General features: G+C 64.5%; 49 protein-coding genes and 1 tRNA gene (2 of these 50 cut by a window edge). 31 read left to right on the top strand and 19 right to left on the bottom strand.

Annotation, left to right across the window (positions count from 1 at the left end):
- Positions 1-376, top strand: the 3' end of a protein-coding gene (locus AC5Y5C_RS18145) for a co-chaperone YbbN (protein ID WP_499974916.1). 554 nt of this gene lie to the left of the window's left edge; only the last 376 of its 930 coding nucleotides appear in the window; the start codon falls outside the window, past its left edge; it ends in the stop codon at positions 374-376.
- A gap of 25 nt (positions 377-401) precedes the next feature.
- Here AC5Y5C_RS18145 and AC5Y5C_RS18140 read toward each other — a convergent pair whose 3' ends face one another.
- From AC5Y5C_RS18140 to AC5Y5C_RS18130, 3 genes are read right to left on the bottom strand one after another with little or no spacing between them, the layout of a single operon-like run.
- Positions 402-1856, bottom strand: a complete 1455-nt coding sequence (locus AC5Y5C_RS18140; protein WP_499974913.1) for a neutral zinc metallopeptidase — start codon at positions 1854-1856, stop codon at positions 402-404.
- Positions 1857-1905: 49 nt separating this feature from the next.
- Complete coding sequence (glgB, locus tag AC5Y5C_RS18135) at positions 1906-4113, bottom strand: 1,4-alpha-glucan branching protein GlgB (protein WP_499974909.1); 2208 nt, start codon at positions 4111-4113, stop codon at positions 1906-1908.
- Positions 4110-6182 (bottom strand): maltotransferase domain-containing protein, encoded by a 2073-nt coding sequence (locus tag AC5Y5C_RS18130; protein WP_499974906.1) that lies wholly within the window; start codon positions 6180-6182, stop codon positions 4110-4112. Before AC5Y5C_RS18130 ends, glgB begins: the two co-directional genes overlap by 4 nt.
- 75 nt (positions 6183-6257) lie before the next feature.
- On the opposite strand from AC5Y5C_RS18130, the gene glgP reads away from it, so the two are divergent.
- Entirely contained in the window at positions 6258-8903 is a 2646-nt protein-coding gene (gene glgP / locus AC5Y5C_RS18125; RefSeq protein ID WP_499974903.1) for an alpha-glucan family phosphorylase, read from the top strand.
- A gap of 6 nt (positions 8904-8909) precedes the next feature.
- On the opposite strand, the gene AC5Y5C_RS18120 is transcribed toward glgP, so the two are convergent.
- Genes AC5Y5C_RS18120 through AC5Y5C_RS18100 form a run of 5 tightly spaced genes read right to left on the bottom strand, consistent with a single transcriptional unit; the run spans position 8910 to position 14933 of the window.
- Positions 8910-10367 carry a neutral zinc metallopeptidase gene (locus tag AC5Y5C_RS18120; protein WP_499974901.1) on the bottom strand — a complete coding sequence of 486 codons (1458 nt, stop codon included), beginning with the start codon at positions 10365-10367 and terminating at the stop codon, positions 8910-8912.
- A 19-nt stretch (positions 10368-10386) separates the two neighbouring features.
- The gene (locus AC5Y5C_RS18115; RefSeq protein WP_499976026.1) at positions 10387-12441 is read right to left on the bottom strand and encodes an ATP-dependent DNA helicase; all 2055 of its coding nucleotides are present in this window, start codon (positions 12439-12441) and stop codon (positions 10387-10389) included.
- A complete protein-coding gene (locus AC5Y5C_RS18110) occupies positions 12438-12992 on the bottom strand; it encodes an isochorismatase family protein (protein ID WP_499974898.1) in 555 nt (184 codons plus the stop codon). The genes AC5Y5C_RS18115 and AC5Y5C_RS18110 overlap by 4 nt, the downstream gene beginning before the upstream one ends.
- Positions 12993-13016: 24 nt before the next feature.
- Entirely contained in the window at positions 13017-13610 is a 594-nt protein-coding gene (locus AC5Y5C_RS18105; protein WP_499974896.1) for a TetR/AcrR family transcriptional regulator, read from the bottom strand.
- A gap of 18 nt (positions 13611-13628) precedes the next feature.
- Positions 13629-14933 (bottom strand): nicotinate phosphoribosyltransferase, encoded by a 1305-nt coding sequence (locus AC5Y5C_RS18100; RefSeq protein ID WP_499974894.1) that lies wholly within the window; start codon positions 14931-14933, stop codon positions 13629-13631.
- Positions 14934-15048: 115 nt separating this feature from the next.
- Between AC5Y5C_RS18100 and clpS the strand changes: the two genes are divergently transcribed.
- From clpS to rdgB, 11 genes are read left to right on the top strand one after another with little or no spacing between them, the layout of a single operon-like run.
- On the top strand, positions 15049-15351 hold the full coding sequence (clpS, locus tag AC5Y5C_RS18095) for an ATP-dependent Clp protease adapter ClpS (protein WP_005059905.1): 303 nt from the start codon (positions 15049-15051) through the stop codon (positions 15349-15351).
- 11 nt (positions 15352-15362) lie between these two features.
- Positions 15363-15947, top strand: coding sequence for an oxidative stress transcriptional regulator AosR (gene aosR / locus AC5Y5C_RS18090; RefSeq protein ID WP_499974890.1), 585 nt, complete (start codon positions 15363-15365; stop codon positions 15945-15947).
- A gap of 19 nt (positions 15948-15966) precedes the next feature.
- On the top strand, positions 15967-17058 hold the full coding sequence (locus AC5Y5C_RS18085; RefSeq protein WP_499974887.1) for a P1 family peptidase: 1092 nt from the start codon (positions 15967-15969) through the stop codon (positions 17056-17058).
- A gap of 39 nt (positions 17059-17097) precedes the next feature.
- Entirely contained in the window at positions 17098-17523 is a 426-nt protein-coding gene (locus AC5Y5C_RS18080; protein WP_499974884.1) for a M67 family metallopeptidase, read from the top strand.
- Positions 17524-17541: 18 nt separating this feature from the next.
- Positions 17542-17823, top strand: a complete 282-nt coding sequence (locus AC5Y5C_RS18075; protein WP_499976023.1) for a MoaD/ThiS family protein — start codon at positions 17542-17544, stop codon at positions 17821-17823.
- Positions 17824-17829: 6 nt separating this feature from the next.
- Positions 17830-18792 (top strand): cysteine synthase, encoded by a 963-nt coding sequence (locus AC5Y5C_RS18070; RefSeq protein WP_499974881.1) that lies wholly within the window; start codon positions 17830-17832, stop codon positions 18790-18792.
- Entirely contained in the window at positions 18789-19448 is a 660-nt protein-coding gene (locus AC5Y5C_RS18065) for a rhomboid family intramembrane serine protease (RefSeq protein WP_499974878.1), read from the top strand. The genes AC5Y5C_RS18070 and AC5Y5C_RS18065 overlap by 4 nt, the downstream gene beginning before the upstream one ends.
- Complete coding sequence (gene murI, locus AC5Y5C_RS18060) at positions 19445-20299, top strand: glutamate racemase (protein WP_499974875.1); 855 nt, start codon at positions 19445-19447, stop codon at positions 20297-20299. Before AC5Y5C_RS18065 ends, murI begins: the two co-directional genes overlap by 4 nt.
- A 42-nt stretch (positions 20300-20341) precedes the next feature.
- A complete protein-coding gene (locus tag AC5Y5C_RS18055) occupies positions 20342-21103 on the top strand; it encodes a cyclic nucleotide-degrading phosphodiesterase (protein ID WP_499974873.1) in 762 nt (253 codons plus the stop codon).
- A 49-nt stretch (positions 21104-21152) separates the two neighbouring features.
- On the top strand, positions 21153-21932 hold the full coding sequence (rph, locus tag AC5Y5C_RS18050; RefSeq protein ID WP_499974871.1) for a ribonuclease PH: 780 nt from the start codon (positions 21153-21155) through the stop codon (positions 21930-21932).
- A gap of 9 nt (positions 21933-21941) precedes the next feature.
- A complete protein-coding gene (gene rdgB / locus AC5Y5C_RS18045; RefSeq protein ID WP_499974868.1) occupies positions 21942-22562 on the top strand; it encodes an RdgB/HAM1 family non-canonical purine NTP pyrophosphatase in 621 nt (206 codons plus the stop codon).
- An 85-nt stretch (positions 22563-22647) separates the two neighbouring features.
- Here the strand turns inward: rdgB and AC5Y5C_RS18040 are convergent, their stop codons facing one another.
- The 4 genes from AC5Y5C_RS18040 to AC5Y5C_RS18025 form a co-directional block, all read right to left on the bottom strand.
- Positions 22648-23583, bottom strand: coding sequence for an NADP-dependent oxidoreductase (locus AC5Y5C_RS18040; RefSeq protein ID WP_499974866.1), 936 nt, complete (start codon positions 23581-23583; stop codon positions 22648-22650).
- A 66-nt stretch (positions 23584-23649) separates the two neighbouring features.
- Complete coding sequence (locus tag AC5Y5C_RS18035) at positions 23650-24009, bottom strand: DUF3817 domain-containing protein (RefSeq protein ID WP_499974864.1); 360 nt, start codon at positions 24007-24009, stop codon at positions 23650-23652.
- Complete coding sequence (locus AC5Y5C_RS18030; RefSeq protein WP_499974862.1) at positions 24006-24374, bottom strand: hypothetical protein; 369 nt, start codon at positions 24372-24374, stop codon at positions 24006-24008. Before AC5Y5C_RS18030 ends, AC5Y5C_RS18035 begins: the two co-directional genes overlap by 4 nt.
- A gap of 47 nt (positions 24375-24421) precedes the next feature.
- Positions 24422-24685, bottom strand: a complete 264-nt coding sequence (locus AC5Y5C_RS18025; protein ID WP_499974861.1) for a hypothetical protein — start codon at positions 24683-24685, stop codon at positions 24422-24424.
- Here AC5Y5C_RS18025 and AC5Y5C_RS18020 point away from each other — a divergent pair.
- From AC5Y5C_RS18020 to AC5Y5C_RS18000, 5 genes are all read left to right on the top strand, one after another.
- Positions 24660-24746: transfer RNA gene (locus tag AC5Y5C_RS18020), tRNA-Leu, on the top strand. The genes AC5Y5C_RS18025 and AC5Y5C_RS18020 overlap by 26 nt on opposite strands.
- 20 nt (positions 24747-24766) lie before the next feature.
- Positions 24767-26611: a fatty acyl-AMP ligase gene (locus AC5Y5C_RS18015; protein WP_499976020.1), complete on the top strand. Its 1845-nt coding sequence runs from the start codon at positions 24767-24769 to the stop codon at positions 26609-26611.
- Positions 26612-26748: 137 nt separating this feature from the next.
- Complete coding sequence (locus tag AC5Y5C_RS18010; RefSeq protein WP_499974858.1) at positions 26749-28200, top strand: DUF3375 family protein; 1452 nt, start codon at positions 26749-26751, stop codon at positions 28198-28200.
- Positions 28197-28931, top strand: coding sequence for a DUF4194 domain-containing protein (locus AC5Y5C_RS18005; RefSeq protein WP_499974854.1), 735 nt, complete (start codon positions 28197-28199; stop codon positions 28929-28931). Before AC5Y5C_RS18010 ends, AC5Y5C_RS18005 begins: the two co-directional genes overlap by 4 nt.
- Positions 28924-32301 (top strand): ATP-binding protein, encoded by a 3378-nt coding sequence (locus tag AC5Y5C_RS18000; RefSeq protein ID WP_499976017.1) that lies wholly within the window; start codon positions 28924-28926, stop codon positions 32299-32301. Before AC5Y5C_RS18005 ends, AC5Y5C_RS18000 begins: the two co-directional genes overlap by 8 nt.
- Here the strand turns inward: AC5Y5C_RS18000 and AC5Y5C_RS17995 are convergent.
- A complete protein-coding gene (locus tag AC5Y5C_RS17995; protein WP_499974850.1) occupies positions 32298-33083 on the bottom strand; it encodes a crotonase/enoyl-CoA hydratase family protein in 786 nt (261 codons plus the stop codon). The genes AC5Y5C_RS18000 and AC5Y5C_RS17995 overlap by 4 nt on opposite strands.
- Positions 33084-33156: 73 nt before the next feature.
- Here AC5Y5C_RS17995 and AC5Y5C_RS17990 point away from each other — a divergent pair, with 73 nt between their 5' ends.
- Positions 33157-33729, top strand: a complete 573-nt coding sequence (locus tag AC5Y5C_RS17990) for a TetR/AcrR family transcriptional regulator (RefSeq protein ID WP_499974845.1) — start codon at positions 33157-33159, stop codon at positions 33727-33729.
- On the top strand, positions 33726-35960 hold the full coding sequence (locus tag AC5Y5C_RS17985) for a molybdopterin oxidoreductase family protein (RefSeq protein WP_499974842.1): 2235 nt from the start codon (positions 33726-33728) through the stop codon (positions 35958-35960). Before AC5Y5C_RS17990 ends, AC5Y5C_RS17985 begins: the two co-directional genes overlap by 4 nt.
- Here the strand turns inward: AC5Y5C_RS17985 and AC5Y5C_RS17980 are convergent.
- From AC5Y5C_RS17980 to AC5Y5C_RS17965, 4 genes are read right to left on the bottom strand one after another with little or no spacing between them, the layout of a single operon-like run.
- Positions 35957-37384, bottom strand: a complete 1428-nt coding sequence (locus AC5Y5C_RS17980) for an FAD-dependent monooxygenase (RefSeq protein WP_499974841.1) — start codon at positions 37382-37384, stop codon at positions 35957-35959. The genes AC5Y5C_RS17985 and AC5Y5C_RS17980 overlap by 4 nt on opposite strands.
- On the bottom strand, positions 37381-37953 hold the full coding sequence (locus tag AC5Y5C_RS17975; RefSeq protein ID WP_499974838.1) for a TetR/AcrR family transcriptional regulator: 573 nt from the start codon (positions 37951-37953) through the stop codon (positions 37381-37383). Before AC5Y5C_RS17975 ends, AC5Y5C_RS17980 begins: the two co-directional genes overlap by 4 nt.
- Positions 37954-37984: 31 nt before the next feature.
- A complete protein-coding gene (locus tag AC5Y5C_RS17970) occupies positions 37985-38692 on the bottom strand; it encodes a GntR family transcriptional regulator (protein ID WP_499974836.1) in 708 nt (235 codons plus the stop codon).
- Positions 38682-38861 (bottom strand): hypothetical protein, encoded by a 180-nt coding sequence (locus AC5Y5C_RS17965; protein ID WP_499974834.1) that lies wholly within the window; start codon positions 38859-38861, stop codon positions 38682-38684. Before AC5Y5C_RS17965 ends, AC5Y5C_RS17970 begins: the two co-directional genes overlap by 11 nt.
- 97 nt (positions 38862-38958) lie before the next feature.
- On the opposite strand from AC5Y5C_RS17965, the gene AC5Y5C_RS17960 reads away from it, so the two are divergent.
- The 6 genes from AC5Y5C_RS17960 to AC5Y5C_RS17935 are packed head-to-tail and all read left to right on the top strand — an operon-like array spanning position 38959 to position 44753.
- Complete coding sequence (locus AC5Y5C_RS17960; protein ID WP_499974832.1) at positions 38959-40086, top strand: TIGR03364 family FAD-dependent oxidoreductase; 1128 nt, start codon at positions 38959-38961, stop codon at positions 40084-40086.
- A gap of 29 nt (positions 40087-40115) precedes the next feature.
- A complete protein-coding gene (locus AC5Y5C_RS17955; protein WP_499974830.1) occupies positions 40116-40802 on the top strand; it encodes a phosphonatase-like hydrolase in 687 nt (228 codons plus the stop codon).
- Between the two features lie 29 nt (positions 40803-40831).
- On the top strand, positions 40832-41851 hold the full coding sequence (locus AC5Y5C_RS17950; RefSeq protein ID WP_499976014.1) for a 2-aminoethylphosphonate ABC transporter substrate-binding protein: 1020 nt from the start codon (positions 40832-40834) through the stop codon (positions 41849-41851).
- A 1-nt stretch (position 41852) separates the two neighbouring features.
- Positions 41853-43064 carry an ABC transporter ATP-binding protein gene (locus tag AC5Y5C_RS17945; RefSeq protein ID WP_499974828.1) on the top strand — a complete coding sequence of 404 codons (1212 nt, stop codon included), beginning with the start codon at positions 41853-41855 and terminating at the stop codon, positions 43062-43064.
- A complete protein-coding gene (locus AC5Y5C_RS17940) occupies positions 43061-43954 on the top strand; it encodes a 2-aminoethylphosphonate ABC transporter permease subunit (protein ID WP_499974827.1) in 894 nt (297 codons plus the stop codon). Before AC5Y5C_RS17945 ends, AC5Y5C_RS17940 begins: the two co-directional genes overlap by 4 nt.
- A gap of 1 nt (position 43955) precedes the next feature.
- Entirely contained in the window at positions 43956-44753 is a 798-nt protein-coding gene (locus tag AC5Y5C_RS17935) for an ABC transporter permease (RefSeq protein ID WP_499974825.1), read from the top strand.
- Between the two features lie 91 nt (positions 44754-44844).
- On the opposite strand, the gene AC5Y5C_RS17930 is transcribed toward AC5Y5C_RS17935, so the two are convergent.
- Entirely contained in the window at positions 44845-45300 is a 456-nt protein-coding gene (locus AC5Y5C_RS17930) for a MaoC family dehydratase (protein WP_134206199.1), read from the bottom strand.
- A 134-nt stretch (positions 45301-45434) separates the two neighbouring features.
- Here AC5Y5C_RS17930 and AC5Y5C_RS17925 point away from each other — a divergent pair, with 134 nt between their 5' ends.
- Positions 45435-46130 carry a sensor domain-containing protein gene (locus AC5Y5C_RS17925; protein WP_499974820.1) on the top strand — a complete coding sequence of 232 codons (696 nt, stop codon included), beginning with the start codon at positions 45435-45437 and terminating at the stop codon, positions 46128-46130.
- Positions 46131-46137: 7 nt separating this feature from the next.
- On the opposite strand, the gene AC5Y5C_RS17920 is transcribed toward AC5Y5C_RS17925, so the two are convergent.
- Positions 46138-46890, bottom strand: a complete 753-nt coding sequence (locus AC5Y5C_RS17920; RefSeq protein WP_499974816.1) for a TetR family transcriptional regulator — start codon at positions 46888-46890, stop codon at positions 46138-46140.
- Between the two features lie 265 nt (positions 46891-47155).
- Between AC5Y5C_RS17920 and AC5Y5C_RS17915 the strand changes: the two genes are divergently transcribed.
- From AC5Y5C_RS17915 to AC5Y5C_RS17900, 4 genes are all read left to right on the top strand, one after another.
- Complete coding sequence (locus tag AC5Y5C_RS17915; protein WP_499976009.1) at positions 47156-48904, top strand: alpha/beta hydrolase; 1749 nt, start codon at positions 47156-47158, stop codon at positions 48902-48904.
- Between the two features lie 67 nt (positions 48905-48971).
- A complete protein-coding gene (locus AC5Y5C_RS17910; protein ID WP_499976004.1) occupies positions 48972-49793 on the top strand; it encodes an alpha/beta hydrolase in 822 nt (273 codons plus the stop codon).
- 110 nt (positions 49794-49903) lie between these two features.
- Positions 49904-50626, top strand: a complete 723-nt coding sequence (locus AC5Y5C_RS17905; RefSeq protein WP_499974812.1) for a DUF1906 domain-containing protein — start codon at positions 49904-49906, stop codon at positions 50624-50626.
- Positions 50627-51745: 1119 nt separating this feature from the next.
- Positions 51746-57671 carry the 5' portion of a fatty acid synthase subunit beta domain-containing protein gene (locus AC5Y5C_RS17900; protein ID WP_499974810.1) on the top strand. 3332 nt of this gene lie beyond the right edge of the window, so the window shows 5926 of its 9258 coding nt (coding positions 1-5926); it begins with the start codon at positions 51746-51748; its stop codon lies beyond the right edge, outside the window.

Genomic DNA, 57671 nt, shown 5'->3' with positions numbered 1-57671 from the left:
AGATTTCGAGGCGGCCAGCGCCGCTTATCAGGGTCTGCTGGACGGCGGCGCCACCGGCGCCGTGGCCGCCGAGGCGACGGCGTCGGTGCGCCAGATCGAGTTCCTGGCCCGTGCGACGAGCCAGCCGCAGGATGCGGTGGTTGTCGCCGATGCCACCCCGGGTGATATCGATGCGGGGCTGGCCGCTGCCGATGTGGAAGTGCTTTCGCAGCAGCCGGATTCGGCCTTCGACAGGTTGGTCGCCCTTGTCCGTGCGACACGTGATGATGATCGGGCCAAGGTGCGCGCCCGACTGCTCGAGCTGTTCGAGTTGTTCGATCCCGCCGATCCCGCGGTGATCGCCGGGCGGCGCAAGCTCGCCAACGCTCTGTTCTGATCGGCTCTGGGTCCTGCTCCCGCAACTACGGGAAGCGCTTGGCGCAGGTCTGATCGTTGCCCAGCACGCCGATCCGGTAGGCGTCGATGCGGGAGAAGCCGGCCGGCGCCGTTTCGCCCCTCACGTCGCTGGAAGCCCTGCCGCTGGAAAGCAATTCGGAGACAGCCTCGTCGAGGTCCCCGCCGGAGAGGATGACCGGCGCGCGGGGGGTCACGATGCCCTTGCCCGCGGCACGTGAGGTGAAGTATCCCGTCAGGCACGCGGTGCGCAGCCCGGTCATGATGCCTTCGGTCTCCAACCCCGCGGCCTTCTGCGCCGCCAGCGCGTAGCGCGAGACGATCACACTGAAGGCCGAATAGTCGCCGTTCACTTGTGCGGAGAAGAGCGCCCGGTCCGATGAGGGCGTGGCCATCTTCTGCAGGGCCTTGGGGTCCAGGGCAATCGTGTTGTCGCCGGGGCAGAACGACGCCGGTGCCGTACCCGATCCGTCGGAGCATTTCCCTTCGCCGTATACCGCCTTGGGCGGGCTATCCATGGGGAAAACCTGCGAGGCTGCGGCAAGCACCGCTTCGATGGTGTCCGGGTTTATGGGCCAATTGTCGCCATTTGGACCCACGCCCAGGCCCTTCGGAAGCTCGCCGCGGCGTTTGAGGATCTCTTGGGAATCGATGCGCTTGCAAGCCATCGGGCCGTCGGTGAAACCGAACTGGAAAGCAGACACCCGTTCGAATGCCGAGCCGTGGATGGCCCATTTCTTGCTGGTGTCGTTGTCGCGGATCGCGATCATCGCGGCCATCACCTTGTTGAGCCCGTCGGCGGTGTTCAGGGTGAACCGCGGCGAATCGCCCTGAGTGACCCAGCGTAGGTAGGCGCCGGCGAAGCAATCGGCCTGCTGCTCCTGATTCAGGTCCATGAGGTACTCGACCTGGTCCCTGTTCATCTTCGGATCGTCGATCGGATTGATGAGCTGGGCATGGAATTGGATCGAGTGCCCGTACTCGTGGGCCATGACGGTGTTCATGGCCATATCGCCCATTTGCTTGCGCAGGTAAGGGAACAGCTGGCCGCGATCCCAGGCGAACGAGTTGTCCAGTGGGCAGAACGCGGCGTTGATGAAGTCGGTCAGGTTGCCGTTGCAGAACTCAAGGCCGTTGTTGTTCTTGCGCGAGTCGGCGGAGATGAGCCGGGACACGGGCCGGAAGTTCGCGAACGAATCGCCGTAGAACTGCGTCCAGAAGTCCTCGATGTCCGCCAGGGACACCTTGACGTAATCGTCGATCTCGCCGTTGTCGGTGTTCTCGATCTTGCGCTTGGGGACCTGCACTCCGGGTTTCATGCCGGAAGGGCCATCGACCGCGGGCATGCCCGCCACACGCAGCGGATCCGCGTAGATGGATTGAGGTTGCCCACCGAGCGGACGGCCACACGACGTGATCACCAGCACCAGCCCCACCAGCAGTGCCATCCAGCGTTTGGACATCGAGCCACCCCTCGTACGCGAGTTTGCGTTTAGCGCATCCTAATGTTCTCTACAGGTCCGCTGAGACGGGTTCCAGCCAGATGGCGGCGGCGGGTGGCAGTGCCAGTGTGGCCGAGGCCGGGCGGCCGTGCCACGGGTTCGCCGCGGCGATCACTTCGCCCAGGTTCCCGACCCCGCTGCCGTGGTACTGGAGTGCGTCGGTGTTGATGACCTCACGCCAGCGACCGGTCAGCGGCAACCCCACCCGATAGCTCCCGTGCTCCACGCCCGCGAAATTGAAGATGCATGCCAGCACCGAACCGTCATCACCGAAGCGCAGGAAGCTCAGCACGTTGTTCGCCGAATCGTTGGCATCGATCCACGAGTACCCCTGGGGTGCGGTGTCTTGGGACCACAGCGCGCGACGCTGCCGGTACACGGAGTTCAGATCTGCCGTCAGCGCCGCGATTCCCGAGGAATATCCGTCCTCGCCCAGTTGGAACCAGTCGACACCGCGTTCATCCGACCATTCGGCCCGCTGACCGAACTCCTGCCCCATGAACAGCAGCTGCTTGCCGGGATGTGCCCACATGTAGGCCAGCAGACAGCGCAGCCCGGCGGCCTTGGCGTGGTCGTCACCTGGGATGCGGGTCCACAGCGTGCCCTTGCCGTGCACCACCTCGTCATGGCTGATGGGCAGCACGAAGTTCTCGCTGAAGGCGTACAGCATCGAGAAGGTCATCTCGTGGTGATGGAAACTGCGATGAATGGGATCGCGTCCGAGGTAGCCCAGGGTGTCGTGCATCCACCCCATGTTCCATTTCATGGAAAAGCCAAGGCCGCCAAGACTGGTGGCGCGGGTGACGCCTGGCCACGAGGTGGACTCCTCGGCCACGGTGACGATTCCGGGATGCAGCTTGTGCACGGTGGCGTTCATCTCCTGAAGGAACTGCACCGCCTCGAGGTTTTCGCGGCCACCGTGAATGTTGGGCGTCCAGCCGCCCACGGGGCGTGAATAGTCGAGGTAGAGCATCGATGCGACGGCGTCCACCCGCAGCCCGTCGATATGGAACTGATCGAGCCAGAACAGGGCATTGGCTACCAGGAAATTGCGTACTTCCGGGCGCCCGAAGTCGAAAACATATGTGCCCCAGTCTAACTGCTCGCCGCGATGCGGGTCGGCATGCTCATACAGGGGCGTCCCGTCGAAACGCGCCAGCGCCCACGCGTCCTTGGGAAAGTGCGCGGGCACCCAGTCGACGATGACGCCGATTCCGGCCCGGTGCAGGGCATCGACCAGGTACCGAAAGTCGTCGGGCGTGCCGAATCGAGAAGTGGGAGCGTAGTACGAGGTCACCTGGTAGCCCCAGGATCCACCGAAGGGATGTTCGGCCACTGGTAGCAGCTCGACGTGAGTGAATCCTTGAGCCAGTAGGTATTCGGTGAGCTCGTGGGCCAGTTGACGGTAGGAGAGTCCGGGGCGCCACGATGCCAGATGCACCTCGTAGGTGCTCATCGGTTCGAACACGGGATTGCGGGTGCTGCGCCGGGACATCCATTCGCCGTCCTCCCAGGAGTACGACGAGGCGGTGGCCCGCGACGCGGTGGCCGGTGGCAATTCGGTGGCGAACGCGAAGGGGTCGGCGCGATCGGTCACCGACCCGTCGGCGCCGTGCACGCGGAATTTGTACAGGGCGCCGAGCGTCATGCCGGGCCAGAACAGTTCCCAGACTCCAGAGGATCCCAGGGTTCGCATGGGGGCGTCGTTGCCGTTCCACCCGTTGAAATCGCCGATCACCGAGACTCCATGCGCGTTGGGTGCCCACACCGCAAAGGAGATTCCGCTCACCTCGCCGTCTGCGGTGACGAATGAGCGCGGATGCGCACCGAGGATTTCCCAGAGCCGCTCGTGGCGGCCCTCGTTGAACAGGTGTAGGTCCACTTCGCCGAGCGTGGGCAGGAATCGATACGCGTCGGCGGTGACAAGCGAGGTGCCGCCGTAGTCGACGTCGAGGCGGTAGTCGAGGAGGTTCAGGAAGGGCAACGCCACCACGAACAACCCCGACCCGAGGTGGGTCATCGGGTGGAGTTCCTCGCCCACTACCGCGGCGACCGCGGTTGCGCCCGGCTTGAACGCTCGAATAACGGTGTGCCCCTTACCGCCCGGATTCGAATACTCGTGCGCGCCGAGGACCGAATGCGGGTTGTGATGGGTTCCCGCCACCAATCTGGCGATATCGGCGGCGTCGGGCTTCGCGAAGGTCGCGGGCATGGTCATGGGCGGAACACCAGGTGCACTCGGGCCTGTTCACGAACTTGCGGCAGGTTGAGGATGTGGGCGACGGCTTTGGGCGGGTCGAGTCGCACGTAGTTGGCCTGCCCCCAGCGATACTGCTCACCGGTGAGTTCGTCGCGCACCCAGAAGGTTTCGTGCCAGTCCAGGCCGAGCGCGGGCAGATCGAGCCAGATGGTGCCGTCCTCGGGGCCGAAGGGGTTGAGATTCACGACGACCAGGACGGCGTCGCCGGTTACCGGGTCGAACTTGGAATACGCCAGCAGTGCGTCGTTTTCGACGTGATGGAAGGTGATGTTGCGCAGCTGATGCAGGGCGGGGTGCAGTCGGCGGATCTCGTTGAGCCGAGTAATGAACGGCTCCAATGATTCGCCACGCGTGACGGCGCCCTTGTAGTCGCGGGGGCGTAGCTGATACTTCTCCGAGTCCAGGTATTCCTCGCTGTCTTCGCGGAGCGGAACATGTTCGTAGAGTTCGTATCCGGAGTAAACGCCCCAGGTGGGGCTCAGGGTGCCGGCGAGGACGGCGCGGATGGCGAACATGCCCGGTCCGCCGTGTTGGAGGCTGGCATGCAAGATGTCCGGGGTGTTGACGAAGAGATTTGGGCGCGCCACATCCGCCTGCGCGGCGATCTCTCGGCCGAAGTCGGCGATCTCGGATTTTGCGGTGCGCCAGGTGAAGTAGGTGTACGACTGGGTGAAGCCGAGCCGCGCCAGGCCGTAGAGCCGGGCCGGGCGGGTGAATGCCTCGGAAAGAAACAGGACATCGGGGTCGGCCGCCTTGACCTCACCGATCAGCCACTGCCAGAAGTCGGGGGGCTTGGTGTGCGGATTGTCCACCCGGAATATCTTGACACCGTGGGCAATCCAGTACTGCACCACGCGCAATACCTCGGTGTATAGGCCCGCTGGATCGTTGTCAAAGTTCAGGGGATAGATGTCCTGATACTTCTTCGGAGGGTTCTCCGCGTAGGCAATGGTGCCGTCGGGGAGCTCGGTGAACCACTCGGGATGCGCGCCCACCCAGGGATGGTCTGGCGCGCATTGCAACGCCAAGTCCAGTGCCACTTCCAGGCCCAGCTTGCGTGCCGTGGAGACGAATCGGTCGAAGTCTTTGACGGTTCCGAGCTCGGGGTGGATAGCGTCGTGGCCGCCTGCGGCGCTGCCGATGGCCCACGGTGAACCGACCTCGCCGGGCTCGGCGACCGGATTATTGTTGCGGCCCTTACGGTTTATCTCACCGATCGGATGAATCGGCGGTAGGTAGACCACATCGAATCCCATGGCGGCGACCCGTGCCAGATCCGCGGCCGCCGTCGCCAGAGTGCCATGCATGGCGCGTCCATCCGGCCCCACTCCACCGGTGGAACGCGGGAACAGCTCGTACCAGGAGCCATACAAAGCGCGGGTGCGATCGACCCAGACGCCGTACTGGGTCCCGCGCGTGAGCAGGTCCCGCAGCGGGAACTCGGCGAGCAGCGTCTGCACCTCGTCGGAGAGCGCGTGTTGAAACCGTGCTCCTGGATCGTCCTGGGTGCGCAGCGCCTCCGCCGAGTCCAGGAATGGTTTGCGCCGCTTGCGTGGCACTCCGGCCGCCGCACGCTCGAACAGTCGCGCACCGATCTCCAGATCGTTGGCCAATTCGGCGGGACCCTGCCCGGCCTCCAGTTTGGCCTCGACGTTGTGACGCCAGGTCGCGATCGGGTCACCCCATCCGTCGACCCGGAAGGTCCAGAGCCCCTCCCGGTCCGGGACGAAACTGGCGTGGAAACGATCGAGTGCGCCACCCGGCCGCATCTGGATATGGAGCGGTTTGATGCGCGTCGCGGTCGTGTCCTTGTCGCGGGGGGCCGAGATCCGGCGCAGCGGGCCCTCTGCGAGCTGTGGATAGCTGGGGCCCAGACAGCGCACCACCAGGGTCGCGGCGACGGCCTCGTGGCCTTCCCGCCAGACGGTTGCCGCCACGGGTACGACCTCACCCACGACTGCTTTGGCCGGATAGCGTCCGCCCGAGATCGCGGGGGCGACATCGTCGATGCCTATGCGTCCGGTCACCACGTCCACCGTAGTAGACGGCCTATCTCGCCGCCGGGCATGCGCGCAACCGAAATCTCAGTAAGGTTCTGAAGGGTGAAAGCCCTACGTCGATTCACGGTTCGCGCCCATCTTCCGGAGCGGTTGGCGGCGCTGGGCGAGTTATCGAACAACCTGCGCTGGTCATGGCATCAGCCCACCCGCGATCTTTTCGCCGATATCGACCACCAACTGTGGGAGCAGACCAACCACGATCCGGTCGCGGTGATGGGCTCGGTCCCAGCGCAACGGCTCGACGAGCTGGCGGCCGACGACAGTTTTGTCGACCGGGTGGCCGCCCTGGCGGGTGATTTGCACGACTATCTGAACCGGCCGATGTGGTACCAGCGCCAGTTGGAGCGAACCAGCGACGAGCCCGACGACCGCGAAGGGACTGCCGAGAGCACCATTCTGCCCACTGCGATCGCCTACTTCTCGATGGAGTTCGGCGTCTCCGAGGTGCTGCCGAACTACTCCGGTGGTTTAGGCATCCTGGCTGGCGATCACCTCAAGGCCGCCTCCGACCTGGGGCTGCCGCTCATCGCCGTGGGACTGCACTATCGGTCCGGATACTTCCGGCAGTCGTTGACCGCCGACGGCTGGCAGACCGAGCAGTATCCGTTGATCGACCCCGCGGGTCTGCCGTTGCGGCTGTTGGCGCATGAGGACGGCACGCCGATCCTCATCACGGTGCCGATGCCACAGGACAGGGTGCTCTCGGCTCGCATCTGGGTTGCGCAGGTGGGCCGGATTCCGTTGCTGCTCTTGGACTCAGATATCGCCGAGAATGACCGGGAACTGCGCTATGTCACCGACCGGCTGTACGGCGGTGATCAGGATCACCGCATCAAGCAGGAGATTCTGGCCGGTATCGGTGGTGTGCGCGCCATCCGTGCGTACGTCGCTTCTGATGTCTCTGGGGGCATAGCCAGCCCCGAGGTGTTCCACACCAATGAGGGCCATGCCGGGTTCCTGGGGCTGGAGCGCATCCGTGAGTACGTCGGGCAGCACGGGCTGGATGTCGAAACAGCCTTGACGGTGGTGCGGTCCAGCACCGTGTTCACCACGCACACACCGGTTCCCGCGGGCATCGACCGATTCCCCGTGGACTTGGTGCGTCGTTATTTCGGGGACTCCGGTGACTCCACGCTGCTGCCCGGGGTGCCGGTGGATCGCATCATCGCCCTCGGGGCAGAAGACGATCCGTCGACGTTCAACATGGCCCATATGGGGCTGCGGCTGGCGCAGCGCGCCAACGGCGTGTCACTGCTGCACGGCCAGGTGAGCCGGTCGATGTTCAACGGATTGTGGCCGTCATTCGATGCCGCGGAGGTTCCGATCGGGTCGATCACCAATGGCGTGCATGCGCCCACGTGGGCGTCGCCGCAGTGGTTGGAGTTGGGACAGCAGCTCGTCGGCGCCGAGGCGTTCAACGACGCCAGCGGATGGGAGCGGATCCACGAGGTGGATCCCGGGCACATCTGGTGGATCCGGTCGCAGCTGCGAGAACAGCTGATACAGGACGTGCGACGGCGGATACGCGCATCGTGGCTGCAGCGGGGCGCTGCCGAGGCCGAGTTGGGCTGGGTGGACAGTGCCTTCGACCCGGGCGTATTGACCATCGGCTTCGCGCGTCGCGTTCCCACGTACAAGCGGCTCACGCTGATGCTGCGCAATCCGGAGCGCTTGCGCGAGCTACTCCTCGACGAGAAACATCCGGTGCAGCTCATCGTGGCCGGTAAGTCGCATCCTGCCGACGATGGCGGTAAGGGGCTGATCCAGCAGATCGTCAGATTCGCCGACCAGGCCGATGTGCGACACCGGATCACCTTCCTGCCTGACTACGACATGTCAATGGCCCGCTACCTGTACTTCGGCTGCGATGTGTGGCTGAACAATCCACTGCGTCCGTTGGAGGCCTGCGGAACCTCGGGGATGAAGAGCGCGCTCAACGGCGGACTGAACCTATCCATCCGCGATGGCTGGTGGGACGAGTGGTACGACGGCGAAAATGGTTGGGAAATACCGACGGCCGACGGTGTCACTGATGACGCCCGACGCGACGACTTGGAGGCCGCTGCGTTGTACGAGCTGCTGGCGCAGAAGGTGGCGCCCAAGTTCTACGAACGCGATGAACACGGCACGCCGCAGCGCTGGGTTGAGATGGTTCGTCACACTCTGGAGAAGTTGGGGCCGAAGGTATTGGCATCCAGAATGGTTCGCGATTACACCGTGGGCTACTACGCTCCCGCGGCCAAGTCGCTGCGCGCCACCGTGGGTCCCGACGATTCGTTCACCCCGGCCAAGGAGCTGGCGCGCTATCGGGAGCGGGTACAGCAGGTGTGGCCGTCGCTGGTCATCACGGATGTCGACAGCTCCGGCCTGCCGGACACTCCGCTGCTGGGATCGTCGTTGACGCTCACCGCATCGGTTCAGCTTTCCGGGCTGGCCCCGTCGGAGGTTGCGGTGCAGGCCGTGATCGGTCGAGTTGACTTGGACGACAAGCTCTCTGATTCGGAGGTCGTTCCGATGACGCACACGGGTAGTCGTGGTGGAGGGGTGGAAACGTTCTCCACCACGACCACGTTGCCGGTCTCCGGGTCTGTGGGCTATACGGTGCGGGTGCTTCCGCATCATCCGCTGTTGGCGAGCGATAGTGAGCTGGGCCTCTCGGTGCTGGCCGCCAGCGACCTGGAGCACTAGCAGCGATCAGCCGTAGCGCGTGAGGCAGCGGTCCGCCGATCCCGCCACTCCGTCGCGGAAGGCATCGATCCTCGAGAAGCCGGCCGGGATGGTGGTTCCGTTGACATCGCTGGCCACGATGCCGTTGGTCAGCAGCCCTGACACCGCCTCGTCGAGATCCCCGGCGGTAAGCACCATCGGGTTCGGTTCCTGGGTGGGCGTGGTGGGTTTGGCCATTGCTGCCGATGCGACGCCCGTCAGACAAGCGCTGCGCAGTGCGCTCTGTCCGTTGTCGAGTGGCAGGCCGTGTTGTTTCTCGATCGCCAACGCATAACGGGAAATGACCAGTGAATAGGCGGTGAAGTCGCCGGTAATCTGTCCCTGATCGTGGGTGGGTCGAGCCAGATCGGTCAGTCGCGGCAGATCGAGAGCCACCGTATTGGAATCCGGGCAGTACACCGCTGCTGCGGATTCGATGCGGTGGCCGGGCTCGTTGCATGCGGCACCCGACACCGAGAGTCGTGGCGGTGCTGTGTTTCCCGTAGGCATATAAACCGCCCGGAGCACCGTCATCAATGTGCGCAAGGTGTCGACGGTGACGGGCATGTCTGCCGATTCCCCGGGCTGCAGGTTATCCGGGAGCCCGCCGCGACGCTTGGCGATCTCCGCCATGTCGATCCGCGTGCATTCGGCCGCGCCGTCGACGAAGCCGCGCTGGAACGCCGACACCCGCTCGAATGCGGATCCGTGCGCGTCGAGTGCGTTGCCGGCCTCGACGGGATCGTCCCGGAAGGCGATCAGCGCCGCGATGACCTTGTTGAGGCCGTCACCGGTGCTCAGTGTGAAACGCGGTGAGCTGCCCTGTGCCACCCACCGTAGGTATGTTCCGGCGAGGCAATCGGCCATCTGCTCGCCGACCAGCGTCGGCGTCCGAGGGTCCACCATCTCCGACTGGTGTGCGACGGCATGCCCGTACTCGTGGGCAAGCGTCATGGGTACTGCCATGGGGCCGAACATCCGCACCAGCTTGGGCAACAGCGTTCCCCGGTCCCATCCCAGGCTGTTCTGGCTGATGCAGTACCCGGCATTGTCGAAGCCGATCGTCGGATTGTCGCAGAAGTCGGCGACACCGGGGCCTTCGCTGCTCCAGGACATCAATGATTCGACCGGATGAAACGTGGCCCAGAAAGTCTTGGGATAGGCCTCCTGCCAGAAGTCTTCGATGTCGACGACCGCGTTGATCGCCAGCCGGTCCATCTCGCCGTCGTCGGTGCCGTGTACGGCCCTGTCGGCCGGTTTTGGATTCGGGCGCAACCCGGATGGTCCGTCGACGGCGGGGAGCCCGGCGACTTGATACGCATTGCCGAGCTGCGAAACCGCGGCGCCATCAACGGTATTGGCACAGGCGGATGACACGAGTGCTAACAGGGCGCAGCAGGCCAGGATCCCTGCCGGAGTGCGGAACCACCTGACCGGAATCGGCATGGCCATCTCTCTGTCGGAGCTATCCTCGCGTGTGGGAGCCCTCTCCAGCATAAGTCGCTTTGTGCTGAGTCATCAGCCGTTGTAGCGCCGCGGTGACCACCGACAGATCGTGCGTCGACCAGAATGGTGGCAGCGATGCACGCAGAAAACCGCCGTAACCCGCCGTTGCCATCCGTGAATCGAGCACCGCGACAACGCCTCTGTCCTGCGCACTGCGCAGCAGTCGCCCGGTTCCCTGTGCCAGCAGCAGTGCCGCCTGAGTACCCGCCACGGCCATGAACCCATTGCCTCCGCGCGCGCTGATCGCTCGTTGGCGGGCCGCTCGGAGCGGATCGTCTGGGCGGGGGAACGGGATTCGGTCGATGAGAACGAGCGACAACGAGGGGCCGGGGACGTCGACGCCCTGCCACAGCGACAGGGTGCCGAACAGCGAGGTTTCGGGCTCTGCGCTGAATTGTTCGACCAGAACCGATGTCGCGTCGTCGCCCTGGCACAGCACCCGGGTGTCGAGCCTGGTGCGCATCTCCTCGGATGCTTCCTTGGCGGCGCGCATCGAGGAAAACAGTCCCAGCGTGCGCCCCCCTGCCGCGCGGACCAGGGTTTCGATCTCATCGAGCGTCGCGGCGCCGACGCCGTCGCGTCCTGGGGCGGGAAGGTGCCGCGCGAGGTAGAGAATGGCGGACTTCTCGTGCTGAAACGGGGATCCGACGTCGATGCCATGCCAGATGGTCTTCGCCTCGGTACCCGAGTCCGTGCTGTTTTCGCGGGCGGGCAGACCCCATGAGGCGGCCATGGTGTCGAACTTCCCGCCGAGAGCCAGAGTGGCCGAGGTGAGCACGACGGTGCGCTGCCCGAACAGCCGGGTGCGCAGCAGTCCAGCCACCGATAGGGGTGCCACGCGCAGGACTGGGCGCACTGAGCCCCGGTTGTCCTCATGATCTAGCCAGACCACGTTGGGGCGTGCCGTGATGTCCGGTTCACCCCAGCAGGCCAGCGCTAAGGACGCGGCATCGACTATATCGTCCAGTGCGGCAACTGCTTCCGTGCGCGCCGCAGCGGTGGCGGGGTCAGTGGACTGACCCGTGGGAATCTCGGTGCGCGCCGCGGCCGCAGCGTCGCGCAGTGCGGTCAAGTAGGTGACGGTTTCCTCGTCCGCGCGGTCAATGGTGCCGGGCTTGCTGTCGTGGATCAGTGAGGAGAACGTCGCCGAGCTGGCTTCGAACCGGCTTGCCGTCTCGGGTGATACCAGTCGGCCTATCCGCCGGATGGTGACAGTGAGGCCGACTGCGGAAAGTTCCTGGGTGGCAACACTTGTTACCCGGTCAACGAGGTCGTGTGCCTCGTCGACGATCACCGCGTCATGCTCGGGCAGGATGTTTATGTCGGCAATGGCATCGATGGCCAGCAGCGCGTGATTGGTGACCACCACATCCGACTGTCCCGCGTCGAGCCGCGCCAGCTCGGCAAAACACTCGGTGCCGAACGGACACCGGGTAGCGCCGAGGCATTCGCGTGCCGACACGCTGACCTGTGACCAGGAACGATCGGGCACACCGGGCTTGAGCTCATCGCGATCCCCGGTCTTGGTGGTATCCGCCCAGTCGTTGAGCCGCTGCACATCGCGTCCGAGCGCACTGGCCGCGAACGGTTCGAACAACGTATCGGGCGCTTCCTGATCGGAGGCGGCTCCGTTGTGTAACTTATTGAGGCACAGGTAATTTCCGCGGCCTTTGAGAATTGCGAATGTCGGCTTGCGGGACAGTGAGGGTGCCAACGCTTCGGCTAATCGGGGCAGATCGCGATCCACGAGCTGACGTTGCAGCGCGATGGTTGCCGTGGAGACCACGACCGGAGATGACTCCTCGATGGCATGGGCAAGGGCAGGCACCAGGTATGCCAGGGACTTACCGGTGCCGGTGCCGGCCTGGACCACCAGGTGTTCACCGCTGTGTAGCGAGTGTTCGACGGCGGTGGCCATGGTGAGCTGTCCGGTGCGTTCAGTTCCGCCAAGGGCTGTGACGGCGGTGGCGAGCAGACCCGTGGATGTGGATGCGCCGCCCGATTTCTCGTTCAGCGGGTCACCTCGACGCCGGCGTCCCGAAGCTCATCCAGGGCACGATTCATCGATTCTTCCTTAATGCCAACGGAATATTCGGTGAGCACACGGACATGCAGCCCCTGCCGAGCCGCGTCGCGGGCGGTGGCGGCTACACAGTAGTCGGTGGCGATCCCCACCACGTCGACGCTGTCCAGATCTCGGGTCTGCAGCCACGGCGCCAGTGCCGTGCCATCGGTGCAGACGCCCTCGAAGCCCGAATATGCGGCGGCATAGCTGCCTTTGAAGAACACCTCGTCGATGAGACTGAGATCCAGGTCGGGATGGAAGTCAGCGCCGGGTGTGCCGGCCCGACAGTGCGGCGGCCAGCTCGTCGCGAAGTCCGGCGTCTCGGAGAAGTGGTCGCCCGGGTCGACGTGAAAATCGCGAGTTGCCACCACCGCGTCGTACACGCCGGAATTGGTGAGGTTGTTGAGCGTCCGGGCGAGTGCGGCGCCACCGGGCACGGGCAACGAGCCTCCTTCGCAGAAGTCGTTCTGCACGTCGACGACGATAAGTGCCCTGCCCATGGATCGACGGTACCCGGCCAGTGCTCAGTCGAAGATCGCCGACACCTGGCGGCCCATGCGTGAGATGTAGTCGATGAGCTCGTCGCGGCTGATGCCCAGATCTCCGCGGAGATAGTCGATGATGGCGCCCGAGGCCGCGCCGACGAGCGATACCGACAGAAATCGGCGGCGTCCCGGATCGTCGATATTCACCAGCGCCTTCTCCGCGAGTGAGGCGAACGCCATTGAACCCGCGAATCCGACGCTGCCGAGTGTCGGCTCGGTGAAAGGAGCCAGCATCATGATGCGGCCGTATTCCGGGTTGTCGACGGTCGCCCCGATGAAGGTTTCGACCGCACGGGTCTCTAAATCGTCGCCATCGGCGGCGAATTCGGTGACGACACGCATCACGGATTCGAGGACGTCCTGGTACACCGCGCGCACGAAGTCGTCTCGATCACCGAACTCCTCGTAGAAGTTGCGTTCCGAGACACCGGAAGACCTGCACACGGTACGGATGGTCAGAGCCGGCCCGTCGATGGCGCCGAGCGCCGCGATGCCCGCATCGAGCAGTGCGCGTCGACGCGTCGCCCGACGCTCCTCGGGAGTGGTTCCCGCCCATTGCCTTCTGGCTGTCATGTGTCCTCCGGGCCGGAATTATCCCACCAATCGGGTGGTAATCGCAGGATCCCCATGGGAAAGGCCTAACCCTTCCCACGGCAGGCTCAGTAATCCTGCGTGTACACGCCCTCTGGCGTCGTCGAGCGAGTCGGTGGTGATAGGCGTGCCGCCGCGCGCCAGTGGGGTGGTCAGCGTCCGGTGTGGCTCGTGGACCGCCGGACGGCCGGTAGTCGTGCGATACACCACTTCCTCGGTGATGGTGCCGGTCGGCTTGGTGGTGCGCAGGGCGCATTTATGGCCGCCGTGGGATTCCTTGTGACTGCTGCGTTTTGCCACGGGGATGCCGTCGATCTCGACGAGCTTGTAGACCATGCCGGCAGTCGGGAATCCTGAGCCGGTGACGACCGAGGTCCCCACGCCGTAGATGTCGACGGGCTCGGCGCGTAGCGCCGCGATGGAGTACTCGTCGAGGTCTCCGGAGACGACAATGCGGGTTCGGTGCGCGCCCAGCGCATCGAGTTGGGCGCGCACTTGCCTGGCCAGCATGCCCAGATCGCCGGAATCGATGCGGACCGCCCCCAGCGCGGGGCCCGCGACGGCAATCGCGTTCTCGACCCCGCTGGTGATGTCGTAGGTGTCCACCAGAAGGGTGGTCGAGACACCGAGCGCCTCCACTTGTGCACGAAACGCCTCGCGTTCGGCCTCGCCGGGGCTCATGCCGTCCTTGGCGTGGAGCAGGGTGAACGCATGTGCGGCGGTACCACGGGCGGGCACGCCATAACGGCGCTGTGCTTCCAGGTTGGACGTCGATTCGAACCCCGCGAGATAAGCCGCGCGGGCACAGGCCACCGCCGCCAGTTCGTGCGTGCGCCGTGACCCCATCTCGATGAGCGGACGGCCCCCGGCCGCCGACACCATTCGGGCGGCGGCAGAGGCGACGGCACTGTCGTGGTTCAGGATCGACAGTGCCAGGGTTTCGAGGATGACGCATTCAGCGAAGGTTCCACGCACGGTCAGCACCGGGGATCCCGGGAAGTAGAGCTCACCCTCCGGGTAGCCGTCTATGTCACCGCTGAATCGATACGCGGCGAGGTACTGGAGTGCGTCATTGTCCAAAAAATCGGATAATGATTTCAATTCTTCGGATCCGAATCGGAACTCGGCAAGCGCTTCGAGCAATCGGGCGGTGCCGGCAACCACGCCGTACCGTCGACCGTCCGGCAACCTTCTGGCAAACACTTCGAAGGTGGCTTGACGTCCCGCGGTGCCATCACGCAGTGCCGCGGCGAGCATAGTGAGCTCGTACTTGTCGGTGAGCAATGACGTGCACTGGTGCGTCATGTGCGCCACGTTAGCGGGATACCTGGGTGCATGACCGGCTCCGACAGGCTTCGGGCAGACAGCGGAACTCCGAACTTGATGCTGACAGAGTTGGCGGTCCCGGTATTCTGGGGCCATGGGTGCGCCGGCGCGAGCCTTGCCAGGGACTACTGCGGAGAGGTCTGTCGAACATGTCGACGAGACTCAGTCGCCGTGGGTCACCATCGTCTGGGACGACCCGGTAAACCTGATGAACTATGTCGCCTATGTGTTCCAGCAGCTGTTTGGCTATAGCGAGACCGAGGCCACCAACCTGATGTTGCAGGTTCACCATGAGGGTAAGGCCGTGGTGTCGTGCGGGGCTCGCGAGTCGATGGAGATCGATGTCAGCAAGCTGCATGCCGCCGGTCTGTGGGCCACTCTGCAGCAGGATCGTTGAGCCGCTGAGCCGTGCGAAAGTGGAAGCGCGTTAACGCGTCTGATGGGATCCGGCTGCGTTCTGAGATGGAGCCGCATGAGGCTGCGCTCGTACAATCGATGGTCACGTCGATGTTGGCGATGCTGGATGAGCGCGAATCCTCGGCGCCCAGTGACGAATTGGCGCAGATGACGGGTATCCGGACGGGGAACTCCGAGGCCCCCACCGATGTCACCTTAGGGCGGCTACTTCCGGACTTTCACCGTCCTGACCAGGACGGGACCAGCAGCATCGAGGCGGTCAGCGGACTCAACAGCGCGCTGCGCAGCCTGTATGAGCCGGACATAATCGACGCCAAACGCGAGTCGGGACAACGGTTGTTGCGCACGCTTCCTCCCGACGGAGGGCGATTCGAGCTGTCCGAGGACGATGCGCGCGCATGGCTGACCGCACTGAATGACGTGCGCTTGGCGCTGGGGGCGATGCTCGGCATCGACAGCGACGGGCCGCAGGAGTTGCCCGCCGACGATCCGATGGCCGGGCACATGGATATTTATCACTGGCTGACCGTGATGCAGGAGTTGTTGGTGCTCGCGTTGATGGGTAAAGCGCCCTGATGGTGAGGAAGTTGCGCAGATGAGCCAGTTCTCTGGGTCGATCACCGACGTTCCGGGAATGCTCGTGGGGCATCACCAGCGGGTTGACGCCGATGCCGGCCTCGGGTCGGGCTGGGCGACCGGCACCACCGTGGTGCTGGCGCCACCGGGGACCACGGGCGCGGTCGATGTGCGCGGCGGGGCTCCGGGAACGCGTGAATCCGATCTGCTCGATCCGGTCAATACGGTCTCGACGGTCGACGCCATTGTGCTCACCGGGGGGAGTGCCTACGGCTTAGCCGCCGCAGACGGAGTGATGCGCTGGCTGGAGGAACGGGGCAGGGGAGTGGCGTTGCCCGGTGGCACTGTGCCCATCGTCCCCGGGGCGGTCATCTTCGACCTGCCGGTGGGTGCCTGGAAGAACCGGCCCGATGCTGAATTCGGATATCGCGCAGCGGAAGATGCCAATGATGCGCCGCATTGGGGCACGGTGGGTGCTGGTGTCGGAGCGCGGGCCGGAACTCTCAAGGGGGGTATCGGGTCGGCGAGTGCGGATCTGGGCAACGGGATTGTGGTGGGAGCCGTGATTGTCGCCAACCCTGTTGGGCTGGTTATTAATCCGTCGACAGGGCTGCCCTGGGACCCTGCATGTGCACCGGAACTGGGCGCGCCCCCGGCCAGCCAGATCGCAGCGCTGGCCGCGTTGCCCGACAAGTCGGTGTCGTTGAACACGACGATCGGCGTGGTGGCGACCAACGCCCCGCTGACCAAGGCGCAATGTCGCCGAGTAGCGATCGCCGCCCATGACGGGCTGGCGCGGGCGATCAGGCCCGCGCACACCCCGATGGACGGGGACACGTTGTACGTACTGGCGACCGGGACTGGCGAGGGCGATGCCGAGGCGGCGATGAGCCTCTCGGGCGAAGAGCAGATAGCGGCGATGAGCCTCTCGGGCGAAGAGCAGATAGCGGCGATGAGCCTCTCGGGCGAAGAGCAGATAGCTCTGACCGCCTCGGTGGGAATCGCCGCCGCCGACTGCGTCGAGCGGGCCGTGGTGCGCGCGGTGGTGGGCGCCGCGGGCGTTGCCGGAATACCCGCATATCGTGAGGTGTTGCCAGGAGCGTTTTCGTAGTGCTCCGCCACGGCGCCAGAGGGAAGGGAAGGACTGTTGGTGCTTCGTATTCGTGCTGACCTGGTCGATGCCATGGTGAAGCACGCCCGTGCCGACCACCCCGATGAGGCCTGCGGCGTAGTGGCGGGTCCGGAGGGCTCCGATCGTCCAGAGCGGCACGTGGCCATGATCAACGCCGAGCGGTCTCCGACTTTTTATCGCTTTGATTCCGGTGAGCAGCTTCGAGTTTGGCGTGGGATGGATGACGCCGACGAGGTGCCGGTGGTTATCTATCACTCCCACACCGCGACCGAGGCTTACCCCAGCCGTACCGATATCAACTTGGCCGCGGAGCCCGATGCCCACTACGTCTTGGTGTCCACTCGCGATCCGGAGCAGCATGAGCTGCGCAGTTACCGGATTATCGACGGAGTGGTCACCGAAGAGGAGATTTCCGTTGTGGACCAATACGTCGAGCAGTACTAGAGAAAAGGAATGTCCACAGTGTCGATTGAAGTGTCGATTCCCACCATCTTGCGCACTCACACCGGTGGCGAGAAGCGCGTCACCGCAACGGGTTCCACCTTGCAGGCGGTGATCGCGGATCTGGAGTCCAACTATTCCGGGATCTCCGACCGGCTCGTCGACCCAGCTTCCCCGGGTAAGTTGCACCGCTTCGTGAACATCTACGTCAACGACGAGGACGTGCGGTTCTCGGGTGGGCTGGACACTGTGATCGCCGATGGCGATTCGGTCACCATCCTGCCCGCCGTGGCCGGTGGCTAGCGGCGCATGACCCGATACGACTCGCTGCTGCAGGCCCTCGGGAACACGCCGTTGGTCGGCTTGCAGAGGCTGTCTCCGGCCTGGAACGGCGATCCGCACGTGCGGTTGTGGGCCAAGCTGGAAGACCGCAATCCGACCGGATCCATCAAGGATCGGCCCGCGCTGCGCATGATCGAACAGGCCGAGCAGGACGGGCTGCTGGAACCGGGAGCCACGATTCTGGAGCCCACCAGCGGTAACACCGGTATCTCGATGGCTATGGCCGCGCAGCTCAAGGGCTACAAGATGATCTGCGTGATGCCGGAGAACACCTCCATCGAGCGGCGTCAGCTGCTTGAGCTCTACGGCGCCCGCATCATCTTCTCCGCGGCCGAAGGTGGCTCCAACACCGCCGTCGCCACCGCCAAAGAACTTGCCGCGCAGAACCCTTCGTGGGTAATGCTGTACCAGTACGGCAACCCGGCAAATGCGGCCGCGCACTATCACGGCACCGGCCCGGAGATTCTGGCCGATCTGCCCGAGATCACTCATTTCGTCGCCGGGCTGGGCACCACCGGCACCCTGATGGGTACGGGACGGTTCTTGCGGGAACGAGTGCAGAACGTACAAATTGTTGCCGCCGAGCCGCGCTACGGCGAGGGTGTCTACGCGTTGCGCAACATCGATGAGGGATTCGTGCCCGAGCTGTACGACCCGGAGGTGCTCACCACCCGCTTTTCGGTCGGGTCGTTCGATGCGGTGCGCCGCACCCGTGAGTTGGTTCACGTCGAAGGCATCTTCGCAGGCATTTCGACCGGTGCGATTCTGCACGCGGCACTCGGCATGGCTGCCAAGGCGGTCAAGGCCGGCGAGCGGGCGGATATCGCCTTCGTGGTGGCCGATGCGGGGTGGAAGTATCTGTCGACCGGTGCGTACGCCGGTACCGTGGATGACGCAGAGGATGCGCTGGAAGGGCAGTTGTGGGCATGACGGGATTGAGCGGGGGCCCGGAGGGGTTCCGTTCCTCCCGTCCCGAGCGGTCCGGACGTCCGCAGTGGGTTACCGGCGGAATCCTCGTGGTCTCATTCGTGGCGCTGCTCTATGTCGTCGAGGGCATCGATTCGGTCACCGGACACCGTCTCGACGAGAACGGCATTCGGCCCCTGGAGACCGACGGACTCGACGGCATCTTGTTCGCGCCACTGCTGCATGCCAACTGGGGGCATCTGGTTGCTAACACGGTGCCCGCGCTCGTGCTGGGTTTCCTGGCGGCGGCCGCCGGTCTCGGGCGCTTCCTGCTGGCAACCGCGATCATCTGGGTGCTGGGCGGAATCGGCACGTGGCTCATCGGCAACCTCGGCTCGCCGTACGAGACCAATCACATCGGGGCCTCGGGCCTGATCTTCGGGTGGCTCACCTATGTGATCGTCAGGGGCTTCTTCAACCGGAGTGTGGTTCAGATCCTCATCGGTGTCGTTGTGATCGTTCTCTACGGCGGTGTGCTGTGGGGTGTGCTGCCCGGACAGTTCGGGGTGTCCTGGCAGGGGCACCTGAGTGGGGCCATCGCCGGTGTACTCGCCGCCTACTGGCTCTCCGGCAGGGAACGCAAGGCGAAGGCCTCATCGCCGCCGAGGCTGACGACGTGACCAGCCCGAGCGCACCCATCGGGATATTCGATTCCGGTGTCGGCGGCTTGACCGTCGCGCGGGCCGTCATCGATCAGCTGCCCGACGAGGACATCGTCTACGTCGGTGACACCGGCAATGGGCCGTATGGCCCGCTGAGCATCCCCGAGATCCGCAGACACGCGTTGGCCATCGGCGACGACCTCGTCGGGCGCGGGGTGAAAGCCCTGGTGATCGCCTGCAATACGGCTTCGGCGGCGTGCCTGCGTGATGCCCGCGAGCGCTACGCGCCGGTGCCGGTCGTCGAGGTGGTATTGCCTGCCGTGCGGCGAGCCGTGCACACCACACACAACAACAAGATCGGCGTCATCGGCACCGCGGCGACCATCGCGTCGGGGGCGTACCAGGATGCGTTCGCGGCCGCACGCGACACCGAAATCACGGCGGTGGCGTGTCCACGGTTCGTCGATTTCGTCGAGCGCGGCATCACGAGTGGGCGGCAGGTGCTGCAGCTGGCGGAGGGATATCTGGAGCCGCTGCAGCGGGCTCAGGTCGACACCGTGGTGCTGGGCTGCACCCACTATCCGTTGCTGTCCGGGTTGATCCAGCTCGCCATGGGCGAGGATGTCACGTTGGTGTCCAGCGCCGAGGAAACTGCCAAGGACCTGCTGCGGGTGCTGTCGGAGAGGGATCTGCTGCGTCCACATCCGGATAACCCGAGTGCCTCGCGTCCGAACCGCATTTTCGAGGCAACCGGTGACCCCGATGCGTTCCGCACTCTGGCGGCCCGATTCCTCGGCCCGGCTGTGACGGCAGTGCAAACTCGAGCTAGCGGTGTTCCGGGTTACACCGAAATTGCAACACCTCTCTAACCCTCTGCCGAGACGCTTGCCAGACGTGGCAAGCTAGGGGCTGTGCGAGTCACCGTGCTCGGCTGTTCAGGCAGTGTCACCGGACCGGATTCACCGGCGTCTGGTTACCTCCTGACGGCACCGGATGCGCCACCGTTGGTCATCGACTTCGGCGGCGGTGTCTTGGGCTCTCTGCAACGTTTCGCCGATCCCGGATCGGTGTCCGTTCTGCTGTCGCACCTGCATGCCGACCACTGCCTCGACCTACCCGGTCTGTTCGTGTGGCGCCGCTATCACCCGAATCCGCCCAAGGGCAAGGCGATCATGTATGGGCCCGCCGACACTCTGGTGCGCGTAGGCGCGGCCTCCGCCGAGATCGGGGGCGAGGTCGACGATTTCACCGACATCTTCGACCTGTATGCGTGGAGCGAGGGTGTGCCGGTCGAATTCGGGTCGCTTACCGTGACACCCACACGGGTGGCGCACCCGCCGGAGTCGTATGGGCTGCGGATCGAGGATACGTCGGGTGCCGTCCTGGCCTACAGCGGGGACACCGGCATCTGCGATGCCGTGGTCGAGCTGGCTCGCGATGCCGACGTCTTCCTGTGCGAGGCGTCGTGGACGCATATGCCGGGGCACCGTCCGCCGGATCTTCACCTGTCGGGAACAGAAGCGGGTCAGATCGCGACCCGGGCGGGTGTGAAGGAACTGCTGCTGACCCACATCCCGCCGTGGACCTCGCGTGAGGACGTCATCGCCGAGGCCAAGTCGGCGTTCGACGGGCCGGTGCGGGCCGTGGTCGCCGGGGAGAGCATCGACCTGTAGCTCTGCCACTCACACTTGGCACTGCGGCGGAGACGATAAGGTCGAGGGCGTGTCCAGACGAGAAGACGGCAGACAAGACGACGAGCTGCGCCCAGTAACCATCACGCGGGGATTCACTGCGCACCCGGCGGGTTCGGTACTCATTGAGTTCGGCCAGACGCGGGTGATGTGCACCGCCAGTGCCACCGAGGGCGTGCCGCGTTGGCGTAAGGGTTCTGGACTTGGTTGGCTGACAGCCGAATACGCGATGCTGCCAGCCTCTACTCATACCCGTAGCGATCGTGAATCGGTCAAGGGGCGCGTGGGTGGTCGTACTCAGGAGATCAGCCGCTTGATCGGGCGGTCACTCCGCGCCTGTATCGATTTGTCGGCATTGGGCGAGAACACCATTGCCATCGACTGCGATGTGCTGCAGGCCGATGGCGGTACCCGCACAGCGGCGATCACCGGCGCCTATGTGGCGCTCGCCGATGCGGTGACCTACTTGGCCGCGCATGGCAAACTCGCCGATGAGGAGCCACTGTCCTGCGCGATCGCCGCGGTGAGCGTCGGCGTGGTGGACGGCCGGGTGCGTGTGGACCTTCCGTACGAAGAGGATTCGCGCGCCGAGGTGGACATGAACGTGGTGGCCACCGACACCGGCACGTTGGTGGAGGTACAGGGCACCGGCGAGGGTGCCACCTTCCCACGCACAACGCTGGACAAGCTGCTTGACGCCGCGGTGGGAGCTGCCGACCAGTTGTTCGTTCTGCAGAAGGAAGCACTCGCATTGCCCTACCCGGGTGTACTGCCCGACGCGCCACAGAAGAAGGCGTTCGGTTCGAAGTAAGCGGGGGACATGAAAATACTTGTCGCAAGCCGTAACCCGAAAAAGCTCGCGGAGTTGCATCGGGTGTTGGAGTCTTCGGGGGTTACCGGGGTCGAGCTGGTTTCACTTGCCGACGTGCGCGAATACGAGGAAGTGCCCGAAACGGGTGCCAGCTTTGAGGACAACGCACTGATCAAAGCGCGTGAGGGCGCAACGCAGACCGGACTTGCCTGTGTTGCCGATGATTCTGGACTCGCGGTGGATGCCCTGAACTGGATGCCGGGCGTGTTGTCCGCACGCTGGTGCGGGCGGCATGGAGATGACGCCGCCAACACCGCGCTGCTGCTCGCCCAGCTTTCCGACGTGCCCGACGAGCGTCGCGGTGCGGCGTTTGTGTCAGCGTGTGCGCTGGTGACCCCGGAGGGCGAAGAGGTGGTTGTGGAGGGGCGCTGGAAGGGGTCCATCGCGCGGGAACCCGCGGGGCAGAATGGCTTCGGCTATGACCCCATCTTCGTGCCACGCGGAGGTCTGCGCACGGCAGCGGAGATGGCGCCCGAAGAGAAGGACGCGGCGTCGCATCGCGGGCGGGCGCTTGCCGCGCTACTGCCGATGCTGCGCAATCTGGTGAACCTCGGCCGCACTGCGCCCTAGTCTCCAGTTCCCTTGCGCGAGCAGACGCTTATTGCGGCCCTTACCAGGGTTTTCCGTGCAATAAGCGTCTGCTCGCGAGGGTTGGTTACGGCTGCAGGATGATTTTTCCGCGGGCGTGGCCCGTCTGTCCGTACTCATGGGCCTGGCGGGCTTCGGCCAAAGGATAGGTGCGGTCGACGGTGACTTTCAGTTCGCCGTTGCCTGCCAGTCGAATCAGCTCGGGACGGGCGGCGAGCCGTATCTCGGTGCCCGCGTCGGCACCCGGGCCTCCGCCCAGCGCCTTGAAGCCATCGCTTGCGGCACGGCCGAATCCGGCAATCGTCGCGATCCGGCTCTTGTCGGCCACTAGCGCCAGCGATACGTCGGCGGCCTCGTCGGTGCCGACGAGATCGAGGGCCGCGTCGACGGATCCGATGGCGCTGACACGGTCTTGCAGACCGGGGCCGTACTCGACCGGGACTGCCCCATAACCGCGCAACTGGTCGTGGCGGGCAGCGCTCGCGGTGGCGATCACCGTTGCGCCGCGGGCCTTCGCGAGTTGGGTGGCAAGCAACCCCACGCCGCCCGCAGCACCGTGAATCAGGACGGTGTCACCGCCGGTGACGTTGGTGGCTTCCAACAGATGGACCGCGGTTTGCCCGGTGAGGAGGAACCCGGCCGCCTCGGGGAAGGACAAACTCGCCGGCTTCTTGAACACCTGGTCCGCGGTGGCGATGACCTGGCCCGCGTAACCGCCGATCTGCCCGGCAGCGATGACGTCGTCGCCGGGTGCGAGCCCGTCGACACCTGGACCGACCGCAGCGACTGTTCCGGACACTTCCAGACCGAGGCGCATCGGGAGATTCTCGGGGTCGGTACCGAAGGCGCCCGAGTACAACTTCCAGTCGATCGGATTGACGCCGGCGGCCTTGACGTCGACGAGTACTTCGCCCTCGCCGGGACTGTCGATCGGCACCTCGCGGAGTTCGAGGACATCGGATGCGCCGTACGCGGTGGCGACAACTGCGTGTGTGGTGGTCATACCGCTATCCAACCCGCATCCTCATGTCAGCATTCCTGACATTGGAGATTTTTTGAGAATGGAGCGCTAGACGCCGAATTGCTCCTTGACCTGTTTGGTGCGGTAGTGCTCGACGATGAAGCCGAGCAGCGGGATCGTGCCTGCCAGGAGCGTGCCAGCGGTACGCGGCCAAGGCCAGCGCACCTTGATGGCCAGATCGGTGGTGAAGATCAGGTACACGAAGTAGATCCACCCATGCACGATCCCGATCCAGCTCGGCGGATGCGGAACGTGCTCAATGTATTTGAGCCACATCTCCCAGCAGAGGGCGATAAGCCAGACACCGGTGGTCCACGCCAGGATGCGATAGCGCCACAGCGCGCCGCGGATCTTCGCGACCGGGGTGGTCACTACAGGCGTGTCTGGGGTGGCTTCGGGCTCGGTCACGGGGCGGGCTTCCTATCTTCTTCTGCCAAGGCGGCGAGGTAAGCGTTGTATTCGGTGAGTGTGCGATCTGCGGGGTCCGGCTTGGCGGAGGCGGGGCGGGCGGGCAGCAGCCCCTCAGGTATCTCGGTCACCCGGTCGGTCGGCGGCGGGGGCGGCCCCTGGTCCTCGTACTGGACGAAGCGCCGGTAGGCCCAGATCACGAATGCTGCGAACAGCGGCCACTGCAGCGCATAGCCCAGGTTCTGGCCATCACCGGTCACCGACTCGAAGCGCTGGAACTGCCAGTAGGCCAGGCCCAGGAACGCGAGCGCGCTGACGCCCACCAGCACGATGAGTGCCGGTCTCCGACGCCGTGTAGTGGACACCTTCTGACGGTACCGCGTGAGGAGGATGCACACGCCAATGCCCCTGGTCAGCGCTTCGGGCCGATGAACTCGTCGAGACATGCGGCGGCCGCCTTGCGGTAGATGGAGACCACGTACCTGGTCGATCGTGTCCAGGGAATGTCGAGATTGTCGAGTGGGGCGGTGAAGAGCCCGAGGATGTCTTCGGAGCGGTTGGTGACGCCGCTGTGCCGCCGACTACGGCCAACTTCTCGGCCGCCACCGACAACGTCCGGAACAATCTGACCTGTAGGATTGCCGTGCCATGCGGGCGTGATGAAATTGGCAGACATGCTGGCTTTAGGTGCCAGTGCTCGAAAGAGCGTGTGGGTTCGAGTCCCTCCGCCCGCACCAAGGGTCTCGTCGGCGGCCCGATGCAGTCTCCCACCGCGCCTAGACTTGAAAACGTGGTTCGCGCTGACGGTTTGCTTGATATCGATGATTGCCTGGATGCCGACGGAAACGTCGAACTGCCACCCGGCACCACACTGATTTCCCTGATCGAGCGCAACATCAGGAACGTCGGGGACACCGTCGCCTATCGCTACCTGGACTTCACCACCTCCGAAGAGGGCGCTCGCATCGAGCTCACCTGGTTCCAGCTCGGGGTGCGCCTGAACGCCGTGGCCGCGACGCTGCAACGTCATATCGAACGCGGCGATCGGGTAGCAGTTCTGGCGTCACAAGGCCTGGACTACATCGTCGGCTTCTTCTCCGCCATCAAGGCTGGCGCCATCGCGGTGCCGCTCTTCGCGCCCGAGCTGCCCGGCCACGCCGAGCGTCTGGACACCGCGTTGAGGGACTGCACGCCTACGGTTGTCCTGACCACGGCCGCGGTGCGCGTGGCCGTCCAGGAGTTCCTCGACGGCCTCACCGAGATCCCCGCACCGCGCATCCTGGTCATCGACGAGATCCCCGATGATGCGGGGGAGACCTTCGAGTATGTCCATCTCGTGGACGACGATGTCTCACATCTGCAGTACACCTCGGGTGCCACGCGTCCGCCGGTCGGCGTGGAAATCACCCATCGCGCCGTCGGTGTCAACCTTACCCAGATGATCCTGTCGATCGACCTGCTGGACCGAAACACGCACGGCTGCAGCTGGTTACCGCTGTACCACGATATGGGCCTATCCATGATCGGCTTTCCGACCGTCTACGGAGGCCACTCCACTCTCATGTCGCCGACGGCCTTCGTCCGCCGGCCGCAACGCTGGATCAAGGCGCTTTCCGACGGCTGTAAGGAAGGTCGCGTGATCACCGCCGCACCGAACTTTGCCTACGAGTACACCGCGCTACGTGGTGTGCCCAAGGCCGGCGCGGATATCGACCTGGGCAAGGTCGTGATGATCATCGGCTCCGAGCCGGTGCGTATCGATGCCATCCGCACGTTCGAAAAAGCCTTTGCGCCCTTTGGATTACCGCCGACGGCGTTCAAACCGTCCTACGGTATCGCCGAGGCGGTTCTGTTCATCTCGAATATCGCCCCGGATGCCGAACCTTCCGTCGTCTACCTCGACCGCGAGGAGCTCGGCGAAGGCCGCGCGGTGCCAACCGCCCCCGGCGCGCCCCATGCCACCACCCACGTCTCCTGTGGCCAACTTGCCCGCAGTCTCGCGGGTGTGATCGTCGATCCAGAAACGGGTAACGAGCTCCCGGATGGTCACATCGGCGAAATCTGGTTGCGGGGCAAAAACGTTGGACGTGGATACTGGGGCCGCCCCGAGGATACGAAGAGGACATTCCACGCCCGGCTCGGCGAAACACTGCCGACAAGCCATGCCGGCAAGGCCGATGCGGCTGGCGATTGGTTGCGCACCGGCGATATGGGCTTCTACCTCGACGGTGAGTTGTACGTCACCGGCCGCATGGCCGATCACTTGACGGTGGACGGACACGGTCACTACCCGCAGGACGTCGAGGCCACCGTCGCGGACGCCTCGCCACTCGTACGCCGCGGATACGTCACCGCGTTCACCGTCGATAACGGTCTGGTCATCGTCGCCGAGCGTGCCTCGCGTACCGCGAAGGCCGACCCGCAGGTGGCCATCGACGCGATCCGTACGGCGGCCCGCACCCAACACGGCCTGGAGCTCGCCGATGTTCGATTGCTTCCGGCGGGAGCAATCCCGCGGACCACCAGCGGAAAGCTGGCGCGGTGGGCCTGTCGCCGCCAGTACGTGGACGGCACCCTGGGTGTCCACGGAGATCCCAGCTAACTCATTTGCCTCATTTGTCCCACGTCAGCGAGCCCATTCGCCACGCCCCCGTCGGCCCGGTAGGTTTTCCGGGCCAGCGGCTATGACGGGCCGCGTGGGCCGGGGAACAAGCGCCAGCGATGTGATGGAGGTGTGCGATGAATGACCTGACGGTCGAAGAGCTGTTCGCGCACAACGACGACGTGCAGAAATCCCGGGCGGTCAGACTGCTGGCCGCCAAGAATCTGGCGCCGTACATCACGCTCATGGAGCGCCACCTGGACCGCAGTGCGAAGGTTTCCGAGCCCCAGCTGGTGGCCAAGCTGGACCGGGACCTAGGCGCGGTCGGACTGGGTGAACAGTCAGGACTTGCCCTCATCAAGAGCTGGGCAAGTGACGGCTGGTTGCACCGCGCATCGGATGGTGCTGGTCCGGACGCCGAGAATGTCTGCTCGCTGACCGAGGATGCGCGCAGCGCGCTGGCCTTCGTCCGCCGCCTGCGCCGCGCCGACAGTGTCGCCACCGGCGGATCCATCGCGGGCATCGCCGCGGGCCTCAAGCGTGTTGCGACCCAACTGGACGGCGACCCGTCCCGCCTGCGTGCCGAGATCGAAGCCCAGATCGTCGAGCTGCAGACCCAGCTGCACGCCATCGACGACGGATACCGGCCCGAGCCGGACATCGTCGATCTCGAGGACGAGACCCGAGCCATCGCGTACCAGATGGAACAGGTGATCACCGACATCGTGCGTTACGGCAGCATGCAGAACGAGATCACCGCCGGGCTCATCGACGCCGCCGAGGATTCCGACTCCGGGTTTCGGGACCGTGCGCGACGCATGTTCGCCGACTACGACGCCCTGTTCGACTCCCGCGAACGGGCTTCCTACGCAGCCTTCACGCGCACCATCCAGGACCCCGATCAACGCGCCGCGCTGCGCGGCGATATCGCTTGTGTTGCTGAGGGATTGCCCGAACTCGATGCGGGACTGCGCGACGTCATGAAGAATTTCTTCAAGCTGGTTTCCCAGCAAGTCGCCGAGGTCTCCCGCATCGAACAGCGCTGCGCGCAGCGCATCCGGCGATTCTTTGCCGCCGGCACCACGGAGCAGGCGCGTGGCCGCGCCCGGCAGCTTAACGACGCGCTAGCCGCCGGCCATGCCCTGCTCAAGGTGTCCACCGCGGACTCGCCGATTGACGCCGAACTATCGATCGGCCGCTCGGCCGCGGCGTCCATTGGCGCTCTCTCGTTCACCATCAAGGACACCGCGCCGCCGGTGCTGGCCCAGGACGCGCCGTCGGGGCCGCTCGATTTGAGCGGATTTTCGGCGCTGGCCACCCAGGTGGATATGGCTTCGTTGGCCAAAACTGTGAACAGCGCCGTCGCCAGGGGGCCAGTGTCGTTGCCCGACATGATCTCTCAGGTCGAGGCCCCGTACCTGGGTGATGTCATCGTGTTGTGGTCGCTTGCCCTCAAGCAGGACAGCACCGTCGATCGCGAATCGGTAAGGGTGAAGTTCCGGTCCCTCGACGGGCAGGACCGGGTGATGGAGGTACCCCAGTTGATGTTCCGTGAACCAGTGCTGGCGAGTGTCGAGGAAGAAATATGAGCGCCGTGACCACAGGTATCCCCTTGGGAAACATCAACTTCGACGATCTCCCCGGGGTCGAGCCCGATGCTTCCGCGCCACGAATCGTCAAGGGACCGCGGTTCGAGGGCGATACCAGCGAGCTGCCGGACAAGGCGTGCTGGGCGCTGCAGAATCTGGTGGCCCGGCGTTATCTGAGCAAGGATGGCCAGCCCGACCTGTGGGCGTCGATGATGGAACATCGCAAGGTGCTGGCCTCGCGCCTGTCCGAATTGGACCTACGGTTGCGGGTATTCGACGACCTTGAGGTCGCGTACGCGGAGCCGGCTCCGTTGGAGAATCCGAGCGCGTACGGCGCTCGGGTACTGCGCCGGGAACCCTTGGGCACCTACGCGTCGATCGTTGCGCTGCACCTGGCCAAGATCGCGCGGACCGCGCATGACGAACATGTACTGGTCAGCCGCGACGATATCCACGAGCTCTTCGCCAACGTCAGCCACGACATCGACCGCGATGAAGCGATGCTGCGCGATCGTGTCGACGAGGCCATCAAACGCCTGTCCAAGGCTGAGATCCTGCAACGCACCCGCGACGACGAGCACAGCTACACCATCAGCCCGGTCATCAATGCGCTGATGTCCGCGCAGATGATCGAGGCGTTGCAACGCCAGTACGAGCAGCTGCAGCGCGGCGGTGCCGCGCCGGAAGACTCCACCGACGAAGAAGATGGCGATACCGATGACGATGAATGACGGCCTGAGCGGCGGGCCGACTGGCGCAGCTACCCAACAGTTCTGGCTGTCCCGACTGCAGGTGATCAACTGGGGTGTCTTCGACGGGTACCACAGCATCGAGTTCAGCCGTCGCGGCACGCTGATCACCGGCTCCTCCGGGAGCGGTAAATCGTCTCTGCTGGATGCAATATCGCTGGCGTTTCTCTCGTCAAACCGCCGTAACTTCAACGCATCCAGTGATACCACCGCCGCGGGCTCGAACATGGGTAAGCGCACCGTCGACAAGTACGTGCGAGGTCTATGGGGTGAGCTGAAGAACCCGGGGGAGCGGCCCAAGCAGATGTTCCTGCGCGGTAAGGGCGGGGCGTGGTCGGCGATCGCGGTTACGTATGCGGGCACCGACGGCCGGGTAATCACCGGTCTGGTACTCAAATGGCTTGCTCCGGGTTCAGATTCGGACTCCTCGAGCCGCTATTACCTGATTGACGCCGACGCCGATATCCGAGACCTGTGCAATGCCTGGGCGAGTAGGGGATATTCCGCCGCGGTCTTCGAGGGCGCCGGCTGGCGTGGCCACAAGAGTGAACGCTGGTACCTCGAACAGCTCTACGCCGCTGTCGGTATTCAGGGCTCCTCGGCTGCGCAGCAGTTGCTGGGAAAGGCCAAGTCGCTCAAGAGCGTTGGCGGCCTGGAACAGTTCGTGCGCGAATACATGCTCGACGAGCCCGAGTCCATGGCCGCGATCTCCGAGGCGCTGGGCCAGATCACCCCGTTGGTCGACGCACGTGCCGCGCTCGCGGTCGCGCAGCGCCAGCGCCAGACCCTGGGCGACATCGAACAGATCCAGCAGACGTACGCCAGCGATGCCGCACAGCTGGCCACCGTCGACGTCGTGGACCACCACACCGTGCGCGACTATGTAGACCAGCAGCGGCTGGCCCTGGCGGGGCCGGAGATCGACCTGTTGGACACCGAGATCACCCGGCTCGGCGGTGAATGCGATGAAATCCAGTCGCGCCAGGACATTCTCACCGGTGAACGGGACAAGCTGCTCGGCCGGATCGCCGCCGCCGACAGTAACCTGGCACCGCTCAAGAGCGAGCTGGCTCATGCCCGGGCCCGTGCCGAGGAGGTATCGCGCCGCAGGACCGCCTACGACAGCGCGCTAGGGGATCTTGGAACCGGCCCCGTGGCCAATTCGGACGTCGAATCGGCCGAGGAATTCGAAGCCATGCGGGTGGAGAGCCTGCGCGCGGTCACCCGGATCAATGCGGAGCTCGAAGCCGGTCACGACGCCTACGTGATGGCCGCCGGCGCATTGTCGACTGCGCGCGATCAACTGCGGGCGGCTTCCTCCGAGTTCAAGCGTGTCGAGCATCTGGGCACCCCGGTGCCTCCCGACGAAGACCGCATGCGTGGCGAAATCGCAGCTGCGCTGGGCCTTACCGCCAAGGACCTGCCCTACGTCTGTGAACTGATGGATCTGCGTCCCGGCCAGGAGCGGTGGCGCAAGTCCGTGGAAAAGGTATTGCGGTCCACCGGCCTGTGCCTGCTGGTACCCGACCAGCACCACCGGCAGGTGCTGCGATACGTCAACGAGCATCCGATGCGTGGTTACCTGCAGATGGAACGGGTGATCCCGTCCGGATCGCCTCGACGCGCCGATCCGGGCACCCTCGCCGACTGCTTGCGCCTGACCAACCCGAATCACGAATGCGCCAGCGCCGCCATGAATCTGGTGGCCGGGGTGGGCGATTACGTGCTGGTTGACAGCCCCGACGAGTTCAGTAAGCACCGCCGCGCCGTCACCGATCAGGGCCTGCGCAAGGACGGCGATCGGCGTGCGGTCAAGGATGACCGGCGCGAACTACGTGCCTCGCAGTACATCTATCAGGGTAATGCCGGTGACAAGCGCGCCGCGCTCTCCGATGATGTGGTCGAGGCCCAGCAGGCCGTCGGTGATGCCGAGAAGTTCATCGGTGAAATGGATACCAAGCGCGAAGAGCTGCGCTCGGAAGTGGTGCGGTGGTCCAAACTGCATAGCCAGTACGAGTATTGGAGCCAGATTGACACCGATTCGGCCGAGGCCGCGGTGGCACGGCTGCAGGACCAATACGAGGCGATGCTGGAGGCCAACCCCGACCTCACCGGTCTGCAGCAGCAGGCCGACTCGTATCTCGACGAGATCAAAAAGCTCTCCGAGCGTATAGGCGCATTGAGAAGGCAAGAGTCCGAACATGATTCGCGCCGGACCCGGCTACTGGATCTGCTGGACACCCTGAATCCGCGTGAGGTGGGCGGGCACACGCGATCCGGTATCGAGGCCTATGTCCCGCAGCTCTCGTCAAGCCTGGATGTGCTGGAGCCGGACAGCTATCGGCTGGAGCTTTGGCGTCAGATCGAGAAGGACCAGTCGGTGCTGCGCGAGAGCGTCTCCCGCTCTCGAAACGAGCTGAACCGAATCCTCAATTCCTACGACCGGGACTTCCCGGACTCGATTCCCAACGACAGCGATAACTTCGACGAGAAGATCCACGATTATGTCGCCTTGTGCCGCCGGATCGATGAGCGTGACCTACCCGCCGCCTACGGGCAGATGCTGCGGCTTATCACGGAACAGGCGCCCACTGCGGTCTTGCGGCTGCACCAGCTCGCGGAGGAGGAGGCGCACCGCATCACCGACCAGATCGACCGCGTGAACAGCGGTTTGGGCTCGGTGGAATTCAATCGGGGAACGCGGTTGACCTTGCGTGCCGAGCCCCGGGCGCTTGAGGCGGTGGGTGAACTCAACGAACGGGCCCGGCGTATCTCGGGTCGTGCGGTGGCAGTGTCGATGGGCGACGAGAAGGCCATCCACGACCAGTACCAGGACATCCTGCAGCTACGGAACCTGCTGGCGGCCGAGACTCCCGAAGCTCGGCAATGGACGCGCGACGCACTGGATGTACGCAACCGCTTCGTGTTGTATTGCGAGGAGCGCGATGCCTCCACCGGCGAAGCGATTCGCACGTATAGCAACGCGGGTGCGAATTCCGGTGGGGAACAAGAGAAACTGATGGCGTTCTGTCTCGCCGGTGCACTGAGCTTCAATCTTGCCAACCCCGACACGGGAGATAACCGGCCCGTGTTCGCTCAGCTGATGCTCGACGAGGCGTTTTCGAAATCCGACCCGCAGTTCGCGCAGCAGGCGCTGTCGGCATTCCGCAAGTTCGGGTTCCAGCTGGTGATCGTTGCCACTGTGCAGAACACCACGACTATCCAGCCTTACATCGACAGCGTCGTCATGGTGTCCAAACCCGACGGCCCGGGTGTGCGGCCCGTGGCTTCGACGCGCACCGTGCCCATCGGGGAGCTCGGTGACGTGCGCAAGGCTGTGACCGCGCGCTAGTGACCCACGAACTCGGCGGAGGTGCGGGTCAGAAACGCTTGGACACCCAGCGCGGCGTCCTCCGTGGTGAACAGCTGACGGATGGTGGGCACAAGCTGTTCCTCGGCCGCGGCCTCGCCCTCGTGTAACGCCAAGCGAGCGTTGCGCAATGTGGCCTGCACACCCAGCGGTGCCTGACGTGCGATGGTCTGCGCGATGGCGACTGCCGTATCGACATGCTCGCCGGCTGCCACGACCTCCTGCACGATCCCGATGCGATGTGCTTCGGCGGCGTCGAAAGACTCTGCCGTCAGCATCCACCGCATTGCGTTACCCCAACCGGCGGTACGTGGAAAACGAATGGTGGCACCGCCGAACGGATATATCCCACGATTGATTTCGAGCTGCGCGAACGTCGCGGTCTCATCCGCGATCACGATATCGGCGGCGAGCGCGAGCTCGATGCCCAAAGTGAGTACCTTGCCGTGCACAGCGACAACCAGCGGCTTGGACAGATGTTTCCCGTCGACCTGCCACGGATTGATCCCGCCCTCGGGTGTCAGCGACGCGCCGCCTTGAATCTCAGCGGCCACACTCGCCAGGTCGAGGCCGGCGGTGAACATCGTCCCCTCTCCGTACAGCACGGCCGCCCGTAGCTCGGCATCGGCGTCGAACTCGCCGAGTGCCAGTGAGAGCTCCTGGAGCATCGTCTTATCGAACGCATTGCGTTTGGCGGGCCTGTTCAGGCCTATCACCAGGACGTATCCGTCGCGCCGGATGCTCAGGGTTTCGTAGGCAGACATTGACTTCTCCGTCTCGCTAGCGGATTATGTAGAGCATCATACATAGCACTGGGTACCTCGGGAAGGACCACGATTGAGCACCCCGCGTGAACGAATGGTGGCCTCGGCCGCCCTGCTGATTCGCGAGCGTGGTGCGCACGCGACGGCCATCTCTGATGTGCTCGAACACAGCGGCGCGCCGCGCGGCTCGGCGTATCACTACTTTCCCGGCGGGCGTACCCAGTTGATCGGCGAGGCAGTGGATCTGGCCGGGGAGTACATCGCCGGGATGATTGATGCCACACCTTCGGGGGTGGAGGCTCTGGACACGCTTGTCGCGTCCTATCGGAAGCAATTGGTGCGGAGCGACTTCCGCGCGGGATGCCCCGTGGTGGCGGTCGCTGTCGAAGCCGGGGACCCGGAGAGCCCGGCCAGTAATCAGAAGCTCATCGAGCATTCGGCGGCCGTCTTCCAGCGGTGGATCGGCCTCATCGCGGACAAACTGACCAGTGCCGGAGTCGCCCGTGCGCGCGCCGGCGAGCTGGCGATGCTGATGACAACCTCCTTGGAGGGGGCCATCATCGTCGCGCGATCGATCCATGACATCACACCAATCGATGTGGTGCATAAGCAGTTACGCACGCTGATCGAGGAGGCTTTGTCATGACCACCACCAATTGGCTGCCCACCGCCTGCATCCTGTGCGAATGCAACTGCGGCATCATTGTGCAGACCGAGGGACGAACACTCGCCAAGATCCGCGGCGACAAGGACCACCCCGGATCCCAGGGCTACACCTGTAACAAGGCATTGCGCCTGGATCACTACCAGAACAATGCCAACCGGCTGACCTCGCCCATGCGGCGCGGCCCCGATGGCACCTATGAGGAAATTGATTGGGATACGGCGATCATGGAGATTGCCGAGGGCTTCAAGCACATTCGTGACAGCTATGGCGGCGACAAGATCTTCTACTACGGCGGCGGCGGTCAGGGCAATCACCTGGGCGGGGCCTACAGTGGCGCCTTCCTCAAGGCCATCGGGTCCAAGTACCGCTCCAACGCGCTGGCGCAGGAGAAGACGGGCGAGGCCTGGATCGATAAGAATCTCTATGGCGGGCATACCCGTGGTGAGTTCGAGCACGCTGAGGTGTCGGTCTTCGTCGGGAAGAACCCCTGGATGTCGCAGAGCTTTCCACGGGCGCGGGTGGTGCTCAACGAGATTGCCAAGGATCCACAGCGTTCGATGGTCGTCATCGATCCGGTGATCACCGATACCGCCAAGATGGCCGACTTCCACCTGCGGGTGCGCCCCGGTTCCGACGCCTGGTGTCTTGCGGCACTTGCCGCGGTGTTGGTGCAGGAGAGCCTCTGTGATGAAGCATTTCTCGCCGCGCACGTCACCGGCACGCAGGAGGTTCGGGATGCCTTGCGGCAGGTACCGATCGGCGACTACGCGCAGCGCTGCGGTGTGGCGGAGGACCTCATCCGACGGGCGGCGCGCCGTATCGCCGCCGCCGAGAGCGTGGCGGTCTTCGAGGACCTGGGGATTCAGCAGGCTCCCAACAGTACGCTGAGTTCCTACCTCAACAAGATGCTGTGGATCCTCACCGGAAGCTTCGCCAAACGCGGTGGCCAGCATCTACATTCGTGGATGGCGCCGCTCATGGGCGGGTTCTTCGGCAACACCCCGGTGACCGGAGCCCGGATCATTGGCGGCCTGGTGCCCTCCAATGTGATCCCCGAGGAGATCCTCACCGATCATCCCGGCCGGTTCCGCGCGATGATCGTCGAAAGCAGTAATCCCGCACACTCCCTGGCGGACTCGGCGCGGTGCAAGGAGGCGTTCCAGGCGCTGGAGCTCCTGGTGGTCGTCGATGTGGCGATGACGGAGACTGCCCGTCTGGCCCACTATGTACTGCCGGCTGCCACCCAATTCGAGAAGGTGGAGGCGACCTTCTTCAATCTGGAGTTTCCGCACAACACTTTTCAGCTTCGGCACCCACTGTTCGAACCCGCGCCCGGAACGTTGCCCGAACCGGAGATCTGGGCGCGATTGGTCCGGGCGCTGGGAGTGATAGACGACACGGAGCTGCAGCCGCTGCGCGAGGCCGCCATGCAGGGTCGGGATGCCTACCTACAGGCGTTCTTCGCGGTGTTGGCCAATCCGGCACTCGGCCCGCTCGCACCGTATGTCCTGTACGAAACCCTCGGCCCGACCCTGCCCAAGGGGTTGGAGGGTGCCGCCGCGCTGTGGGGCCTGGCGCAGAAGGCGATGATGACGTACCCGCAGGCGGTGGCGCGGGCCGGCCACCCTGATGGCAACGCGCTCTTCGACGCCATCCTGAACAGCCCGTCCGGAGTGACCTTCACCATTCACGAGTACGAAGACGACTTCGCCCTCATCACGCATGCAGACCGCAAGATCGCCCTTGCGATTCCCGAAATGATCGACGAAATAAGAGGATTGGAATCGCGCCCGGCGCAGCTGACGACACCGGAGTTTCCGATCGTGCTGTCGGCGGGGGAGCGGCGGGCGTACACCGCCAACGACATCCTGCGCAATCCGTCCTGGCGCAAACGGGACCAGCAGGGCGCACTGCGGATAAGCCCGGAGGACGCCCAAGAGCTCGGCATCACCGATGGCGACCGAGTCCGCATCGCCACCGCAGCGGGTAGTGCGGAGGCGACCGTGGAGATCAGCGACATGATGCAGGCCGGCCATGCCTCACTGCCGAACGGGTATGGCCTCGACTACACCGACGAGTCCGGCGAGACACATGTGCCGGGTGTGGCGCCGAACGCGCTGACCTCGTCGGCCTGGCGTGACGAATATGCGGGCACCCCATGGCATAAGCATGTTCCCGCGCGTTTAGAGACATTGACCGCTGCCGTCTAGCGCACGCGGGCGAGGTAGGTGTGCAGGGTCTCCTCGGATTCGGTCATGACGCCGATGTACCCGTCCGGGCGGACTAAGACGAGTGTCGACTCCGTAATGTCGTAATCGGCTGACGGCGTGATCTGCGCGATGCGCACGTCGTCGATGTCGATGGTGCGATCGTCGACCGTGAGCACGGTGAAGTGGGTGCCGCCCAAGACGTCGAATAGCCGATGGTCTTCCCGCAGCATCGCATCGGGTGCGCGGTCGCCGGCACGAAGCGCCCCCGGGGCGGGGCGGTCGTCGACGGCCAATGACCTATCGCGATATGTGATATCCAGCTGATGTAGTTGTGGCGCAGCGGCATCCGAGGGCTCGAAGTTGCGGTGATGCAGATCGGTGCTCAGCCCCAGTACCGATGCGGCGACGGGCATCCGCTCTTCTTCATAGGTGTCCAGCAGCTGCGCGGGGGCGCCCGTGATGACCGCCGCCAGCTTCCAGCCCAAGTTATAGGCGTCCTGGACGCTGGTGTTCAGCCCCTGTCCGCCTGCCGAGGAATGCACGTGTGCGGCATCTCCGGCCAGGAACACCCGGCCCACTCGGAACCTGTCCACCATTCGCGCGTTCACCCGATACAGCGATATCCACCGGAGATCTTGCAGCACAATGTCTTCACGTCCGGACCGCTGGACCAAGAGGGTCTGTGCCGCCTCGAGAGTCAAGGGAGGAACGTCGTCGGTGGCCATGCTCGCGACGAACTGATAGTGATCACTGCCCGGCAAGTTCCACAGCGAAAAGCGTTCCGAAACCTGACCGCCGCGGGTCAGGATGTGACAGAACGTGCCGTCTAATCCCTCGGCCCGTACGTCGCCGATCAAGGTCCGTTCGCTCTCGAAGGTCTCTCCGGCGAAGCCGACACCGAGGGCCTTGCGCACGGTGCTGCGCCCACCGTCGGCGCCGACGAGGTACGCGGCACGTATCCGATCGGGGGTGCCGCCCCGGGATACCGTAACGGTTACTCCGTCGGTCTCTTGCTCGAAACCTGTTACTTCACAGCCAAATTCCACATCGCCGCCGAGCTCGCGCAACCTCCGGAGCAAGATCTCGTCGGTCCGCCATTGCGGCACCATCCAGAACCCTGGGTAGGGCACGCCCGGTCCCGACGGGATATGCGAACCCAGCATCTGCAGAAGAGTGCGTTCGGCCACGACCTCGGGCCCGGCATAGATACGGAACGGGGGCATCTCCATGCCGCCGGACCTGATCGCCTCTGCGACACCCAAATCCTCGAATACCTCCTGGGTGCGAGGCGACAACCCCTTGCCGCGGGAACCCGGAAATAGGGCAGGTGCCTTGTCCAATACCCGGCAGGGGAGGCCGCGGCGCGCCAACTCACAGGCCAGCGTCAGGCCAGTGGGCCCCGCGCCGGCGATCACCACCGTCATGAAACCTCACCTCGGACAAGCACGAGCAGCACATCATCGACGAGCCGATTGATGAACGCGTCGTCGATGGCCGCCTGCAAGGTCAATCGGTGCGCGAGCATTGCCTCGGCGACATCGTGAACCAGCTCGCGATCGACTCCCGGGGATACCTCGCCGCGCACGATTGCCCGGGACAGCGGAGCGTCGAGCGGGGCGAGACCCGGATCGGCGAGGTGTCGATGGATGGCGTCGGCCAGCTCCGCGTCGTGCTCCATCGCGCGGAGCAGATCCACGTACAGGCTCGGCGGAACGGATTCGGACTTGCGGCTCAGCATGGTCAGTGTTGCGACGAGATCGCCCCGCAGCGAGCCGGTATCGGGAACCTGTTCGTTATAGCCGGCATCGTGCGCATCGAGTGCGGCCTTCACCAACTCGGCCTTGTTCTTCCATCTGCGGTAAATGGTTGTCTTGCTGGCATGCGCTTGTGCCGCAACGGAATCAATGGTGAATCGCTCGTATCCGTCGCGTGCCAGTAGCCGCAAGGCGGTATCGAGTATTGCTGCGGTGCGTGCTTCACCCCGTGGAACCATGATTTAAGTGTACGCTATTCGTACACTTAAATCATTCCCGCAGCACTGCCTCGAAGGCCACTCGATCGCCACGGAACAGCGACCGCACTCGCTCGATGGGACTGCCGTCCACGTCCAGCGTTCGGCGGTGCATCAGGAGCATCGGCATCGCCGTGGTGGTTTCCAGTAGCGAGGCCTCTCGTGGCGATGCAAGTGCTGTCTCTATCCGTTCGACCGCGCTGCCGAACTGAATTCCCAGTCCTCGGATTTCCTCATAGAGTGAGGTTTCTGGATCGAAGGTATCTCGTAGTGTCCCGAATCGAGATTTCGGCAGGTAGGTACTTTCGAGTCCAAGCTTGGCGCCGTCCGCAAGCAGCACCCGCTCCAGATGTATCACCTTCGAGCCGTTCCTGATGCCGAGGTCCCGGCACAGGTCGGCGTCGGCGGTGATGTCCTCCCAGGTAACCAGGAGCCGTCCCGGTACCCGTCCCTGGCTTTGGGCGCCCTCGGTGTAGGAACGTAAGGATAACGGCTGCAACAGTTTCGGCGATGAAACGACAGTGCCGCGCCCGCGGCGTTCGACGCGTCCCTCGACGAGAAGCTCCTGCAGGGCCTGGCGGACGGTTTCCCGTGACACCTCGAATCGCTCGGCGAGATCGCGCTCGGGCGGAATCGAATCCCCCTCGTTCAGCGTGGCGAGGATGTGGTCAAGCTCGGTACGTACCCGGTAATGCTTAGGAAGTCGCACGTCAGCGGTCATATTGCGCTACCGCCGTCGGAGTCGGCTCAATGGCATGCGGCATGGAAAGCGCCTTGCCTCCGGCAACTTTCGCACCCTCATCGAAGCGGCGTAGCCGGGGTGTATCGGACCACCACGGGTGATCGCTCCATCGGGTACCCATACCCGCTCCGGTCTCCTCGGCGTCCACGGGTAGAGCGTACGCCAAATTGGTCTATACCAATTGTTCATGCGGAGTTCGGTCGCATGTTATTGATTGGTCTAGACCAATGCGAGACGCTGGCGATATGCGAGTGATAGTGATTGGCGGCGGGATTCTGGGCACGGCGCACGCGTGGGCCGCCGTTGAGCGTGGACACGAGGTGGTCCAGCTGGAACGCGAACCAGAAGCCCGTGGGGCGACTGTCCGGAATTTCGGTTTGGTGTGGGTTTCGGGAAGGTCGGCCCGAGAGCTCGCGATCACCCAGCGGTCCCGAGATTTGTGGCAGATGATCGCCAAATCGGTTCCAGGTATAGGCTTTCGGGCGATCGGGTCGCTCACCCTATTGCGAACTCAGGGTGAGGTGGCAGTCGCCGAGGAGGTGATGGGGCGTCCGGATGCGGATGAGCGAGGATTGCGTCTGCTGGAACCCGATGCGGTCCTGCGGCGCAACCCGGCACTCCGCGGAACATTCCTTGCCGGGTTGCACTGTGCGCGCGATGCCGCTGTCGAGTCACGGGTGGCGTTGCCAGCCCTGCGCCTGCACCTGAAGAAGACGGGCCGCTACTCGTTCCTTGCGGGCCGGGAAGCGCGTGCCATCGACGCGGTACCCGGCGGTGTGTCGGTCCGCGCTGACGACGCCGAGGTGTACCGGGGGGAGGCGGTCGTGATGTGTGCTGGTGCGTCACACGGCGGACTGACTCGAGAGCTGCTGGGCGACTTTCCGGTTCGCCGGGTGCGGTTGCAGATGATGCAAACTGCGCCGCTCGGTGAGGAACTGACCACGGCGATTGCGGACGGTGACAGCCTGCGCTACTACCCGGCCTTCGCCGGTGCGGCGCTCGACGCGCTGAAGGCCACGCAGCCGCAAGAACTTACCGCCGCAGAGCACCAGATGCAGCTGCTGTGCGTGCAACGGCTACACGGTGGGCTCACGCTCGGTGATACCCACGAGTACGCCGAACCATTCGCCTTCGATGTCAATGAGGCGCCCTACCGGCATCTTGTCAACACGGCCGAGGAACTGTTGGGCCGCAAGCTCCCGCCCGTGGTGCGGCGCTGGGCGGGGGTCTATTCGCAATGCGTAGACCCCAATCAGATCGTCTACCGGCATCAGCCGGCGCCGGGCGTCTGGGTGGTGACCGGCCCCGGCGGGCGCGGAATGACGCTCGGTCCCGCGATCGGCGCGGACACCGCTGACCTGATGAATCTCTAGTGCAGACGACACGCGGAAAAGGAAAATTCATGTCCGACATCCCTATTCGGCTTGCTGTGCTCGATATGGCCGGTACCACGGTCGCCGACGGCGGGTTGGTACTACAGGCATTCGAAACGGCGGCAACTACTGGCGGTATCGATGAGGCCGGTCCCGAACGTGGTCGCGCCCGCCAATACGTCATCGATACGATGGGGCAATCCAAGATCGCCGTATTCCGTCATCTGCTCGGTGACGAGACTAGGGCGCAACGCGCGAACCGGGCGTTCGAGGATGCCTACGATGCGTTGATCGGCGATGGTCATGCGAGGCCTGTCGAGGGTGCGGTGGAGGCCATTGCGAAGTTACGGGGGGCCGGCGTCAAGGTCGCGCTCACCACGGGCTTCAGCGCCTCCACCAAGGAGAAGCTGCTCGCGGCGCTCGGATGGGCCGATATCGCCGATCTGACGCTGGCTCCGTCGGAGGCCGGGCGCGGAAGGCCGTACCCGGACCTGGTGCTGACATCCCTACTACGGCTGGAAATCAATGATGTTCGTGAGGTAGCGGTCCTGGGTGACACCGCAAGTGACGTGCTCGCAGGTCGTCGTGCGGGCGCGCAGATCGTGGCCGGAACGCTCACCGGTGCCCATGACGCGGCCCAGCTCGGCACCGCGCAGCCCACGCATATCGTGCAATCGGTTGGCGAGTTCGCCGACATCGTCCTGCATCGAGTCTAAAAGGACTTGGTATGAAACTTCTCCCGCAAATGCGGATGCTTGCGCTGGCATCGATCCTGGTGCTCACCATTGCGATGAGTGCGTGTGGCGGTACCGGTGGTGGCACAGGCCCGAACTCAGTCACCGTCTACAGTGCAGATGGGTTGGGCCCGTGGTACGGGGCCCGATTCCAGGAGTTCACCCAAAGCACGGGAATCTCAGTGAATCTTGTGGAAGCCGGTTCTGCGGAAGTGGTTTCGCGGGTAGCCAAGGAGAAGGCTAACCCCCAGGCCGACATGTTGGTGACGCTGCCGCCCTTCATTCACAAGGCAGCGAGCAGTGGTCTGCTGGCCGCAGCCGGTGTCGACGTCTCCGCGGTCGCGGACAAGAACAGGGACAAGGACGGCCAGTATGTGGCGATTGTCGACAACTACCTGACGTTCATCGCGAACCCTGCTGCGGGGCTGGAACATATGCGGTGGGATGACTTCCTGGACTCCCGGTTCAAGGGCAAACTCCAGTATTCGACGCCAGGGCAGGCGGGCGACGGAACCGCCATGCTGGTCCTTTTGCAACACCTCATGGGAGATCAGGGCGCTTTCGACTACCTGGGCCGGCTGCAGCACAACAACGTCGGACCTTCCAGTTCCACCGGCAAGCTGCAGCCCAAGGTCAGCAATGCTGAGCTGTGGGTGGCCAACGGGGATGCTCAGATGAACCTCGCTTCGATTCGTGAAGACCGCTCCAACTTCTCGGTGTTCGTTCCCGCTACCAATGACGGTGTCCGTTCCACGATTTCCCTGCCTTACGTTGCCGGAATTACCAGGGGCGCAATACATAGGGAGAACGCGAAGAAGCTGCTCGACTATCTGCTGTCCGCGGGCGTGCAGCGGACGGTTTCGCGCGAGGCACTGGGCATGCCGGTACGTGCTGACGTGAAGCCCGAAGCGGGTCCCAATACCCCGGCGAAAGTCCTCGACGGCGTGAACATCTGGCATCCGGACTGGAACCAGGTACTCGACACCCTCGATACGTCATTGACCGCCTACCAGAAAGCAACCGAGAGCTGACATGGCAAGCGATGCCGAATTCTCGTCGCCCAAGCTGCTTACCGGCGATGTCATCGCCGGTACCCGCGCCGAATCAGCCCAGTGTTCTGGCCCTACTGCGGATGCGCCGGCCATCGTCTTCGACCACGTGACAGTCGCCTACGGGCGCGGCAAGAAGAGGTCGGAAGCACTGCGAAACTTCAATCTGCGGATCGCCCGCGGTGAGACGGTGGCTCTCCTTGGGCCCAGCGGGTCGGGAAAGTCCACCGCGCTCAAGGCACTTGCCGGTTTCGTGCGCCCAACCTTCGGCACGGTTCGGTTGGACGGCCGGGATGTCACGGACTTGCCGCCGGCGAAACGGGGAATCGGCGTAGTCGTGCAGTCCTACGCGCTCTTCCCCCATATGCGAGTGCGCGACAACGTCGCCTTCGGATTACGTGCCCGCGGAATAAAACCCGACCATGTCGCGGCGCGTGTGGAGGAGGCACTGGCGACGGTGAGCATGTCCACTTACGGCTGTCGGTACCCGCGTGAGCTATCCGGTGGTCAGCAGCAGCGAGTGGCCATCGCGCGCGCCCTGGCCATCCGGCCTCGGGTGCTGCTTCTGGATGAACCGCTCGCTGCGCTGGATGCACAGTTGCGTCAGTCGATGGTCGCCGAGCTTCAGCAGCTGCAAAAGACCTTGTCGGATACTGCCATGCTCTACGTCACCCACGATCAAAGCGAGGCGTTGGCGCTGGCCGGCCGGATCGCGGTCATGCGCGATGCGGAGCTTGTTGATGTCGATACCGCGCAGAACCTGTGGACCCGGCCGCCAACAGATTTCACCGCGAACTTCCTCGGGGGTGCCAACTTGATCCCGTGCATGATCGGACGGGTGTCGGGTGAATCGGCATTGGTCTCGGTGGGGGACAAGATGCTCACCGTCATGGCGCCAAGGCCCGAATTCGGCCGTGACCCGTGGGCGCCGGGCGCTCGTGCTTTGGTGTGCGTGCGCCCGCACACACTTTCGGTGGTCGCCGTGACCGAGCCGGGGGTGTTACGTGCGCGAGTGGCCACGCAGGTGTGGCGTGGCGCATCGACCAGACTGTCGCTCGCGGTGAACGGATTCGCCGATCAGCTCATTGACGCGGATGTGCCCGGACGCGGCAGCTTTCCACCAGATTCAGTTGTCGGCGTGATGTTTCCGGAGCCTGCGGGAGTGCTCGTTACTCTGCCGGGGGAGGCGGGATGACCGCGGTTCTGGAAAACGCCAGCCCACCAGAGACGGAACCCCGCAGGGAACCGCGACGGGCTGCCCCCATCGCGTGGGCCCTGCCGCCGCTTCTCGTGGTGCTTGTCATCATCGTGTACCCACTGTTGCGCGTGTTGTCGAATTCAGCTGATGGAGCGGAAAACAGCACCTGGTCCCGGGTCCTGGCCTCCACGATGTTTCAAGGCGCCCTGGTGACAACAGCGCAGATCGCCGTGCTCACCACTGTCGGCGCTCTGCTGTTGGGGACTTTCATCGCTATTGTGCTGGCGTTCGTGCCGTTTCCGGGATCGGAATTGGTGGGCCGTCTGATTGACACCGTTCTCGCGCTTCCGTCCTTTCTCATCACCCTCGCCTTCACATTCCTGTATGGAACCGCGGGCGCGGTCAACGCGGTCGTGACGAGCATCTCCGCAGGCTCGCGGCCACTCGACTTTCTGTCCAGCCCCACCGGCGTGATCCTCGCCGAAATCACGTTCTTCACACCGTTTGTCGTGCGCCCCTTGTTGGCCGCGTTTGCGACCGTTTCGCGTGACCAGCTTGATGTTGCAGCCGGCCTCGGCGCCTCGCCGTGGTTGGTACTGCGCAAGGTGGTGATGCCAGAAGCCTGGCCGGCGCTGATGGCGGGCGGAAGTCTGGTGCTGCTCCTGGCACTCAACGAATTCGGGATCGTCCTGTTCACCGGCGCCAAAGAAGTCGTGACATTGCCGGTTCTGATCTATACCCGGGGAATCGTCACCTTTGACCTGCCGGGTGCCGCGGTCATCGCGACGGTTCAGGTAGTGCTATCGCTCGCACTGTACGGCTTGTACCGGATCATCTTCGCGCGCATGGTGTCCGGGCGTCCAACTACCCATAAAAAGGGGGCGTGACATGCTGCTGTGGACCAGACGGAGCAGGATCATCGTGTGGGCGGTCTTCGCAGTGGCCGTCATCGTAATCTTCGTCGCGCCGATTGCGACCGTGGCATTCGCCGGATTCGCCGGAACGTGGACGGGCCCGTTGCCCTCGCAGCTCGGGTTCGAGCGATTCGAAAAAGCCCTCGGCGGTGACGATCTCGCTAGTTTGGCCGTCAGCTTGCAGACTGCCCTCGTCGCAAGCACATTCGCGCTGGTCCTCGGTACCTGGGCGGCGTTGAGTGTGCGCGATGTGCCCCCGTGGTTTCGGCGAGTCGTCGATGCCGTGTTCCACCTACCGATCGCTATCCCGTCTGTGGCGATCGGTCTGGGACTGTTGATGGCCTTCAACGAACGCCCCTTCCTGGTCGGAGGAACGAAATGGATTGTGATTCTTGCCCATACCGCGCTCGTCCTGGCGTTCGCATTCAGCTCGGTAACGGCGGCGCTGGAGCGCCTTGATCCGGCCTACCGGCAGGTGGCCGAGTCGCTGGGTGCGGGGCCCGTGCGGATTCTGACGAAGGTGACGCTACCGCTGCTCATGCCATCGCTGGGTGCGGCCGCCGGGCTGGCGATCGCGCTGTCAATGGGTGAGTTGGGGGCTACGGTCATGGTGTATCCGGCCACCTGGCGAACTCTGCCGGTGACGATCTTTGGCCTCTCAGACCGCGGACAGGTGTTCTCGGCGGCGGCCTCCACGACGCTGCTGCTTCTGGTGACCCTGCTCGCGCTGCTCGTGGTGGGCAAGATTGGTGGAAAGTCCGCACTTCGGTAGGTGAAACCGCCCTGAGGGTTCCGCTGGCCCGAAGATTATGTGTTGCCGCCCAGCATGATCGGGGTTTTCCCGGGGCTCCACGTACCAGTGACTACTGGTACAGATACACGCTTTCAGCGGCGCACGGTGGCCGGTCTTTGCCCTCGATCTCGTACTTGATGCCATACGTGGCCTCGACGGTTCCTTTATCGCGCAACTTGGCCGACAGCAGCGTGACGTGTCCACGAACCCGCGCGCCTACGTGCAGCGGCGCCGGGAATCGCACCTTGTTCACGCCGTAGTTGAGCACCGCGTCGTACGACGCGATCTCCAGCACCTCGTTCAGGAATGCCGGGGCAAGTGCGAGCGTGAGGTATCCGTGCACGATGGTCCCGCCGAACGGGCCGGCCTTGGCGCGTTCGGTATCGGTGTGGATCCACTGTCGGTCACCCGTCGCGTCCGCGAACTCGTTGACCTGTTCTTGGGTGATCTGAACCCAACTGCTGGTACCCAATTCGACTCTGCCCAGGGACAGCAGTTCCTGTGGTGTCGCCAGCTTGGTGGACATACCGCGCACTCCTTTTCGGGTCGTGGTGCCTTATTGCATTACCGATTTGTCGTGTCGACTGGACCCTTCTTACCCGAGATTGCATGCCTGCCACGGGACAATACCGAAATCCGGCAGCGCGGTGGATGGGAGTAATGTTTGCCGACATGAGGTGGTCGGTGCCGCTGCTGGTCGCGTTGCTGCTCGTGGTGACGGGCTGCCAACGTGGGGTTGACGGAGAGGCAACGGCGGATAAGGGATCCATATCCGCGGGGCCGATCCAACCCGCTCAGCTTGATCAACTCCTTACTGCGCCGCAATCGCTGAGCGTGACACCGGGAAAGCTGCTGTTCGAAACCGATATGCAGTCGATTCTGTGGATCGGCGCCGATCCCACTGAATGTCAGGGGGTCGTCGGATACGGCCGTTATCCGCTCTTCCCCGCGAACTACACCGGAAGAGAAGCGCGGACGCAGACCGATAATCAGTACCCGAACCAGCATCAGCTCCTCGAGGTGTCGGCTACCTATCCCGGTGATTTTCATGCGGCACCGTTTCTCGAATCGGTGCGCAGGACCGTATCCAAGTGTCAGCTTCCGGTTGCCGCCTGGGGTGACGACGAGAAACGCCATACGGTAACGCCCGGCCCAGTGGTTCCCGGTTCTCCGGACATGGTCCGTTGGTCGACGAATCTCAATGGTGATCAATGGATTTGCGAGTTCACCGTGATCGCCAAGGCAAATGTGGTCGCGCAGCTGGTCACCTGCTCGGCCGATCGGTCGTTCGACAACAAGGAGCTGTCGAACAATCGACTCGCCAAAATCGAGGAGCTGCTCAACTCCAAGGTCTAAGCGTTGATCAGGACGCTTCGCGTGCCGCGATGTCCTGGGAGAGCAGGTGCTCGGCCCGTTGGATGATGGCATCGACAGTGAAGTCGAAGTTGGCATCGGAGATGGCCGCGATCGAATGACCACGGGACGCCAGATCATGCAGGGTGGGGGCGAGGGCGGCGTTTGGCACCAGACTGCGGGCTTCACCGGACGCGGGCATAACGGTATCCATGTGCTCGAGCACCACGATGCCTCGGATATGCAAGGACAGCGAGAAATACACGTCCAGCGCATTGTCCGGGGAGAAGCCGACGCCGATCAGGGTTTGGACAAGCGATTCCAGATTTTGAATGCTTGCCTGCAACGCCTCCGTACTGAGCTCACTGGTGCGCATCAGGATGAGCTCAACGAGCACCGGGCGTTCCCGAAATGCCTGCCGCATCCGGCGGGTATGGCCGCGCAGGGCGTCCTGCCAGGTTTCGTCGCCGATGAAGGGCGCAGCGAAGTGATACTGCTTGGTGGCGCGGTCTGTCATCGCGTCGAGCAGCTCACCCTTTTTGCGGAAGTACCAGTAGATACTGGTGACACCGACATCTAGATGCTTCGCTAGCAGCGGCATGCTCAGCCCACAGATCCCTATTTCCTCGGCGAGCTCGAATGCTCCGGCGATGATGTCCTCGGCGGTGATGGAGCCCCGGCGGCGTCGTTCCCGCTTGGGGCTGTGTGAAGGGCCCTGTGTGCTGGTCGTCCTGGCCTCGCGGCCGACACCGGCATGTCGCATGTGCAATCCTCGTCGTGCCCCCGTTGGGTCGATCTGCCCCGCCCTATGGACAAAAAGCCCTGATAGCAAGTTGGCAGAATACCGCAGGGATCTGAGCGAACGGTTGGCTCCCTATCGTGCGCAGTTCGCTGAGTCAGTGATGCGTGGCCCGCCTCGGAGATTTGCGCGGCGCGATCTCGGGTGGTCGCGGCGTCGCAGTAGTCCCAGCGCACCGCGTTGCCTATCTGGTAATACCTCTGTGCGGTGGGGCGACGTGCAGGCACCATTGACACGCGCGGCTGGCGGTATCGGGAAGGGTGTGGCGATGGCAATCGACAGGGATATCGACAGCGATACCGAAAAGGAGTCGGCACAGGACGCCGCGGTACCGAAGCCGGCGAAGACACGGTGGTGGGTGAGGCAGTACACCTTCACGGGTGCCGCCGTGGGCCTGGTCTTTCTCTGGCTGTCGATGACCCCGTCGCTGCTTCCCCGCGGCCCGCTCTTCCAGGCGCTGGTCAGTGGGGGCTCAGGTGCCATCGGCTATGCGCTCGGCGTTCTGGCGGTGTGGCTGGTGCGGTACATGCGGTCCAAGGATTCGAGTCCGAAGGCGCCTCGTGCCGCGTGGTGGATCCTCATCGTTGTCGGGATCATCGGCACCGCCGCGATGATCGTGTGGTTCCACTTCTGGCAAGACCGCGTGCGTGACCTCATGGGTGTGCCGCGGTTGAGTTTCTGGGCGCACCCGCAGACGGCTGTGATGTCGATCATCGTTTTGTTCATCCTGGTCGAGATCGGACAGCAGATCCGTCGGCTGATTCTGTTCTTGATCGAACGGCTCAACCGCGTGGCCCCCAAACGTGTCTCGGCTGTGGTCGCCGTCACGCTGGTGGTGGTTCTTGCGATGGCACTCATCAACGGTGTTGTCGTCAGGGTGGCAATGGATTTCTTGAACAACACCTTCTCGGCGGTCAACAACGAGGAGAACCCGGACAATCCTGCGCCGAAGACATCGCTGCGTTCGGGTGGGCCGGGCTCGCTGGTCTCGTGGGCGTCGTTGGGCAATCAAGGCCGTGCCTTCATCGGCGGCGGTGCCACCACACAGGAGCTCTCGGCGTTCAACAAGGCTCCGGCGACCGAACCGATCCGGGCATACGCAGGCCTGGAATCTGCGGATGGAATCAAGGCGACCGCAGAGCTCGCGGCCCGTGAACTGGAACGCGAGGGTGGCCTTCACCGCAAGGTGGTGGCGGTGGCCACGACGACGGGAACCGGCTGGATCAACCAGGCCGAGGCAGACGCCCTCGAGTACATGTACAACGGCGACACCGCCATCGTCAGCATGCAGTACTCGTTTCTGCCCAGCTGGCTCTCGTTCCTGGTGGACAAGGAGAATGCGCGTCAGGCGGGGCAGGCGCTGTTCGAGGCTGTGTCTGCGCGGGTCCGCGCCATGCCTGAGGGGGTGCGGCCCAAGCTCGTGGTCTTCGGGGAGAGCCTCGGATCTTTCGGCGGCGAGGCGCCGTTCCTGTCGGTGAACAACATCGTGGCGCGCACCGACGGCGCGCTGTTCTCCGGCCCGACCTTCAACAACTCCATGTGGCTGGAGGCGACGCACAACCGCGATGACGGATCGCCGGAGGTGCTACCCATCTACGACAATGGAAGAAACGTTCGATTCGTTTCGCGCCCAGAGGATCTCAAACGCCCCAGCGCCACGTGGGCGCGCCCCCGCATCGTGTATCTGCAGCACGCATCGGATCCGATCGCCTGGTGGAATCCCGACCTCATCCTGAGCAAGCCCGACTGGCTGCGTGAGCCCCGCGGGTACGACGTGCTGCCGAGCATGGAGTGGATTCCGTTTGTCACCTTCTTGCAGGTGTCCGCCGATATGGCGGTCGCGGTCAACGTCCCCGATGGGCATGGCCACGTTTACGTCCGAGCCGTCGCCGACGCCTGGGCAGACATCCTGCAGCCACCCGGATGGACAGCGGCGAAGACCGAACGGCTGCGGCCGCTGCTGCACTCGGGGGCGTAGCGGGCGGACCTCGAGTGCTTTTCCGTACGGTGGCTGGGTGAGCCACACCCTGGGGTCGAGCAACTATGTGACCACTTCCGACGGGCGCGCGCTGCATTACATGGTTGCCGGTCGAGGTGACCCGACCGTGGTCTTCGAGTCTGGAATGGGCTTTTCGCGGTCGGCGTGGGGGCTCGTGCAACCCCTCGTCGCCCAACGGTTTCGGTCGGTCGTCTACGACCGCGCGAACTTGGGGCGCAGCGATGAGGATCATCAGCCGCGCACCCTGGAGCGGATCACCGAGGATCTGGGCGCCCTACTGACGGCCCTCGGTTCGGGCCCCTACATCCTGGTGGGCCACAGCTACGGCGGATCCATCGCGCTGGCCTCGACAGTGGCCGATCCGTCACGCATCGCGGGCATCGTTCTCGTCGATCACTCCGACGAGAACCTGGATGCCTACTACCGTCCGGCATCGCCGGGCATGCGGCTCCTCGGGGTTGTCCATCGTGTGGCGCTCGATGTGATGGGACGAGTCGGTCTGCTGCCGTTTCTCGTTCATCGCATGATGCCCCGGATGCCACGCGACGTGGTCAATGACATGACCGCCGAGGATCTCACGTGGCGGGCCGGACGCGCCGCCAACGAGGAGGACCGTCGCTTTGTCGCCGGGATGACCGGGTTGCGCGACAACCCGCCGGTGATCAACGACATACCCATCACGGTCATATCGGGTGCCCGCGCCGAGTTCCTCAATGAAGAGACACGCTCGGAGCTGAACGCTGCCCACCAGTTGACCGCGCACCGGCTCGGCGCGCGCCACGTACTGGCCCGCAAATCCGGACATCAGATCGTTCTCACCGAGCCGCGATTGATCGCCGACGAGGTGTTTCGGATGGTGGATACGTAAACCGCACTGTGTCGCATGTGACAAGCGTGGCTGCCGTGTTTGTTGAGGTAGCTGTCGTAATCTGAGGCTTGAGTTCTTCAAGTGCTTGGAACGGCGTTGTGAGGTAAGCAGTGGTGTCAATATCCCGTCGGGATGTCCTCAAGTACGCCGCTGCCATGCCTGCCGCTGCCGTGCTCGGTGGTGCCGGCTCTGCATTAGCCGTCCCACACGCCAATGCCGCCTCGCTGGGCACACTTATCGACTACGCCGGTGGGGTACCGACCCCCGAGTCGATCAAGGCCGCAGGGCATCTGGGCGCAATTCGGTACGTCTCCGATCCGCGTAGCCCCGGGCTGTCGGCGGGTAAGCCCATCAAGCTCGCCGAAGCGCGCGATCTGTATCGGGCGGGTTTGAAGATCGTCTCCAACTATCAATACGGCAAGCAGGACACGGCGGACTGGCTCGGCGGGCAGGAGGCCGGGATCAAACACGCGCAACGCGGTTGGCAGCTGCACGTCGCGGCCGGTGGCTCCTACAACGTGCCGATCTACGTCTCGATCGATGACGACCCGACGGCCGAGCAGTACAAGAACCAGGTGGCGCCGTACCTGAGAGCCTGGGAGTCAGTGGTGGGGCATGCCCGCACGGGGCTGTACGGCAACTCCAAGACCATCGATTGGGCGCTGCAGGACGGGTTGTGCTCATACTTCTGGCAGCACAACTGGGGGAGTCCCAAGGGCTTCGTTCACCCTGAGGCGCACCTGCACCAGTTCGAGATCGACAAGCGTCAAGTCGGCGGAATCGGCGTCGATCTCAACGACATTCTCAAGCCCAGCTTCGGGCAGTGGGTCTAATACCGGTCCACGCTACCGCCCATGTGGGTGGCAACCCCCTTGTGGCAACCCGCGCCTCAATTCCATGTCGCGTGATCTGGCCACTTACCCCGTCCATGATCGAGCGGGGCGGCCCCTGTCCTTCACGGTGTACCGAAACCAGGTGGGGGACCACCGAACCACCACGCCGAGCGATTCGTGATCCGATGGTAGGGGGATGGCGACATGGATCTCGCCATCACGGGCGCGCGGGTGGATTGTCGTGCCCCCGGGTTGCTGGTCCATGCGTATCGAGACGCCCAGGCGCCGCGCCTCGGCTCATCGGGCACTGCTCAACTCGGGAAGCGTTGTGCCGCGAGCGCCGGGGATGACTGCGTTTCTTGATGTTTCGGCACCGGAGCGCCGGTGGAGCACATAGGTGCCGTGTCCGCTCGCGTGGTCGATCGATGACGCCGACAGACCGATGAAGCGGCTGGATGCGAGGGCGCCCCAGCACCTTTATCGCTGCATCGTCCCCGCCGCCGAGGTTGGTCCGATGCGGCGGATGACGGATCCAGTTCACGGTCGGCGGGTCGAGCCGTCCGTTGGCGAGGCAGAGGTCGACGGGTTCTGCGATCTCGCGCCTGGTCGGCTGGCGGCGAGATTCCCGTGTCCGGATGCGTAGCTGGACAAACATCATCAGTCACATCTGTCACAGGAGTTGGAACCGCTCGGTAATCTCAGCAAACATATGGCACGTATTGTGAGAATTCATGGTTTGGATGGCGTTGTCGCGGCCATTGGATGCGACACGCGCGAACGCCGCCGGCGCTACCGGAATCGTACATAACGATTCGATAACAATCGATGTCTGATCTGCGATGTTATACCTACTCGACCGTAACCACCTGCATGCAGCGCATTTGATTCGGCGGTCAGTTGCCAGCGTGTGGCCTGCTGTTACGTAAGCGGTGGTTACTCTCGCGTAGAACTCGGCAGTAACTATTACGTCAGAAGAAATCGTCGCCCCTCTTATGACACTCTTAAATCCAGACCTGCGGTGATGGTGCAGATGCACGTGCCTCAACGCCCCGATCGACAAGGACGACGACACGGGTGCGGCTGGATTCACGAACTGACGGAAAGACGGGTAGCGGCGACGTGACGATCAATGAATACGACAAGGTGACCAGCGCTGAGGATCCCGACGCGAACGGGTCGGTCGATCCGGGCCCCAGCGCCGGGCCCGCGCTGATCGACCGTCTGGAGTCCGGTGAGCCCTACGCGGTGGCCTTCGGAGGTCAAGGCAGCGACTGGCTGGAGTCACTCGCGGAGCTGGCTGCCTCGGCCGGTATCGAATCGGAGCTGGCCACCCTCGCGGGTGAGGCCGAGCTGCGTTTGGAGCCCGTCGCCAAGGAACTCGTGGTCGTGCGTCCGGTCGGCTTCACCCCGCTCACCTGGGTGCGTGCACTGACCGCTGAGGAGCCCGTACCTGCCGCCGCGCAGCTGACCTCGGCTGCGGTCTCCATGCCCGGTGTCCTGCTGGCGCAGCTGGCCGCGGTCCGCGCGCTGAAGATTCAGGGCCTGGATGTGGCGCAGCTGCCGCCGGTCGCCGTCATCGGGCACTCCCAGGGTGTGCTGGCCGTCGAGGCCCTCAAGGCCCACGGTGCCCGCGATGTCGAGCTGTTGGCCATCGCTCAGCTGGTGGGTGCCGCTGCCACCCTGGTCGCGCGCCGCCGCGGCATTGTGGTGCGCGGCAACCGCACCCCCATGGTGTCGGTGACCAATGTCGACCCCGAACGCATCAAGGCGCTTCTCGACGAGTTCGCCCAGGATGTCCGTACCGTTCAGCCGCCCGCGCTGTCCATCCGCAACGGTCGCCGCTCCGTCGTCATCACCGGTACTCCCGAACAGCTGTCGCGTTTCGAGCTGTACTGCGAGCACATCGCCGACCGCGAGGCCGCCGAGCGTAAGGACAAGGTGCGTGGCGGCGCAGTGTTCAGCCCGGTCTTCGACCCGGTCAATGTGGAGGTGGGCTTCCACACCCCGCGCCTGGCCGATGGTGTCGAGATCGCCGGCCGCTGGGCGGCTGCCGCCGGACTGGACGTCGAACTGACCAAGGCCCTGACCGAGTCCATCCTCGTCACCCCGGTCGACTGGGTGAATGAGGTGAACCATGTCGCTGACGCCGGCGCCCGATGGATCCTCGACCTGGGCCCCGGCGATCTCCTGACCCGTCTGACCGCCCCGGTCATCCGTGGCCTGGGCATCGGCATCGTGCCCACCGCCACCCGTGGGGGACAGCGGAACCTGTTCACGCACGGTGCGGTCCCCGAGGTCGCGCGCGCCTGGACCAGCTTCGCGCCCACCGTGGTATCGCTTCCCGACGGTTCGGTGAAGCTGTCCACCAAGTTCACCCGCCTCACCGGACGCTCCCCGATTCTGCTGGCGGGCATGACGCCGACCACGGTCGATGCCAAAATCGTTGCGGCCGCGGCCAATGCGGGTCACTGGTCTGAGCTCGCCGGTGGCGGGCAGGTCACCGAAGAGATCTTCAATACCCGCATAGAAGAGCTCACCGGCCTCCTGGAGCCCGGGCGTCAGATCCAGTTCAATTCTTTGTTCCTGGACCCCTACCTGTGGAAGCTGCAGGTCGGCTCGAAGCGGTTGGTGCAGAAGGCCCGCCAGGCCGGTGCGCCGATCGACGGTGTTGTCGTGACCGCCGGCATTCCGGAGCTGGAAGAGGCCGTCGCACTCATCGACGAGCTCACCGAGATCGGCTTCAGTCACATCGTGTTCAAGCCCGGCACGGTCGAGCAGATCCGCTCCGTCGTGCGCATCGCCGCCGAGGTTCCGACCCGTCCGATCATCATGCACGTCGAGGGTGGCCGCGCCGGTGGACACCACTCGTGGGAGGACCTCGACGACCTGTTGCTGGCCACCTATTCGGAGCTGCGTTCGCGCTCCAACATCACCGTGTGCGTCGGTGGCGGCATCGGCACGCCCGAGCAGGCGGCCGAATACCTCAGTGGCCGTTGGGCATTGAAGTTCGGATTCCCGCTGATGCCGGTCGACGGCATCCTGGTGGGCACAGCGGCCATGGCCACACTGGAGGCCACCACTTCGCCGTCGGTCAAGCAGATGCTGGTCGAGACCCAGGGCACTCCTGAATGGGTTCCCGCTGGAAAAGCCCAGGGCGGCATGGCCTCCGGGCGCAGCCAGCTGGGCGCCGACATTCATGAGATCGACAACGCGGCCTCACGCTGCGGCCGCTTGCTCGACGATGTCGCCGGTGACGAGGATGCGGTGTCCAAGCGCCGTGACGAGATCATCGCCGCGATGGAGCTGACCGCCAAGCAGTACTTCGGTGACGTCGCCGAAATGACGTACGCACAGTGGCTGAATCGCTATGTGGAGCTGTCCATCGGTAACGGTGACAGCACCGCCGATACCGCCGTGGCGCACTCGCCGTGGCTGGATGTCACCTGGCGCGATCGCTTCGAGCAGATGCTCAAGCGCGCCGAGGCCCGGTTGCATCCCAAGGAATTCGGTCCGGTCGAGACGCTGTTCGCCGACCAGGCGTTGGTGGAACGCCCGGCCGACGCCATCGCGGCACTGCTGCAGCGTTACCCCGATGCCGAGGCCATCAAGCTGCACCCGGCCGACGTGCCCTTCTTCGTCGCGTTGTGCAAGACACTGGGTAAGCCCGTCAACTTCGTGCCCGTCATCGACAAGGATGTGCGCCGCTGGTGGCGCAGCGATTCGCTGTGGCAGGCCCACGACGCGCGCTACACCGCCGAGCAGGTATGCATCATCCCCGGCACCGCCGCCGTCGCCGGGATCACCCGGGTCGACGAGCCAGTGGGCGACCTGCTCAACCGGTTTGAGCAGACCGCCATCGACGAGGTTGTCGCCACCGGTGCAGAGCCGTTGCCGGTGCGTTCGCGTCTGCGTCGCCGCTGGGATGTCGAAGGCCCGTTGGCGAGCGTGCTGGACGCGCCAGATGTGCTGTGGTCCGGACGAATTGCCGTTAACCCGGTGCACCGGATCGCTCCCGATGGCGCCTGGCAGGTCTTCGAGGACCGCACCGCCTCACATCCGTCAACCGGCGCCCGCCTCGAGGTGACCGGCGACGACTCGGTGCGTCTGAGCGTGCCGCTGTCGGGTATCTGGGTCGACATCGATCTGACCTTGCCTGCCACGACTCGCGACGGTGGCACCCCGGTGGTGACCACCGAGGCCGCGGCCGCGGCCATGCGGACCGTGCTCGCGGTGGCTGCCGGCGCCGAGGATCAGGCAGGCCTTCCCTTGGTCCACAATGGCGCGGCACGTGTTGTGGCGCAATGGGATCCGGAGCGTGTCGCCGACCATACCGGCGTCACCGCGGTGCTTCCGTCGCCGCTGGCGCCCGGATCGTCGATTGTGCCGGACGCGCTGGTCGGCCTGTGCTGGCCCGCGGTGTTCGCCGCCATCGGTGATGCCAAGACCGAGGACGGCACGGGTGTCATCGAGGGTCTGCTCTCGCTGGTTCACCTGGATCACGCTGCCCACCTGATCTCCGCCCTTCCCGCGGAGGCCGCTGAACTTACCGTCACTGCAACGGCTTCCACGGCCACCGACACCGAGGTCGGCCGGGTAGTCCCGGTCGACGTCACTGTGGCGGCCGCCGACGGCACCGTGCTGGCCACGCTGCAAGAGCGGTTTGCGATCTTGGGCCGCAACGGGGCAGCCGAGCTGACCGACCCGGTGCGTGCCGGCGGTGCGCTCTCCGAGCACGAGGCGGACACCACTCGGCGGCGTCGTCGTGACGCCAAGATCTTCGCGCCTACGGACATGCGGGCGTTCGCGGTGGTCTCGGGTGATCACAACCCGATCCACACCGACAAATCGGCCGCGCTACTGGCCGGGCTGGGATCGCCCATCGTGCATGGCATGTGGCTTTCGGCCGCCGCGCAGCATGTGGTCACCTCCGCCGACGCTTCCAGCACTCCGCCGCGCACACTGGTCGGCTGGACCTCCCGTTTCCTGGGCATGGTGCAGCCGGGCGACGAAGTCGACGTGCGGGTGGACCGCGTCGGAATCGATTCCGGCGCAGAGGTTGTGGAGGTTCAGGCCAAGGTCGGCTCCGACCTCGTGATGTCGGCGACCGCCCGGCTCGCGGCTCCCAAGACGGTGTACGCCTTCCCGGGACAGGGCATCCAGCACAAGGGCATGGGCATGGACGTGCGTTCACGCTCCAAGGCCGCCCGCAAGGTCTGGGACAAGGCCGACAAGTTCACCCGTGAGCGCCTCGGGTTCTCCGTGCTCCATGTGGTCAAGGACAACCCGACAAGCCTCATCGCCGGTGGCGTCCACTACCAGCATCCCGAGGGTGTGCTGTACCTGACGCAGTTCACTCAGGTGGCGATGGCCACGTTGGCCACTGCGCAGATCGCCGAGATGAAGGAATCCGGCTCGTTCGTCGAGGACGCCATCACCTGTGGTCACTCCGTGGGCGAGTACACCGCGCTGGCCACCGTCAGTGGCGTCATCCCGCAGGATGGTCTGCTTGAGGTGGTGTTCCACCGCGGGTCGGCGATGCACGACATCGTGCCGCGAGATGAGCAGGGCCGCAGTAACTACCGCCTGGCCGCCATCCGCCCGTCGCAGATCGGTTTGGAAGACGCCGACGTCGAGGCGTTCGTCGCGGGGATCGCCGAACGTAGCGGCGAGTTCCTCCAGATCGTGAACTTCAACCTGCGCGGCTCCCAGTACGCCATCGCCGGAACGGTGCGTGGGCTCGAGCTGCTGGAGGCCGAGGTCGAGAAGCGTCGTGAAGAGTTCGGCGGCCGTCGTTCCTTCATCATGGTGCCCGGCATCGATGTGCCGTTCCACTCCGAGGTGCTGCGGGTCGGCGTTGCCGAGTTCCGCCGGTCCCTGGAGCGGGTCCTGCCCATGGACGGCGATCCGAACCTGATCATCGGCAAGTACATCCCGAACCTGGTGCCCAAGCCGTTCACCCTGGATCGTGAATTCATCCAGGAGATCCGCGATCTGGTGCCCGCCGAACCGCTCGACGAGGTGCTCGCCGATTACGACACCTGGCGCAACGAGAAGCCGGTGTTGTTGTGCCGCAAGGTGCTTATCGAGCTGCTTGCCTGGCAGTTCGCCAGCCCGGTGCGGTGGATCGAGACCCAGGACCTGCTGTTCACCGAGGAGGCCGCCGGCGGCCTCGGTGTGGAGCGGTTCGTCGAGGTGGGTGTGAAGTCGATGCCGACCGTCGCCGGTCTGGCCAACAACACCCTGAAGCTGCCCGAATTCAGCCACAGCTCGATCGAGGTACTCAACGTCGAGCGCGATCACGCGGTGCTGTTCGGAACGGACAGCGATCCGGAGCCCGAGCCTGAAATCGAGGAGCCCGCGGAAAGTACTGCGGCCACCTCCGGTTCCAGCGAGGCCGCTGCTCCGGCTCCCGCTGCCGCCCCCGCGGCGCCCAGCGGCGGCCCGCGGCCGGACGACATCGGGTTCGACGCCTCCGACGCGACGCTCGCGCTCATCGCACTGTCGACGAAGATGCGCATCGACCAGATCGAGCCGGTGGACTCCATCGAGAGCCTCACCGACGGCGCCTCGTCGCGCCGCAACCAGCTGCTGGTGGACCTGGGCTCCGAGCTGAACCTGAGTGCCATTGACGGTGCCGCAGAGGCGGATCTGTCCGGATTGCGGACGCAGGTCACCAAGTTGGCGCGTACCTACAAGCCGTTCGGTCCGGTGCTTTCGGACTCGATCAACGATCAGCTCAAGACGGTCTTCGGTCCGTCGGGTAAGCGCCCCACCGCCATCGGTGAGCGCGTCACCAAGACCTGGGAACTCGGTCCGGGCTGGGTCAAGCACGTCACCGTCGAGCTGTCGCTGGGTACCCGCGAGGGCACCAGCGTCCGCGGCGGCGATCTCGGTGGCCTGGCGGCCAGCACGCTGGCAGACGGTAATGCCGTCGATGCGGCGATCGATGCGGCTGTTGCCGCGGTGGCCGGGCGTCGTGGTGTCGGGGTGTCGCTGCCCTCGGCGGGTGGTGCCGGCGGCGCGACAGTCGACGCCGCAGCATTGA

The organism is Mycobacterium sp. NGS15 (assembly GCF_059813245.1).
The sequence above is the reverse complement of the archived record's forward strand: the minus strand, read 5'-3'. Positions and strand labels throughout refer to the sequence as shown.

Coding starts and splice junctions, on each gene's coding strand:
- AC5Y5C_RS18015 (WP_499976020.1), top strand. CDS start 24,767: ATGCAGTCTCCCACCGCGCCTAGACTTGAAAACGTGGTTCGCGCTGAC.
- AC5Y5C_RS18040 (WP_499974866.1), bottom strand. CDS start 23,583: ATGACCACCACACACGCAGTTGTCGCCACCGCGTACGGCGCATCCGAT.
- AC5Y5C_RS18105 (WP_499974896.1), bottom strand. CDS start 13,610: ATGACAGCCAGAAGGCAATGGGCGGGAACCACTCCCGAGGAGCGTCGG.
- AC5Y5C_RS18010 (WP_499974858.1), top strand. CDS start 26,749: ATGAATGACCTGACGGTCGAAGAGCTGTTCGCGCACAACGACGACGTG.
- AC5Y5C_RS18140 (WP_499974913.1), bottom strand. CDS start 1,856: ATGTCCAAACGCTGGATGGCACTGCTGGTGGGGCTGGTGCTGGTGATC.
- AC5Y5C_RS18070 (WP_499974881.1), top strand. CDS start 17,830: ATGACCCGATACGACTCGCTGCTGCAGGCCCTCGGGAACACGCCGTTG.
- AC5Y5C_RS17995 (WP_499974850.1), bottom strand. CDS start 33,083: ATGTCTGCCTACGAAACCCTGAGCATCCGGCGCGACGGATACGTCCTG.
- AC5Y5C_RS18120 (WP_499974901.1), bottom strand. CDS start 10,367: ATGCCGATTCCGGTCAGGTGGTTCCGCACTCCGGCAGGGATCCTGGCC.
- AC5Y5C_RS17935 (WP_499974825.1), top strand. CDS start 43,956: ATGCTGCTGTGGACCAGACGGAGCAGGATCATCGTGTGGGCGGTCTTC.
- AC5Y5C_RS17960 (WP_499974832.1), top strand. CDS start 38,959: ATGCGAGTGATAGTGATTGGCGGCGGGATTCTGGGCACGGCGCACGCG.
- glgB (WP_499974909.1), bottom strand. CDS start 4,113: ATGACCATGCCCGCGACCTTCGCGAAGCCCGACGCCGCCGATATCGCC.
- AC5Y5C_RS18005 (WP_499974854.1), top strand. CDS start 28,197: ATGAGCGCCGTGACCACAGGTATCCCCTTGGGAAACATCAACTTCGAC.
- AC5Y5C_RS17985 (WP_499974842.1), top strand. CDS start 33,726: ATGACCACCACCAATTGGCTGCCCACCGCCTGCATCCTGTGCGAATGC.
- AC5Y5C_RS17920 (WP_499974816.1), bottom strand. CDS start 46,890: ATGCGACATGCCGGTGTCGGCCGCGAGGCCAGGACGACCAGCACACAG.
- AC5Y5C_RS17980 (WP_499974841.1), bottom strand. CDS start 37,384: ATGACGGTGGTGATCGCCGGCGCGGGGCCCACTGGCCTGACGCTGGCC.
- AC5Y5C_RS17940 (WP_499974827.1), top strand. CDS start 43,061: ATGACCGCGGTTCTGGAAAACGCCAGCCCACCAGAGACGGAACCCCGC.
- AC5Y5C_RS18110 (WP_499974898.1), bottom strand. CDS start 12,992: ATGGGCAGGGCACTTATCGTCGTCGACGTGCAGAACGACTTCTGCGAA.
- AC5Y5C_RS18065 (WP_499974878.1), top strand. CDS start 18,789: ATGACGGGATTGAGCGGGGGCCCGGAGGGGTTCCGTTCCTCCCGTCCC.
- rdgB (WP_499974868.1), top strand. CDS start 21,942: ATGAAAATACTTGTCGCAAGCCGTAACCCGAAAAAGCTCGCGGAGTTG.
- AC5Y5C_RS17970 (WP_499974836.1), bottom strand. CDS start 38,692: ATGACCGCTGACGTGCGACTTCCTAAGCATTACCGGGTACGTACCGAG.
- AC5Y5C_RS17945 (WP_499974828.1), top strand. CDS start 41,853: ATGGCAAGCGATGCCGAATTCTCGTCGCCCAAGCTGCTTACCGGCGAT.
- AC5Y5C_RS18100 (WP_499974894.1), bottom strand. CDS start 14,933: ATGACGCACCAGTGCACGTCATTGCTCACCGACAAGTACGAGCTCACT.
- AC5Y5C_RS17975 (WP_499974838.1), bottom strand. CDS start 37,953: ATGGTTCCACGGGGTGAAGCACGCACCGCAGCAATACTCGATACCGCC.
- AC5Y5C_RS18000 (WP_499976017.1), top strand. CDS start 28,924: ATGAATGACGGCCTGAGCGGCGGGCCGACTGGCGCAGCTACCCAACAG.
- AC5Y5C_RS17925 (WP_499974820.1), top strand. CDS start 45,435: ATGTTTGCCGACATGAGGTGGTCGGTGCCGCTGCTGGTCGCGTTGCTG.
- clpS (WP_005059905.1), top strand. CDS start 15,049: ATGGGTGCGCCGGCGCGAGCCTTGCCAGGGACTACTGCGGAGAGGTCT.
- AC5Y5C_RS18085 (WP_499974887.1), top strand. CDS start 15,967: ATGAGCCAGTTCTCTGGGTCGATCACCGACGTTCCGGGAATGCTCGTG.
- AC5Y5C_RS18025 (WP_499974861.1), bottom strand. CDS start 24,685: ATGTCTGCCAATTTCATCACGCCCGCATGGCACGGCAATCCTACAGGT.
- AC5Y5C_RS17950 (WP_499976014.1), top strand. CDS start 40,832: ATGCGGATGCTTGCGCTGGCATCGATCCTGGTGCTCACCATTGCGATG.
- AC5Y5C_RS17930 (WP_134206199.1), bottom strand. CDS start 45,300: ATGTCCACCAAGCTGGCGACACCACAGGAACTGCTGTCCCTGGGCAGA.
- AC5Y5C_RS17955 (WP_499974830.1), top strand. CDS start 40,116: ATGTCCGACATCCCTATTCGGCTTGCTGTGCTCGATATGGCCGGTACC.